At 54.6% G+C, this 57,671-nt stretch carries 50 protein-coding genes and 1 tRNA gene (2 of these 51 cut by a window edge); 38 read left to right on the top strand and 13 right to left on the bottom strand.

Annotated elements, in window-relative coordinates; genetic code table 11:
• The 3 genes in view from JHD74_RS02780 to JHD74_RS02770 are tightly spaced (at most 3 nt apart) and all read right to left on the bottom strand, a layout consistent with a single transcriptional unit that may run on beyond the window.
• Positions 1 to 419: the 5' portion of a hypothetical protein gene (locus tag JHD74_RS02780; protein WP_065683513.1), read on the bottom strand. It extends 355 nt beyond the left edge of the window; only the first 419 of its 774 coding nucleotides appear in the window; it begins with the start codon at positions 417 to 419; its stop codon lies off the left edge, out of view.
• The gene (locus tag JHD74_RS02775) at positions 412 to 1,542 is read right to left on the bottom strand and encodes a phosphoribosyltransferase domain-containing protein (protein WP_024527703.1); all 1,131 of its coding nucleotides are present in this window, start codon (positions 1,540 to 1,542) and stop codon (positions 412 to 414) included. The genes JHD74_RS02780 and JHD74_RS02775 overlap by 8 nt, the downstream gene beginning before the upstream one ends.
• A gap of 3 nt (positions 1,543 to 1,545) precedes the next feature.
• Positions 1,546 to 2,610, bottom strand: coding sequence for an ATP-grasp domain-containing protein (locus JHD74_RS02770; protein ID WP_024527704.1), 1,065 nt, complete (start codon positions 2,608 to 2,610; stop codon positions 1,546 to 1,548).
• Positions 2,611 to 2,933: 323 nt separating this feature from the next.
• Between JHD74_RS02770 and JHD74_RS02765 the strand changes: the two genes are divergently transcribed.
• The 7 genes from JHD74_RS02765 to JHD74_RS02735 all read left to right on the top strand — a co-directional run bounded on the left by JHD74_RS02765 (position 2,934) and on the right by JHD74_RS02735 (position 9,044).
• On the top strand, positions 2,934 to 3,521 hold the full coding sequence (locus JHD74_RS02765) for a TerD family protein (protein ID WP_024527705.1): 588 nt from the start codon (positions 2,934 to 2,936) through the stop codon (positions 3,519 to 3,521).
• The gene (locus JHD74_RS02760) at positions 3,521 to 4,687 is read left to right on the top strand and encodes a TerD family protein (RefSeq protein ID WP_024527706.1); all 1,167 of its coding nucleotides are present in this window, start codon (positions 3,521 to 3,523) and stop codon (positions 4,685 to 4,687) included. The genes JHD74_RS02765 and JHD74_RS02760 overlap by 1 nt, the downstream gene beginning before the upstream one ends.
• 23 nt (positions 4,688 to 4,710) lie before the next feature.
• A complete protein-coding gene (locus JHD74_RS02755) occupies positions 4,711 to 5,166 on the top strand; it encodes a tellurite resistance TerB family protein (protein ID WP_024527707.1) in 456 nt (151 codons plus the stop codon).
• A gap of 23 nt (positions 5,167 to 5,189) precedes the next feature.
• A complete protein-coding gene (locus JHD74_RS02750; RefSeq protein WP_024527708.1) occupies positions 5,190 to 6,233 on the top strand; it encodes a TerC/Alx family metal homeostasis membrane protein in 1,044 nt (347 codons plus the stop codon).
• A gap of 56 nt (positions 6,234 to 6,289) precedes the next feature.
• Positions 6,290 to 6,868 carry a tellurium resistance membrane protein TerD gene (gene terD / locus JHD74_RS02745; protein WP_024527709.1) on the top strand — a complete coding sequence of 193 codons (579 nt, stop codon included), beginning with the start codon at positions 6,290 to 6,292 and terminating at the stop codon, positions 6,866 to 6,868.
• Between the two features lie 72 nt (positions 6,869 to 6,940).
• The gene (locus JHD74_RS02740; protein WP_199061582.1) at positions 6,941 to 7,516 is read left to right on the top strand and encodes a TerD family protein; all 576 of its coding nucleotides are present in this window, start codon (positions 6,941 to 6,943) and stop codon (positions 7,514 to 7,516) included.
• Between the two features lie 283 nt (positions 7,517 to 7,799).
• Positions 7,800 to 9,044, top strand: a complete 1,245-nt coding sequence (locus tag JHD74_RS02735; protein ID WP_199061580.1) for a VWA domain-containing protein — start codon at positions 7,800 to 7,802, stop codon at positions 9,042 to 9,044.
• Positions 9,045 to 9,498: 454 nt separating this feature from the next.
• On the opposite strand, the gene JHD74_RS02730 is transcribed toward JHD74_RS02735, so the two are convergent.
• A complete protein-coding gene (locus JHD74_RS02730; protein ID WP_074030011.1) occupies positions 9,499 to 10,191 on the bottom strand; it encodes an HAD family hydrolase in 693 nt (230 codons plus the stop codon).
• Positions 10,192 to 10,440: 249 nt separating this feature from the next.
• Between JHD74_RS02730 and JHD74_RS02725 the strand changes: the two genes are divergently transcribed.
• From JHD74_RS02725 to JHD74_RS02715, 3 genes are all read left to right on the top strand, one after another.
• On the top strand, positions 10,441 to 11,475 hold the full coding sequence (locus JHD74_RS02725; RefSeq protein ID WP_199061578.1) for a YeeE/YedE family protein: 1,035 nt from the start codon (positions 10,441 to 10,443) through the stop codon (positions 11,473 to 11,475).
• 5 nt (positions 11,476 to 11,480) lie between these two features.
• Positions 11,481 to 11,708, top strand: a complete 228-nt coding sequence (locus tag JHD74_RS02720; protein ID WP_024485057.1) for a sulfurtransferase TusA family protein — start codon at positions 11,481 to 11,483, stop codon at positions 11,706 to 11,708.
• 192 nt (positions 11,709 to 11,900) lie between these two features.
• Positions 11,901 to 12,137: a DUF4282 domain-containing protein gene (locus JHD74_RS02715; protein ID WP_024485043.1), complete on the top strand. Its 237-nt coding sequence runs from the start codon at positions 11,901 to 11,903 to the stop codon at positions 12,135 to 12,137.
• Positions 12,138 to 12,190: 53 nt separating this feature from the next.
• On the opposite strand, the gene JHD74_RS02710 is transcribed toward JHD74_RS02715, so the two are convergent.
• Complete coding sequence (locus tag JHD74_RS02710; RefSeq protein ID WP_024527766.1) at positions 12,191 to 12,940, bottom strand: NAD(P)-dependent oxidoreductase; 750 nt, start codon at positions 12,938 to 12,940, stop codon at positions 12,191 to 12,193.
• Between the two features lie 631 nt (positions 12,941 to 13,571).
• On the opposite strand from JHD74_RS02710, the gene bglF reads away from it, so the two are divergent.
• Positions 13,572 to 15,449: a PTS beta-glucoside transporter subunit IIABC gene (gene bglF / locus JHD74_RS02705; protein WP_024527767.1), complete on the top strand. Its 1,878-nt coding sequence runs from the start codon at positions 13,572 to 13,574 to the stop codon at positions 15,447 to 15,449.
• Positions 15,450 to 15,472: 23 nt separating this feature from the next.
• Positions 15,473 to 16,873, top strand: a complete 1,401-nt coding sequence (locus JHD74_RS02700; RefSeq protein ID WP_199061576.1) for a glycoside hydrolase family 1 protein — start codon at positions 15,473 to 15,475, stop codon at positions 16,871 to 16,873.
• Between the two features lie 454 nt (positions 16,874 to 17,327).
• Here JHD74_RS02700 and JHD74_RS02695 read toward each other — a convergent pair whose 3' ends face one another.
• Positions 17,328 to 17,927 (bottom strand): HD domain-containing protein, encoded by a 600-nt coding sequence (locus tag JHD74_RS02695; protein WP_024527769.1) that lies wholly within the window; start codon positions 17,925 to 17,927, stop codon positions 17,328 to 17,330.
• Between the two features lie 131 nt (positions 17,928 to 18,058).
• Here JHD74_RS02695 and JHD74_RS02690 point away from each other — a divergent pair, with 131 nt between their 5' ends.
• The 3 genes from JHD74_RS02690 to JHD74_RS02680 all read left to right on the top strand — a co-directional run bounded on the left by JHD74_RS02690 (position 18,059) and on the right by JHD74_RS02680 (position 20,603).
• A complete protein-coding gene (locus JHD74_RS02690; protein WP_024486966.1) occupies positions 18,059 to 18,484 on the top strand; it encodes an organic hydroperoxide resistance protein in 426 nt (141 codons plus the stop codon).
• A 222-nt stretch (positions 18,485 to 18,706) separates the two neighbouring features.
• On the top strand, positions 18,707 to 20,401 hold the full coding sequence (gene eptB, locus JHD74_RS02685; protein ID WP_024527770.1) for a kdo(2)-lipid A phosphoethanolamine 7''-transferase: 1,695 nt from the start codon (positions 18,707 to 18,709) through the stop codon (positions 20,399 to 20,401).
• A 125-nt stretch (positions 20,402 to 20,526) separates the two neighbouring features.
• Positions 20,527 to 20,603 (top strand) — tRNA-Pro (locus tag JHD74_RS02680).
• A gap of 295 nt (positions 20,604 to 20,898) precedes the next feature.
• Here the strand turns inward: JHD74_RS02680 and JHD74_RS02675 are convergent.
• The 4 genes from JHD74_RS02675 to JHD74_RS02660 form a co-directional block, all read right to left on the bottom strand.
• Positions 20,899 to 21,246, bottom strand: coding sequence for a glycosyl transferase family 1 (locus JHD74_RS02675; RefSeq protein WP_024484222.1), 348 nt, complete (start codon positions 21,244 to 21,246; stop codon positions 20,899 to 20,901).
• 2 nt (positions 21,247 to 21,248) lie between these two features.
• On the bottom strand, positions 21,249 to 21,539 hold the full coding sequence (locus tag JHD74_RS02670) for a DUF6516 family protein (RefSeq protein WP_233169418.1): 291 nt from the start codon (positions 21,537 to 21,539) through the stop codon (positions 21,249 to 21,251).
• A gap of 243 nt (positions 21,540 to 21,782) precedes the next feature.
• Entirely contained in the window at positions 21,783 to 22,247 is a 465-nt protein-coding gene (locus JHD74_RS02665) for a hypothetical protein (RefSeq protein ID WP_199061574.1), read from the bottom strand.
• Between the two features lies 1 nt (position 22,248).
• Complete coding sequence (locus JHD74_RS02660; protein WP_199061572.1) at positions 22,249 to 22,986, bottom strand: winged helix-turn-helix domain-containing protein; 738 nt, start codon at positions 22,984 to 22,986, stop codon at positions 22,249 to 22,251.
• A gap of 383 nt (positions 22,987 to 23,369) precedes the next feature.
• Between JHD74_RS02660 and JHD74_RS02655 the strand changes: the two genes are divergently transcribed.
• The 14 genes from JHD74_RS02655 to dppF all read left to right on the top strand — a co-directional run bounded on the left by JHD74_RS02655 (position 23,370) and on the right by dppF (position 37,726).
• Positions 23,370 to 23,897, top strand: a complete 528-nt coding sequence (locus JHD74_RS02655; RefSeq protein ID WP_024527774.1) for a fimbrial protein — start codon at positions 23,370 to 23,372, stop codon at positions 23,895 to 23,897.
• 91 nt (positions 23,898 to 23,988) lie between these two features.
• On the top strand, positions 23,989 to 24,531 hold the full coding sequence (locus JHD74_RS02650) for a fimbrial protein (protein WP_024527775.1): 543 nt from the start codon (positions 23,989 to 23,991) through the stop codon (positions 24,529 to 24,531).
• A gap of 53 nt (positions 24,532 to 24,584) precedes the next feature.
• Complete coding sequence (locus JHD74_RS02645; RefSeq protein ID WP_199061570.1) at positions 24,585 to 27,113, top strand: outer membrane usher protein; 2,529 nt, start codon at positions 24,585 to 24,587, stop codon at positions 27,111 to 27,113.
• Between the two features lie 72 nt (positions 27,114 to 27,185).
• Complete coding sequence (locus tag JHD74_RS02640) at positions 27,186 to 27,935, top strand: fimbria/pilus periplasmic chaperone (protein ID WP_199061629.1); 750 nt, start codon at positions 27,186 to 27,188, stop codon at positions 27,933 to 27,935.
• Between the two features lie 177 nt (positions 27,936 to 28,112).
• Positions 28,113 to 28,613: a fimbrial protein gene (locus tag JHD74_RS02635; RefSeq protein ID WP_199061568.1), complete on the top strand. Its 501-nt coding sequence runs from the start codon at positions 28,113 to 28,115 to the stop codon at positions 28,611 to 28,613.
• A 12-nt stretch (positions 28,614 to 28,625) separates the two neighbouring features.
• Entirely contained in the window at positions 28,626 to 29,126 is a 501-nt protein-coding gene (locus tag JHD74_RS02630; RefSeq protein WP_024527779.1) for a fimbrial protein, read from the top strand.
• Positions 29,127 to 29,136: 10 nt separating this feature from the next.
• Positions 29,137 to 29,700: a fimbrial protein gene (locus JHD74_RS02625; protein ID WP_199061566.1), complete on the top strand. Its 564-nt coding sequence runs from the start codon at positions 29,137 to 29,139 to the stop codon at positions 29,698 to 29,700.
• Between the two features lie 129 nt (positions 29,701 to 29,829).
• On the top strand, positions 29,830 to 30,615 hold the full coding sequence (locus JHD74_RS02620) for a hypothetical protein (RefSeq protein ID WP_199061564.1): 786 nt from the start codon (positions 29,830 to 29,832) through the stop codon (positions 30,613 to 30,615).
• A gap of 255 nt (positions 30,616 to 30,870) precedes the next feature.
• Entirely contained in the window at positions 30,871 to 31,473 is a 603-nt protein-coding gene (locus tag JHD74_RS02615; protein WP_199061562.1) for a helix-turn-helix transcriptional regulator, read from the top strand.
• Between the two features lie 568 nt (positions 31,474 to 32,041).
• The gene (dppA, locus tag JHD74_RS02610; RefSeq protein WP_024527785.1) at positions 32,042 to 33,649 is read left to right on the top strand and encodes a dipeptide ABC transporter periplasmic-binding protein DppA; all 1,608 of its coding nucleotides are present in this window, start codon (positions 32,042 to 32,044) and stop codon (positions 33,647 to 33,649) included.
• A gap of 162 nt (positions 33,650 to 33,811) precedes the next feature.
• The gene (gene dppB / locus JHD74_RS02605) at positions 33,812 to 34,831 is read left to right on the top strand and encodes a dipeptide ABC transporter permease DppB (protein ID WP_024527786.1); all 1,020 of its coding nucleotides are present in this window, start codon (positions 33,812 to 33,814) and stop codon (positions 34,829 to 34,831) included.
• 11 nt (positions 34,832 to 34,842) lie between these two features.
• Positions 34,843 to 35,745, top strand: a complete 903-nt coding sequence (gene dppC / locus JHD74_RS02600; protein WP_074030054.1) for a dipeptide ABC transporter permease DppC — start codon at positions 34,843 to 34,845, stop codon at positions 35,743 to 35,745.
• Positions 35,746 to 35,759: 14 nt separating this feature from the next.
• Positions 35,760 to 36,740, top strand: a complete 981-nt coding sequence (gene dppD, locus JHD74_RS02595; protein WP_021181581.1) for a dipeptide ABC transporter ATP-binding protein — start codon at positions 35,760 to 35,762, stop codon at positions 36,738 to 36,740.
• Positions 36,737 to 37,726: a dipeptide ABC transporter ATP-binding subunit DppF gene (dppF, locus tag JHD74_RS02590; RefSeq protein WP_021181580.1), complete on the top strand. Its 990-nt coding sequence runs from the start codon at positions 36,737 to 36,739 to the stop codon at positions 37,724 to 37,726. The genes dppD and dppF overlap by 4 nt, the downstream gene beginning before the upstream one ends.
• 159 nt (positions 37,727 to 37,885) lie before the next feature.
• Here the strand turns inward: dppF and bcsG are convergent, their stop codons facing one another.
• From bcsG to bcsE, 3 genes are read right to left on the bottom strand one after another with little or no spacing between them, the layout of a single operon-like run.
• Entirely contained in the window at positions 37,886 to 39,541 is a 1,656-nt protein-coding gene (gene bcsG / locus JHD74_RS02585; RefSeq protein ID WP_199061560.1) for a cellulose biosynthesis protein BcsG, read from the bottom strand.
• 2 nt (positions 39,542 to 39,543) lie between these two features.
• Positions 39,544 to 39,741, bottom strand: coding sequence for a cellulose biosynthesis protein BcsF (gene bcsF / locus JHD74_RS02580; protein WP_199061551.1), 198 nt, complete (start codon positions 39,739 to 39,741; stop codon positions 39,544 to 39,546).
• The gene (bcsE, locus tag JHD74_RS02575; protein ID WP_199061549.1) at positions 39,738 to 41,303 is read right to left on the bottom strand and encodes a cellulose biosynthesis protein BcsE; all 1,566 of its coding nucleotides are present in this window, start codon (positions 41,301 to 41,303) and stop codon (positions 39,738 to 39,740) included. Before bcsE ends, bcsF begins: the two co-directional genes overlap by 4 nt.
• Positions 41,304 to 41,497: 194 nt before the next feature.
• Here bcsE and bcsR point away from each other — a divergent pair, with 194 nt between their 5' ends.
• From bcsR to JHD74_RS02530, 9 genes are all read left to right on the top strand, one after another.
• Positions 41,498 to 41,692 carry a cellulose biosynthesis protein BcsR gene (gene bcsR, locus JHD74_RS02570; protein ID WP_024527790.1) on the top strand — a complete coding sequence of 65 codons (195 nt, stop codon included), beginning with the start codon at positions 41,498 to 41,500 and terminating at the stop codon, positions 41,690 to 41,692.
• 3 nt (positions 41,693 to 41,695) lie between these two features.
• A complete protein-coding gene (bcsQ, locus tag JHD74_RS02565) occupies positions 41,696 to 42,433 on the top strand; it encodes a cellulose biosynthesis protein BcsQ (protein WP_024527791.1) in 738 nt (245 codons plus the stop codon).
• A complete protein-coding gene (gene bcsA / locus JHD74_RS02560) occupies positions 42,430 to 45,033 on the top strand; it encodes a UDP-forming cellulose synthase catalytic subunit (RefSeq protein ID WP_199061541.1) in 2,604 nt (867 codons plus the stop codon). The genes bcsQ and bcsA overlap by 4 nt, the downstream gene beginning before the upstream one ends.
• A gap of 64 nt (positions 45,034 to 45,097) precedes the next feature.
• Positions 45,098 to 47,407 carry a cellulose biosynthesis cyclic di-GMP-binding regulatory protein BcsB gene (bcsB, locus tag JHD74_RS02555; protein WP_024527793.1) on the top strand — a complete coding sequence of 770 codons (2,310 nt, stop codon included), beginning with the start codon at positions 45,098 to 45,100 and terminating at the stop codon, positions 47,405 to 47,407.
• Between the two features lie 8 nt (positions 47,408 to 47,415).
• Positions 47,416 to 48,528, top strand: coding sequence for a cellulose synthase complex periplasmic endoglucanase BcsZ (gene bcsZ / locus JHD74_RS02550; RefSeq protein WP_199061627.1), 1,113 nt, complete (start codon positions 47,416 to 47,418; stop codon positions 48,526 to 48,528).
• Positions 48,510 to 51,983, top strand: coding sequence for a cellulose synthase complex outer membrane protein BcsC (bcsC, locus tag JHD74_RS02545; protein WP_199061539.1), 3,474 nt, complete (start codon positions 48,510 to 48,512; stop codon positions 51,981 to 51,983). The genes bcsZ and bcsC overlap by 19 nt, the downstream gene beginning before the upstream one ends.
• 318 nt (positions 51,984 to 52,301) lie before the next feature.
• Complete coding sequence (gene hmsP, locus JHD74_RS02540) at positions 52,302 to 54,314, top strand: biofilm formation regulator HmsP (RefSeq protein ID WP_199061537.1); 2,013 nt, start codon at positions 52,302 to 52,304, stop codon at positions 54,312 to 54,314.
• Between the two features lie 314 nt (positions 54,315 to 54,628).
• Complete coding sequence (locus tag JHD74_RS02535; RefSeq protein WP_024527797.1) at positions 54,629 to 55,921, top strand: dicarboxylate/amino acid:cation symporter; 1,293 nt, start codon at positions 54,629 to 54,631, stop codon at positions 55,919 to 55,921.
• A 319-nt stretch (positions 55,922 to 56,240) separates the two neighbouring features.
• On the top strand, positions 56,241 to 57,671 hold the 5' portion of the coding sequence (locus JHD74_RS02530; RefSeq protein WP_024527798.1) for a pitrilysin family protein. Its footprint extends 66 nt past the window's final position; 1,431 of the gene's 1,497 nt are visible here — the first part of the coding sequence; its start codon is at positions 56,241 to 56,243; its stop codon lies beyond the right edge, outside the window.

Here is a 57,671-nt window from a genome sequence, read left to right as displayed (position 1 = left end):
ATACGCGCCCAACCATTGATGTTGCGTTCGGCCATCAGCTCGGTGATCTTGCGTTGCATCCCCAGCAGGTTGGCAGCATAAGGTTGCAGTTTTTCCAGCATCAGCGCCTGCCATGCCTGATCTGGCTGCCCCTGTGGGTTGAGGATCACTGCACCGTGCGTGGTAACCGCCCATGACTTGAACGGGATACTCACCCGGGCAATCTCTTCGGTGCCACGTGCGGTCACAGGGATAAGCTCCGCATGCTCCAGCATCCAGTCCACCAGCATCGACTGTTCTTCGGTCATAAAGCTGCGTGGCTCCAGGCTACGATCCAGGGCGCCGGTGCGATACGGGGCCAGGTCGAGCTCATCGACCATCTTGCGGCGCGTCTGGAACAGGGTGTCGTCCAGATCGGAGAAAATGACCGGCTTATTCATAGCTTACGACCTCAACGGTTGGGGCGACCTGTTTTAACGCCTCAATTAACGCGGGATCAACGCTTGCCGCAGGGGTTTCGATACACAACAGGATCCGGTCAAACTGCTGGTGGGCCACGTTGTAGACAAAGTTGGGGATGCCCAGCCCATAGTTATCGCCAAAGGCGATGGCGGACTGGATGGCGAACCCGGTGGCAATCGGCGAACGGGTGGTGGAGCTGAACTTAACCTCGGCCCCCTGTTTTTCCAGGCGTTCTGCCAGCAGGAAGGGCTCCCAGACAAATTCGCTGCTGCCCAGTACCAGTAATTTCTCCCCTGGATGCGTCTGAATATCGCGCCCCAGATCCGCACTTGGCGATGAGATACCCAAACGGCCCCAGCTTTGTTTACCGGTGATCGGTACGCTACCGGTGGCGGTTACGTTGACTGCGGGCATCACCGGCACCGGAGCATCGGGATTTTTTTCCCAGTGCCAGTCACCTTGAACCAATGACACATACTGAATAGGGATTGGGCTGCGTTGGGCGAGGGCGTCGCCGCTCCAGTCGGTCAGCGTAACGGTGATGGCGCGGGCAATGTTGTGTAACCCGGCATCCTGCTGTAAAGCCTGGAGCAGGTTGATGAAGGTGTTGCCGGTGGTGGCTTCATCATCGATCAGCACTACTGTTTTAGCTTCCAGCACGCGGCGGCGGAGTTCGGCATCCTGTGGCAGATAAAGCAGGTGGTCGGTGGCGTGGCTGTGATTTTCTTTGAATTCGCACAGCAGCTCACCCCCTTCTACCGGATGACGTGTTGAGGTCAGATACACCGGGTCGCTAACGTTGCCCCGGACTTCGTCAAACACACCTGCACCGAATCCGACGGCGGTTTCCGCCATGCCGATAAACAGCACCGGGCCTTGCTCACAGGCCGGGAACAGCACGGCCAATTGCTGATAGACGGCGCGCATAACGCTCGGCTTTACCGGAATATGGCGGCCCAGCACCTTGCTGACGAACAGAAACGCGCGTTTCGGGTTGCGCCTTTCGGCTACGTCAAACAGCTCATCCAGTGCGATCGTGCCGCCCGTTGGGGTTACTTTCAGCGTGCCGCAAGACAGCGTGCGGGAATAGGTATTTAGCATGGGTTAGTCCTTCACCAGCAGATTGTCGAGCACGGGGTGATATCTGACGACATCGGTAATAGAGCGGACGATCGCTGGCGAGAATGCGGCTTTGGCCTCATCAATCACTTCCTGCTGGCTCATTACGCCAAGCTTATACAGGGCAAACAGGCCCGGCAGATTGACGCCGCTGAAACGGGTATAACCGATACCGCCAGACGGGCGCAGGTTGATTTCCAACAGCACCGGACGCCCGCTGGTGTCGTTGCGGGTTTGCACGTTGACCAGGCCATCGGCCTGCATCGCGGTGGCACAGGCTTTAGCGAGTTCAAACGCCTCGCCGTGGTTTTCCAGATATTGCAGCGCCCCTTCTTTTCTACGTGCCACGGCAGCTAGAACCGTGCCCCGATCAACCAACATGTCGACGGAGTATTCAGGGCCAGGCAGGTAAGGCATCAGCACCAGCGGCTCAAACTCGCCAGCGTCCGCCAAAGCACTGAGGTAGCGCTGTGGGTTCACTTTGCGGTTTTCCGGATGGGTAAAGGCGGCCATTGGGCCCACGCTTTCATCAAAACGCCAAAATCCCATGCCATAAATACCCTTTACCGGTTTGACGCACAGCTGCGCGCCAGAGAAAGGGGAACGGCTAATCAGATCGCGCAGCTCGGCCACCGACTCAATGCGCAGAGAGGGGACGACAGGCAGCCCTTGTTGCTCCATGGCCTGGGCAAATGCCACTTTGTCATCGGCCAGCTCAAACATCGCCTGGCTGGTGGCACCGGTGGTCAGTGTGACACCGGCAGCCTCGATCTGTTGCCGATGGGCCTCGAACCACTGCGTGTTGCGGCCCGTGTGGATGGCTTGGATGCCGCACTGTTTCACCGTAGACAGAATGAAGGGTAGCCGCTGTTCGTCCTCTTTCGGTTCGAACAAGGCGACGTCTGCCTGGGAGAGGATCTCGTTACGTTCATTACGGTGTGAGGCAACCACCGTCACGGCAGTTTGCTTGGCTTTCACCAATGAAACGATGCCTTGAATAATATCCCGCTGGGAAGATAAACCTTCCATAAGCCACATTTTGAGTGTCATTTTTTGATTTTTACCGTTCAAGGCTTGATGGTTAAAAGGATCGCTGTGGGTTGAGGCCACCCGATGGCGATGTCAATCATAACATGATGTCAGTCTGGAAGTGAAAAGATACCTTGAAAAGTGGCATAAAATGAATGTTTCGGCCAAAGGTTTACCAAGTGTGAAAAAAATAAATCAATATAAAATATGTAGTTAACTAAATTAAGGCTGTTTGAAAGCAAAAATGGGTTGTGCAAGAACAACATCATGATATGATTTTTTACTCATGGAATTTGGTGTAAAAAAATCACTGTTTTCAATACCAACTTGAAGGAACTTAGACCATGGTTTCATTAACCAAGAACCAGACCGTTTCGCTCAGCAAGCAGTCATCTGCCATCAACCAGCTGCACTTCGGCCTGGGGTGGGATCCGATCAAGAAGAAAGGTGGCCTGTTGAGCAAGATGTTCGGCGGCGGCAGTGATGCCATCGATCTCGATGCTGGCTGCGTATTGCTGGACAAAGATGGCAAGACCATCGACACCATCTGGTTCCGCCAGCTCAAGTCTCGCTGTGGCGCAGTGGTGCACAGCGGCGACAATCTGACCGGCGAAGGCGATGGTGATGACGAAGTCATCCTGGTCGAGCTGGCAAAACTGCCTGCTCAGGTGGAATACCTGGCCTTTACCGTCAACAGCTTCCGTGGGCAGTCGTTCAACGATGTGGAAAACGCGTTTTGCCGCGTGGTCGATCAGGCCAACAAGGAGCTGGCACGCTATGAGCTGAAAGAGCAGGGCGCTCATACCGGTATCGTGATTGCTTCACTTCGTCGTAACAATGGCCAGTGGGATTTTACCGCGCATGGCAAAGCCTGCAGCGGCAGAACCATTGATGACATGCATGCTGACATCGTCGCTACCGTGGTGCGCTAATGAATATGACTCCGGGGGCCAATGCCCCAGTTCCAGCTAAATTATTAACCGTGCGCGTGGTGTCCGGCGCACCGGTTGATGCCTCCGCTTTCCGCCTGTATGCCGATGGCAAAGTGAAGGGCGACGCGGACATGATCTTTTATGGTCAGCCCAAGAGCGATGACGCCACGGTTGCCCTGACCCAAGAAGGTCATAACTCCAACTTCGCGGTAGACGTCAGCCGTTTGCACCCAGACGTGCAGAAAGTCGCCTTTACGGTGACCTGTGAAGGGGTTCAAACCGTCGCGGGCCTGCAACGTTTGCTGATCCAGATTGAAGCGGATAACGAAGTGCTGCTGGTGGGCACCGTTGAGCTGAATGGCCGCCAGGAAGCCGCATTGATCCTGGGTGAGCTTTACCGTCGTAACAGCGAATGGAAGTTCCGCTTTATCGCTCAGGGCTTCAACGGCGGGCTGAAACCGCTGGCTGAACATTTTGGTGTGGATGTGGCGGATGCTCCAGCACCGGCAGCGGCTCCTGCGCCAACGCCTGCACCGGCCCCAACGCCGGAGCCAGCCAAAATCAGCCTGAGCAAAGTGTCGTTGACCAAAGAAAAACCGGCTATCAGCCTGACCAAGCGGGATAACTTTGGGCAAATCCGTATCAACTTGAACTGGCATCGCGGCAGCGGCCCGACGGGTTTACGGGCGATGTTCAGTTCGAACAAGGGCGTCGATCTCGATCTCGGGGCGTTTGTTGAAATGGCCAACGGGGAAAAAACGGTGATCCAGGCGCTTGGTAAGCGTTTTGGTGACTACAACCGCGAGCCGTTTGTCCAACTGCAAGGTGATGACCGTACTGGTGATGTTTCGGACGGCGAATGGCTGCATATCAACGGGGGGGAATGGAAACATATCCGCGAAGTGCTGGTGTTTGCCTTCATCTACGAAGGGGTCGCGAGCTGGGATAAAACGGACGGCGTTGTGACGCTGCACGTGCCAGAGCAGCCACCGATTGAAACGCGGATGTCGGAAGGCCAGAACAACCGCAACATGTGTGCCATTGCACGCCTGGTTAACGAGAACGGCAGTATCAAGGTTGAGCGTATCAACCGCTTCTTTAACGGTCATAGTGACATGGATCAGGCTTTCGGCTGGGGTTTCAGCTGGAGAGCAGGGTCAAAGTAATCAATTTCACAGAGGATTTCACCATGAGTTTTTTCAACAAGGTTAAAGGGGCATTCAATGCCAGCCGCGACGAGCTGACCAAGCAGGTTGGCCGTTTCAAGAACAAAAAGTTCATGCAGGGTACCGTGGCCGTGTGCGCACGTATCGCCGTGGCCAGCGATGGCGTCAGCTCTGAAGAAAAACAGAAGATGATCGGTTTCCTCCACGCATCCGATGAGCTGAAGGTTTTCGAGACTACGGAAGTCATCGAATTCTTTAACAAACTGATCGCCAGCTTTGAGTTCGATGTCGAAATCGGTAAAGGCGAAACCATGAAGTACATCCTGGCGCTGAAAGATCAGCCGGAAGCGGCCCAGTTGGCCATCCGTGTTGGTATCGCCGTAGCCAAAAGCGACGGTGACTTCGATCAGGATGAGCAAAAAGCGGTACGCGAAATTGTGGCTGCTCTGGGCTTTGATGCGGCCGAATTCGGTCTTTAATGTAATATCTTCAGAAGGTTAATATGGTATCCACGCACATCGGCTTCCCGACCGAGACCGTCATTGTTTTCATAGTATTGGCTGTCGGGGCCATTTTTATTGACTTGTTTATGCACCGCGATGACAAGCCTATTTCGCTCAAGAGCGCAGCCTTATGGTCGGTGTTCTGGGTCGCGGTGGCGATGGCGTTTGCCGGCTTCCTGTATATCCACCACGGCGCCGAAGTGGCCAGCCTGTTTGTCACCGGTTATGCGTTAGAGAAAGTGCTGTCGGTTGATAACCTGTTTGTCATGATGGCGATCTTCTCGTGGTTCGCCGTGCCGGATCGTTTCCGTCACCGCGTGCTCTACTGGGGCATTATCGGGGCCATCGTGTTCCGTGGCATCTTCGTTGCCATCGGTACCGGCTTGCTCAGCCTCGGACCATACGTTGAAATTGTCTTTGCGCTGATCGTGGCCTGGACGGCGGTTATGATGTTACGCAGTGGCGATGACGGTGATGAGATCGAAGACTACTCGCAGCACCTGGCGTATCGCATGGTGAAACGGTTCTTCCCGATTTGGCCGAAGCTCAGAGGTCACGACTTCCTGTTAAGCCAGAAAGAAGTTGATGAAGAGTTGGCTAAACCGGAAAACAAGGATGTCACCATTGGCCGTGGTGCCAAAGCCTGGCGGTATGCTACACCGCTGATGCTGTGTGTGGCCGTAGTTGAACTGTCCGACGTGATGTTTGCGTTTGACTCGGTACCGGCCATCATTGCGGTAAGCCGTGAACCGCTGATTGTTTATAGCGCCATGATGTTTGCCATCCTTGGTCTGCGTACGCTCTATTTTGTGTTGGAAGCCCTGAAGCAGTACCTGACGCATCTGGAAAAAGCCGTTATTGTGTTGCTGTTCTTCATTGCGGTGAAACTGGGTCTTAATGCCACCGACCACATCTGGCATCATGGGTACAGCATTTCAGCAACGGCTAGTCTCTTTGTCGTGCTGGGCGTTCTTGCGGTGGGTATTCTCGCGAGCGTCATGTTCCCAGGCAAGCCCGACGCCGAGGAGAAAAAGGAGAGCTGATCTCCTATCCAGCTGAAATCCATTTGAATGAGTTTACTTTTTGAGAGGTTAGAACAATGAGTGTTTCTTTATCTAAAGGCGGTAATGTTTCCCTGAGTAAAGCAGCCCCAACCATGAAGAATGTGTTGATTGGTCTGGGTTGGGATGCACGCTCCACCGATGGTCAAGACTTTGACCTGGATGCCTCTGCATTCTTGCTGGCCGCAAACGGGAAAGTGCGCGGTGATGCTGATTTCATTTTTTATAACAACCTGACCTCTGCGGACGGTTCCGTGACTCATACCGGTGACAACCGTACCGGTGAAGGCGACGGCGATGACGAGTCTCTGAAAATCAAACTGGATATGATCCCAGCTGATGTCGACAAAATCGTGTTTGTGGTCACTATCCACGATGCACAGGCTCGTCGTCAGAGCTTCGGCCAGGTATCCGGTGCCTTTATCCGTTTGGTGAACGATGACAACCAGACCGAAGTGGCCCGTTATGACCTGACAGAAGATGCCTCTACCGAAACCGCCATGCTGTTTGGTGAGTTGTATCGCCACGGTGCCGAGTGGAAATTCCGCGCGGTGGGTCAGGGTTATGCCGGTGGCTTGGCTTCCGTGTGTGCTCAGTACGGCATCAACGCGTCCTGATCGATAAGCTGGTTAATATGACGGGCAGTACACCACTGCCCGTATCATCCCCTACAAAGCAGGAGCTTTAAAATGGCAGTTTCTCTCGTAAAAGGCGGTAACGTATCCCTGACCAAAGAAGCACCCACCATGAACATTGCCATGGCTGGCTTGGGTTGGGATGCGCGCGTCACCGATGGCCAAGGGTTTGACCTGGACGCCTCCGTATTTATGGTTGGTGATGATGGTAAAGTGCTGGGCGACAGCAGCTTTATCTTCTTCAACAACAAGAAGAGCACCTGTGGTTCCGTTGAGCACCAGGGCGACAACCGCACCGGTGAAGGCGATGGCGATGATGAGCAGGTCAAAATTGAGCTGAGCAAAGTGCCTGCTGAAGTCAAGAAACTGGTTTTCGCCGTCACCATCTATGATGCCGAAGCGCGTAAACAGAATTTCGGCATGGTCAGCAACAGCTACATGCGCATTTACAACAACGATAACGGCACCGAAATCGCCCGCTTCGACCTGTCTGAAGATGCTTCTACCGAAACTGCGATGATATTCGGCGAGCTGTATCGCCACGGTGCCGAGTGGAAGTTCAAGGCCGTGGGCCAAGGTTTTGCCGGTGGCCTGTCCGCGCTGGCCTTGCAGCATGGCGTGAATATCTAAGACACTGAATTAGCCCCCTCTCTTCGCGCTCACTTTGGATGAGGGGGCGCTCAAGTTTTGCTGAGATGATCTTCTTTTTTCCCGCAGAGCAGGGGCTTTCAGCTCCCTCTCCTTGTACGCGACTTTAGATGAGGGGGCGCTCAAGTTTTGCTGAGATGATCTTCTTTCTTCCAGCAGAGCAGGGGCTTTCAGCTCCCTCTCCCTGTGGGAGAGGGTTGGGGTGAGGGGCCTACCCGCCAATATCCCCGTTATGGAAAAGCTATTTTAACAGGAGGTTATCCTGATGATTTTACAGTCCGGCCAGAACCTGGTGGTCAATGGCACCTCGCTCAACCTGACACTGCAGTACCCCGCCAACCCTGGTTTTAAGAGTGAGCCTGATACCGCGGTATTCCTGCTGAATGCTGAGGGCAAAGTTCGTGGTGATGCCGATTTTATCTTCTTCAATCAAACCGCTACCCCTAACCGCAGCGTCGTTTTGCAAACCACCCACCAAAGCAGCACCCTATCGTTAGATCTAAGCAAAATTGACGCCGATGTCAGCAAGATTGCCATCACTTTGGTGATTGATGGTTTGGACGCTATCTCTGGGCTACAACACCTGAAAATGGATGCGCAGAACGTTGCCCAATACAGCGTAGAAACCCCAGGCCGTCAGGAGAAAGCGCTGATTGTGGCCGAAATTTATCGCCATGCCGGTAACTGGAAGCTGCGTGCTCTGGGGCAAGGGTTTAACGGTGGCTTGGAGCCCTTGGCGTTAAACTATGGTGTTGATGTAGCTCAGCCAGCTGCGCCTGCTACTCCGCCGCCGACCGTCAGCCTGGAGAAAAAACTGCAGGATAAAGCCCCGCATTTGGTGAGCCTGGCGAAGAACGTCACCGTCAGCCTGGCTAAATTCAATCTGCAGTCGATAAAGGCCAAGGTTGCGTTCGTGCTGGATGCTTCAGGATCGATGACCGGGCAGTTCAAAAAGGGCAATGTGCAGGCGGTACTGGATCGCATCGCCGTGCTGGCCGTGCAGTTTGATGATGATGGCTCGATGGACGTTTGGGGCTTTGCCGAAAAACATGCCAAATATCCCGATGTGACGTTGGATAATCTTGATGGCTATATCAAGGCGATCCAGGGCAGCGGCAAGCGCTCAATGTGGGAAATCCTGCCAAAGCTGGGCGGCACCAATAATGAGCCGCCGGTGATGGAAGAGCTGATCGATACGTTTAAACACAGCGATATGCCGGTATACGTGGTGTTTATTACCGACGGCGGCATCAGCAAGACGCGCCAGATCAAAGAGGCGATCAAGCGCTCGGCCAACTATCCGATTTTCTGGAAGTTTGTCGGCCTGGGGGGCTCGAACTACGGCGTGCTGGAAAAGCTGGATACCTTCACCGATCGCCGGGTGGATAACACCAACTTCTTCGCGATTGATGACTTTGCCACGATGAAAGAAGACCGTTTGTACGATCTGCTGCTGGAGGAGTTTAAAGAGTGGTATGACGCCGCCAAGGCGGACCGGATTATTTTTTAACTTGTTAATATCAGACAGTTAAATAAATACATAACGTACCGCGATGGCCCCTCACCCTAACCCTCTCCCACAGGGAGAGGGGACCGATCGAGTGTGCGATTGGTTGCAGCAATCTACCTGACCACCCCATTGAACCAACACTCTTTTATCGAGCACGCGACCGTACCAGCTGTTTTTCGCGGAGGGAGCAGGTCGATCACGGCACCTGACTGCTGCTCAGAACCAGCTCCGCTCCCACAGGGAGAGGGGACCGATCGAGTGTGCGATTGGTTGCAGCAATCTACCTGACCACCCCATTAAACCAGCACTCTTTTATCGAGCACGTGACCGTACCCGCTGTTTTTCGCGGAGGGAGCAGGTCGATCACGGTACCTGATTACGGCACCATACCAGCTCCCTCTCCCTGTGGGAGAGGGTTGGGGTGAGGGGCGAAACGGATTGCTGAAGGGATGGATTACTGATCGGTCTTGCTGATCACATTAGGCTCTGCAACGCGCAGCCTTTTGACCGCAGAGCGGCGCTTTGACCAGGCCGGATGGAAATGCCGCCAGTGTGCATCCTGGGCCGCAGCCAACAGTTCATAGTCCCCACGGGTATCGCCCCAGGCTCTGAGATGATAGTTCCCCAGTGGGCCATAGATACTTTCCAGGCGTTCAACCTTCTGCCCACAGCGGCAATTATGGCCAGTAATCAGCCCGGTGAGCTTCCCATCGACCACTTCCAACTGAGTACCAATCAGCTTGATGCCCAAACGATCGGCAAACGGCTGTAGTACCAGGGCCGGTGAAGCGGAACAAATCGTGACTTCAGCGCCAGAACTGACCTCCATGGCAACCGCAATCAGCCCGGAAGGGCGCATCAGCTTGGTCCAATAGGCCGAACAAAAGGCTTCCGCCTGCTGACGGAACCAGTGCTCATCTACCCCGGTCAGGAAAACCTTAATCAGGGTTTCTTTTAGTTCGTCACGGGTGAGTTTTTTGCGCATATGCTTAAACGCAGGCTGCGCCAGCTGCAATAAGCGCCGGGCAAATACGCGACGCCCAAAAGCGAAACGCAGAAATGGGATAAAACTGTCGTGGTGCGTCAGCGTGCCGTCAAAATCAAAAACCGACAAAACTGGCGTTGTACGGCTTGCCTGTGTATCCATCTTTAAATCATACCTCAACTGTGCAACACCGGGCTTTCCCCACATTATTGTGGATGATAGCAGAACTCCCCCGCAGGTTGAATTTTTGCCAACCTGGCCTGCACCAACATCGGAAACACGATCACTTCCTCAATAACCCTCCTATTTATGTGATTTCTCTGTCTCTAGCGAGTAAAATGCTTGCGCCCTACCCAGGGTACGCCTTTTACAATCTGGTTATGGCATCGCCATAAAAAGGAGTCTTCCCTTATGACAGGTCTGTTTCTGGGGTTCCTTCTTGGATTTATCATGCAACGCGGGCGCTTTTGTATGGCCGGCGGTCTGAGAGACCTCTATCTGTTCCGCGACGGGCGCATGACCCTCGCTATCCTCATTATCATCACCTTGCAAAGCATCGGCTTGTTCGCCTTCGTGGCCCTCGGTTGGGCTAAACTGCCCGGCGGGGATTTCCGCTGGTTGGCGACGTTGGTCGGTGGGGTAACCTTCGGTATCGGCATGGGGCTGGCAGGCTCCTGTTCCACAGGAGCTTACTATCGCGCTGCCGAAGGGCTGGCCGGAAGTATGATTGCCGTGATCGGTTTTGTGGTCGCCAGTTGGTATATCCGCCAGCCGGGTGGCAAACAGCTGTTCGCGCCCATCAACGCCCCTGCCTTACCGGACGCTTCGCTGATGCAGACGTTCGGCATGTCTCCCTGGCCTGCTGTAGCGGTGCTAACCGTGCTGACCGGTGTGCTGGTCTGGCGCCACCTGAAACGTAAATCCTTCCCCGTTCCGCAACCTAAACCGCGCAAGCAGGGCATTGCCCACTGGCTGTTCGAAGCTCGCTGGCATCCCTTCGTCAGTGCCGTATTGATCGGCGTTATTGCGTTGCTGGCATGGCCTTCCAGCCTAGAGGCGGGCCGGGTTGGCGGTCTGGGGATTAGTGGCCCCAGCGCACAGCTGTTTTCGTTAATCACCGAGGGTAAAACCGGCTTCTTTGGCTGGGCAGGCTATCTGCTGATCGGGATTTTTGCCGGTGCGCTGGTGGCTGCCTGGAGAAGCCAGGAGTTGCGGCTGCGCTCGCCCGGCCTCCCGACAATGGTCAAAAGCCTGTTTGGGGGCGGATTGATGGGGATCGGCAGCGGATTGGCTGGGGGCTGTATGCTGGGTAATACCATCGTCAATACCGCCTGGTTCTCCTGGCAGGGCTGGCTGTTTATTCCGTGCATCCTGTTGGGCAGTTGGGTGGTCAGTTATTTCACTATTATTCTTCCGAATCAATCGATTAAAACAAAAGAGGCTTGAGGACTATGAAAACGATCACTCTGGATACCACCGGTAAACTTTGCCCGTTCCCGCTGATGGAAGCCAAAAAGCACATTGAGCAATTGGGTTCAGGTGACCTGCTGGTGATTGAATATGACTGCGCTCAGGCCACGGAAAATCTGCCGCGCTGGGCGGTTGAGGCAGGACACAGCGTGACGGATTTCCAGCAGACCGGTGATGCCCGCTGGCAGATTAGTATTCAGAAGGGGTAGAGTTATCTGTTCTAACTTGGGAGTTTTTTCCGGGTTAGAGCCGGCTTGAGCATCGCTACGTCTTTAAACGTAGGGAAAACAATCCATCATGTATTCTTACCTTTTGTCATCTTTGGCCAGTATACTTCATTCCAGCTTGAGGGCGCTTTGCCGCTCAGGAACGGTCAACCTTAACGAATGAAGGGATACACGATGAAAAATATTTTCTTTTTTGATGCGATGCTGACGCCGAAAATCATTACCGGCGTTTATTGGCTTTGCCTGCTGGGCATTCTGGTCGGCGGGATTGGCTCGATGTTCTATGGTGAGTTTTTCCGTGGTCTGCTGGGCATCATCATTGGTGGCGTGTTTACCCGTGTCGGTTTTGAAATGGTGATCATCGCCTTCAAAAATAACGAGTATCTGCGCAAGATTGCTGAAAAGCCGTAATGTGGTGAACGGCAGACATTCCTTCACCGGGTTCGCTGCCGTGCTGCGCCCGCTTAACTAAACCCGAGCAGGGTAAACGCATCGTCCTCGGGGTAGTAATCCAGCAGTCGCGTGGTCTCCTCTAACGACAGTCGCTTATAGCGGTTGTTAGAGATGCCATGCACCACCGCATGCTGCACGTGGGTAACGCGGATGCAGCGATCGAGCAGATCGGCGGCATCCCGGTGGCTCAGGAAGGCGCTCATATCCCGCGCGCTGATCTGCTGGCCCGCTTCCAACGTCGTAAAGTTGGCAATCCGCACCGACAGTGCAGAAAGCCCCTCCTGATGGGCAAAATAGGCGGCGATCCCTTCGCCAAACGCCTTACTAGCCCCGTACATATTTTTCGGCTTCGGCGCATCGTCCGGGCGCACCTGGTAATCCAGTGGGTAGCCTTCCACCGCTTGTGCACTGCTGGCAAATACCACGCGTTGGCAGCCTGCGTCTTTCGCTGCGCGGAAGATGTTGAATGTACCAAGGATGTTGTTCTTCATCAGTGAAGAACAAAAATCGGCATCCGCAGAAGGATCGGCGGCCAAATGCAGCACGGTATCGATGTTGACACAGGCTGCCCGGCAAGCCTCGATATCGGTGATATCGAACGTCAGTAACTCGTCATTGGGCCGCAAATGAGAGATCAGGCCTGCTTCTTTTTCCGCCAGGCGAAAGTCGTAACGGTGGCCAGCGAACTGCCTGAACGCTGTCGCCACTCGGCCACCGGCACCAGTAATTAACACCCGTCCAAGTTCTGTACGTAATGCCATGGCGACTGCTTTCCCTAAAACAAATTTTCTGGAGACTAGTAATAATACTCTGAACTATTTTTGTCCATCTTTTAGTTAGCTTTTCTGATGTATTTTTTGCGTAAATTAAGATAATACTTGGAGTTTTAGGGGGGCTTAAGGCGGGTTTTTCACTACTCAAAAAGGAGTATAATCATAAACTCAATGAAACAAATAGGTTGAAATAAAATCGTAATTCAATGTTGTTTAATGACTTTAGTCATTATTGGTTATGTTTTTTTGCCTATCTAGACATACCTTTACTGTAAATTACACTTCGGAAATAGGTAAGTGTTAATAATGTTTTTTATGGCTTGTTACCGACACTAAAACGCGGGAGTACGGTAGGGGGATTTTGTCTACCAGATCACACTTCGGCAACTTTACGGCGGAAAGCCTTGCCGCACTGAAAAACAGAATGTTACCGTCATAGCTCAACCGATTTAGGGTTGTCACTGCTTTAGCAGGCAAAACCTAAACCTCGAGTTTCTGTTTCCCCACGTTGGGATCAGAGGCCGCGAGGTTTAGGTTTTTTTTTGCGCTGAATTCCTCCACGACGATTGGCCATCGCCGTAGCTGGGGAGCAGCAAGGTTAAGCGTTAAGGATGCAACCATGAAATATCAGGAATTAGCCAGTGAGATCTTGGCCGGCGTCGGTGGCCGCGACAATGTGAAAAGCCTGGTGCATTGCGCCACCCGTCTGCGTTTTAAACTGCAAGAACACGGCAAGGCAGATGCGGAGGCGTTGAAGAAAAACCCAGGCGTCATCATGGTCGTGGAAAGCGGCGGCCAGTTTCAGGTGGTGGTAGGTAACCACGTAGGAGAGGTTTATAACGCCTTGAATGCCCAGCTTGGCGCAGGTGAGGAAACGCCAGCCAATGCACAAGAAGATAAACAGGAAAACCTGCTCAGCCGTTTTATCGACGTGGTTTCCGGCATTTTCACCCCGCTGCTCGGTGTGATGGCGGCCTCGGGGATCCTCAAGGGCTTCCTGGCGTTGAGCCTGGCCTGTGGTTGGCTGTTGGAGAGTAGCGGCACCTACAAGCTGCTGTTTGCCTCCAGCGACGCACTGTTCTATTTCTTACCGATCATGCTGGGTTACACCGCCGGTAAGAAATTTGGCGGTAACGTCTTTGTCACCATGGCCATCGGTGGGGCGTTGACGCATCCGTTGATGATGGGGGCTTTTGACGCGGCACAGGTCCCGGGGGCTCAGCCGGAGTATTTCCTCGGCATTCCTATTACTTTTATCAACTACAGCTCGTCGGTCATTCCGATCATTTTTGCCGCCTGGGTATCCTGCCGCCTGGAGCCGCTATTTAACCGCGTGTTGCACAGCGCACTGCGTAATTTTGTGACGCCATTGATGTGTCTGGTGATCACGGTGCCGCTCACCTTCTTACTGATTGGCCCGGCGGCCACCTGGCTGAGCCACATGCTGGCCAACGGTTATCAGGCCATTTATGCCTTCAACCCGATCGTTGCCGGTGCCTTTATGGGCGCGGCCTGGCAGGTCTGTGTGATCTTCGGCCTGCATTGGGGGCTGATACCGCTGATGCTCAACAATATGAGCGTGTTTGGCCGTGACACCCTGTCTCCACTGCTGTTACCTGCGGTGATGGGGCAAGTGGGGGCCACGTTGGGCGTGATGTTGCGTACCCGCGATGCCAAGCTGCGGGTGATGGCGGGCTCTGCCGTTACCGCCGGTATCTTCGGGATTACCGAGCCTGCGGTATACGGAGTCACGCTGCCAAACAAACGGCCATTTATTTTCGGCTGTATCGGCGGGGCGTTGGGTGGGGCGGTGATCGGTTACTTCCACACGGCAACCTACTCGTTTGGTTTGGTCAGTATTTTCACCTTTGCCCAGATCATTCCGGCGGGCGGCTTTGATGCGACGGTCTTGGGGGCGATCGCCGGTACCTTGGTGTCGTTTGTGTTTGCAGCCATTGCCAGCTATTTGTTCGGCATCGTACCGCCAGCGGAACAACCGGTTGAAGCGGCAGCAGCCCCAACTCCACAGGCACCGCTCAACCGCAAGCAGCAGGTTACCAGCCCGATTGCTGGCGACATCCTCCCGTTGGAGCAGGTTCAGGACGCCACCTTTGCCAGCGGCCTGCTGGGTAAAGGCGTGGCCATTATGCCGCACCAGGGCCGTGTGGTGGCCCCAGTCAATGGCTGTGTGGTATCGCTGTTCAAAACCAAGCACGCCATCGGCATCGAATCGGATGAGGGCGCCGAGGTGCTCATCCACGTGGGTATCGATACCGTCAAGCTTAACGGTCTGCATTTTACCGCCCATATCAAAGAGGGCGATCGCGTTAAACAGGGCGATCTGCTGATCGAGTTTGATCAAGAGGCGATCCGTGCCGCAGGTTTCGATACCACCACCCCGATCATCATCAGCAACAGCGACGACTATGTCGATGTGCTTACCAGCGGCCAAAGCCCGGTGCAGGAACAGGCACCGTTGCTGACACTATTACGTTAATCAGGTTTTTTGAGGAGAAAGCGATGAGTTGCAAATTTCCACAGCATTTTCTATGGGGCGGCGCGGTCGCGGCAAATCAGGTTGAAGGGGCGTATCTGGAGGATGGCAAAGGCCTTTCAACGTCAGATCTGCAACCCCAAGGGATCTTTGGGGGGCTGACGCCGCGCGTTGCCGGAGACAGCGGTATCAAGGATGTGGCGATCGATTTCTACCACCGTTACCCTGAAGATATCGCGTTGTTTGCCGAAATGGGCTTCAAGTGCCTGCGTACCTCGATCGCCTGGACGCGCATCTTCCCTCTAGGGGATGAAGATGTGCCGAATGAAGCCGGGCTGGCGTTTTACGATCGGCTGTTCGATGAGATGGCCAAATACGGCATTCAGCCATTGATCACCCTGTCGCATTACGAAATGCCCTATGCACTGACGCAAAAGTACGGCGGTTGGGGTAATCGTAAGCTTATTGCGTTTTTTGAGCGTTATGCTCGCACGGTGTTCGAGCGTTACAAGCATAAGGTCAAACACTGGCTGACCTTCAATGAGATCAACATGTCGCTACATGCGCCGTTCACCGGTGTGGGCCTGCCTGAAGACAGCAGTAAAAGCGAGATTTACCAGGCGATCCACCATCAGTTGGTGGCCAGCGCCAAGGCGGTAAAAGCCTGCCATGAGATCGTGCCGGACGGTAAGATCGGTAATATGTTGCTGGGCGGCATTCTTTATCCGCTGAGCTGCAAGCCGCAAGATCTGTTGGAAACCCAACGCCAGAACCGCGACTGGATGTTCTTTGGTGACGTGCAGGTGCGCGGTGCGTACCCGGCCTATATGAAACGTTTCTTCCGTGAGAACGGCATTCAGGTGACGATCACCGAGGAAGATAAGCAGGCGCTGCGCGAAACCGTCGACTTTATCTCGTTCAGTTACTATATGAGTGGCTGTGTGACCACCGACGAAGAACAGAACAAGACCGCCCGTGCCAATATCCTCAACATGGTACCTAACCCGCATCTGGCAAGCTCGGAATGGGGCTGGCAGATAGACCCGGTGGGGCTACGCTATCTGCTCAACGTGCTGTATGACCGCTATCAGAAACCGTTGTTTATCGTCGAGAACGGGCTGGGGGCGAAAGACCGCATTGAGGCCGACGGCAGCATCAACGACGATTACCGCATTGACTATATCAACGACCATCTGGTGCAGGTTGCAGAAGCGATCGACGATGGGGTTGAGGTGATGGGTTACACCAGTTGGGGGCCGATCGATCTGGTCAGCGCTTCCAAAGCGGAAATGGCGAAGCGCTACGGCTTTATCTATGTCGATCGCGATGATGAGGGCAACGGTAGCCTGGAACGCCGCCGCAAGAAGAGTTTCTACTGGTATCGCGATGTGATCCACAGCAACGGCAGCAGCTTGAAAATCAAGTAATTACTGAGGGAAACATGCCCCTCACCCCAACCCTCTCCCACAGGGAGAGGGAGCTGCCACGGTGTTGCGGTCGGGTGCAGTGATCGCTTTGTCCTGCCTAAAAGGGAGTTGCCACGGTGTTGCGGTCGGGTGCAGCGATCGCTTTGTCCTGCCTAAAAGGGAATTGCCACGGTGTTGCGGTCGGGTGCTGCGATCGCTTTATCCTGCCCAAAAGGGAGTTACCACGGTGTTGCGGTCGGGTGCAGCGATCGCTTTGTCCTGCCCAAAAGGGAGTTGCCACGGTGTTGCGGTCGGGTGCTGTGATCGTTTTGTCCTGCCTAAAAGGGAGCTGATTGGCGGCAATGGCCAGGTAATTTCTGTAACTGATAGTCAACTCGAACGGTCCCCTCTCCCTGTGGGAGAGGGCTAGGGTGAGGGGCCATCACAGTGCTTATGTCTCCCTCCTATCTCAAGCTTATGCCACCTCGTTTTCCTGGTATCGCTGCCGGGCGTGGTCAAACCAACGGGCCGGGACGTTATGCGGTGGTAGCAGCAGCGCCTGCAAACCCTGTTCGATGATATGGCTAGCCTGCCGCCACAGCTGTGGATCGCCCTCGGTCAGCACTTCCAGCAGGCGCTGTTTCTCCACCAGATAGGTTTTGGCAAAGTGACTGTCGTATTGCAGCAGGGAGCGGGTGTTGTCGATCAAATCGGCCAGCTTGATGGTTTTGGCCTGTGGGGAGGCACTGGCGCTGTGGCGTCGATCGCGGTTCTTGCGTTGATAGCGATTTTCCGCGCTGCCGACGCTGACGTTGGTCAGCATTGCGACCAGGCTGGCAACCTGCGGGCCAAAATGGCTTTCGATATCGGCCAGCGTAGAGGGGGTATCTTCCACGGTGTCATGCAACCAGGCCGCAGCCAGCATCTCTTCGCTGTGCGGCACGCTGCTGACAATCTCCATCACTGCCTGTGGATGCACAATATACGGGGCGTTAGTGTATTTACGGCGCTGATCGATCGCTCCATGCGCTTTGGTGGCATAGCGGCGGGCGCGTTCGGCCAATGTGTCAGTCATGCTTTTGATTTCCCTGCGGCATCCGATAGATAGAACTTAGCATACCGTGCTTAACGTCAGTTGTGCGAGCCTGGGCTCCGCACAGAATGGTCTACACTGGATCGGGTCACCAACCCGAAAAGGAACGATCTATGTCTATTGAGAAAGTGGTTTATCGCGCCCATGCCAAGGCAACCGGTGGCCGAGACGGCCGTGCAACCTCATCTGACGGCGTGTTGGACGTGAAATTAGGCGTGCCGAAAGAAATGGGCGGGGCAGGCGGAGAGGTTACCAACCCTGAGCAACTGTTTGCCGCGGGCTATTCGGCCTGTTTCCTGGGGGCACTGAAGTTTGTTGCTTCAAAGGAAAAAGTGAAAATCCCTGCCGAAGCCTCCATCGAGGGCACCGTCGGTATCGGTGAGATCCCCAACGGTTTTGGCATTGAGGTTCAGCTGGATATCAGCCTGCCGGGCGTTGAGCGTAGCGTCGCGGAAGACTTGGTGAAGAAAGCCCATGTGGTCTGCCCCTACTCCAATGCCACGCGCGGCAATATCGATGTAACCCTTAATATTAAATAATGTTTCCTGCCAAAAACCGGTGAAAGAGGGGGGCAATGCTCCCCCATTCCCAGGCCTTGTCTCCCGCTATTCTCCCTACAAGAAGTGGCAAAAAATGCTCGTTTGATGAGATTTTTCTTGATTCTGTTCTGCAGAATAGTGCTTATTGCCCATCGGCTGAACCTGAGGGCATATCGACTGTCTGATGGTTTCAGAACTTGAAGCCCGGAGCCACTGCGTTACATGAACAAAGTTAAATCGCTATCACAGCAGAATTTATCGTTATTGTTAGCGATCTATATCGGCATCTTTTTAAACCTTTCCGTTTTCTATCGTCGTTTTGATTCTTTTGCGCACGGCATCCAGGGGATCAAGGTGGTTTCTGCGGTGACAGAAGTCATCGCCATTGTCCTGTTCACCTTCTTTATCATGCGGCTGGTATCCTTGGGGGGCCGGCTGTTTTACCGTATCGTCGCCTCTTTGCTGGTGCTGATCTCCGTTGCAGCCAGTTACTACATGACGTTCTTCAACGTGGTGATTGGCTATGGGATTATCGTTTCGGTGATGACGACCGATATCGATCTCTCTAAAGAGGTGATTGGGCTGAACTTTGTGCTGTGGATGATCGTGGTCAGCGCTTTGCCGTTGCTATGTATCTGGAGCAATAACCTGCGCTACACCCTCATTGAACAGATGAAAACCCCAGGACAGCGCCTTAAGCCACTGTTGATCATGTTGGCGGTGGTCGCACTGGTGTGGTTGCCGCTGCGTACTCTGGACAAAGAACAAAACGCCCAGGAAAAGATCACCAATATCGATCTGCCGAGCTACGGTGGGGTAGTTGCGCACTCTTATCTGCCTTCCAACTGGCTTTCGGCTCTGGGGCTGTTTGCCTACACCCGTTACGATGAAAGCTCGGACGCAGCCAACATGTTCGATCCCAGCAAGAACTTTACCTATGTTGCCCCTGAGGGCATCGATGATACCTATGTGGTGTTTATCATTGGTGAAACGACTCGCTGGGACCATATGGGTATTCTGGGCTATGAGCGTGATACCACGCCTAAGCTGTCGCAGGAGAAAAACCTGGTGGCGTTCCGGGGGGAGTCTTGCGATACCTCCACCAAGCTTTCGTTACGCTGCATGTTTGTGCGTGAGCATGGCACTTCGGATAACCCGCAGCGAACCCTGAAAGAGCAGAATATCTTTGCCGTACTGAAAGCGTTGGGCTTCAGTTCCGAGCTGTTCGCAATGCAGAGCGAGGTGTGGTTCTACAACAATACCGATGTGGATAATTACTCATTCCGTGAAATGATCGCCTCAGAGAAGCGTAACGACGGTAAATCGGTGGACGATATGCTGTTGGTGGATGAGATGAAAGAGTCGCTGGCTCGCCATCCCAATGGCAAGCATCTGGTGATCCTGCATACCAAAGGCTCGCATTACCTCTATTCACAGCGCTACCCGCGTAGCTTTGCTCGTTATCAGCCGGAATGTATGGGCGTAGATGAGTTCTGCTCCAAGGAGCGCTTGATTAACGCCTATGACAACTCGGTGCTGTACACCGATACCTTTATCGACAGCGTCATCGACCAGGTGCGCGATAAGAAGGCTATCGTGTTCTACGCGGCCGACCATGGCGAGTCCATTGGCGAAAACTCGCATCTGCATGGTACGCCGCGTGAAATGGCCCCACCTGAGCAGTTCCGTGTGCCGATGATCGTCTGGGCTTCCGATAAATACCTCGAAGACCCGCAGCATAAGAGTGCGTTTGAGCAGTTGCAGGCTCAACAGCGGGTTGGTCAACCGCACCGCCACGTAGAGCTGTTTGACTCTATCCTCGGCTGCCTGGGTTACACCTCGCCAGACGGTGGTATTGTTGAGAGCAATAACTGGTGCCGCCTCCCGCAGAGCAAAGCGGACGCCAAAGCGCTGTAAACCGAGCCAGAAAGGCCGTATCCGCTCAGATACTGGCCTGTTTGGCGCTTTTAGCGCCACTTGGTATGAGGTGGTGAAAAAGAGATTGACGCGTATACGGCCCAGCAGTAAGATGCGCCCCGCATCGGCGAGTAGCGCAGCTTGGTAGCGCAACTGGTTTGGGACCAGTGGGTCGGAGGTTCGAATCCTCTCTCGCCGACCAATTTCAAAGAAACCTGCTTTTTTAAGCAGGTTTTTTTACGTCTGAAGTTTATGAGGATGAGAACCTCCGCGGAGGTCGAAAAATCTGTCGGGAACAGATTTGCATATCGCGTCTGCGATACCCCGAAGGGGCGAGTATCATGGATGATACGAGTGAATCCTCTCTCGCCGACCACATTCAAGAAAGCCCGCTTTTTCAAGCGGGCTTTTTTACGTCTGGCGTTTATGAGGATGAGAGCGGGCGCAGCATGCAGCGCCCCTACATGGTGAGCCGGAGGAGATTTGTCAGTAGTTTTTTAGGCTGCCTTGCCAATGACAAAATCGAAATGGATTTGGTCGTAGGGGAATATCACCCCGGCTGTACCCTTATCAACGATGCCGCAAGCCAACAACGCCTGAAGATCCGTATGCACAGCTTTAACATCCCGCTCAACGCGACGAGCAACCTCTCTGATTGAGAGTTCCCCGGCCCCGGTCATGCAGTGCAAGATATGCATTTTTTTGGGCGAGAGTGTCTTCCATAACGAATCCCAATCCAGAAAAGTAATGTAACTCCCCTGGTACTGTTTATCGCCTTCCAAGGCGGCTTCCATAGAGCGTTGCGCTTCCTCAAGAGAAGCGACTCGGATGGTGACTGTATTCAACTTTAGTCTCCTCTTAGCTGTGCAACCTCATCGAAGAAACTGCGTATCAGCGCTTTTGGGCTGGTGAAATGGATGGGATGTTGTTTTTCATCCAGATGTTTATGATCGCCTTTGCCTGCCTCGTTGTCATAGCGTAAGCGGCAGATGCCGTCTTTCACATAGGCGAATCGGTACTTATAGTGATGAGCACTGGCTCTGACTGCGGGTTCGACAAACCAAATAACCATCTGCACAAACTCGGTTTCCGTCAGCGCGATCCTGTCCTGAAAGATGAGTTGAGAAGGCAATTTCATCTCCCTCCTGTTGTTCAAAATAACAACACCCTCAGGTGTTGTCAACGATAACAACACTTGGGCATATGACAAAGATGTTGTCCATATCTAGCTAGGTATCAATAGTGTTAGGGCCAGCAGAGCCTGGCAAGAGGGCTAGTTTGATGGTGCGAGTTCTCTCGCAAAGTCGGGGCTAGCAACGAGAAAATGCAGTGAATAGTTCCCCGCCACCTAGGGCTTTGGGGGGCGGCGGGGATAAACCAGTTATTGGGTGCAAAGAAACATTGGGAACCCACGCCCTCTGATTAGAAAAACATCGTCATCGAGCTTATGGAAAGTCATGTAATAGACAGAGGTTCTATTCCGAAGGTCACCCCATGAGTTATCCGGTGTGTTGTCATTAAATTTTTTTACTGTTTTATTATACTCGACCGTATAGGTTCCATTTTTGTCTGTTTCATTATAAATAAAAAAGTTATCATTATCGATGGTGTGTTTTTCCCCCTCTATCTCCATTTTTCCAAAAGCGCTTTGAAATCCTGAGTTATCATCATAAAAGAAAATATTAACTTGTTGAAATATACTGGTTTTTACTGATTTTAAATGCAACTGAATGCTGTAATCACACGAGAATAGTAACTCCCTATCCTTTGTTTTTTTCTCATGGATATAAATGAAAATCGCCAGGGTTAATATGATTATGGCTATTAATAGGATGTTTTTTTTCATGTTAGTCATACCTGATGCTGAAGCATTTTGTTTTTTTGTCATCCTGGGATTTAAGACATGCGCCAATAAAAACATAGTCATCTATTGATTTTAAATCGCTGTAATATATATTGTAGTCCTTGGTTTTACACTCCTCCTTAAAGTTTGCTCGCTCAAGCACATCATCCAGTATTTTATCTCTAATATGTAATAGTGGGTTATCCAATGAGTAAATATGGCATTTCTCAAAAACCTCCACTAAGGAAGGAGTGGACTTTTTCATTTTTATCTCCTTCGACTCCATAATTGAATAATAAAGAATTACAAGCACTGTTATGCAGAATGCAAAAAACAAACTGATTGATTGATTGTATTTTACTGGTTTTAAGTTTTTTTCCTCGCTTTCTTTTTGTGATGCATTTGTTTCTGTGGGTAAAAAATCAATACTACAATTAAATTTGAATCCTACTTTGGGGATGGTAATGATAAATTTCTCCGTGATGCCAAGGCTTGCTATAGCTCTCCTTAACTCACTCACCGCGCTATAAAGGTTGTTGTTTGATGGTGTGAGCCCAAAATCCTCCCAAGTATGTTTCAGCAAGTAATCGCGGCTTAAGTCATTACCTGCGTTTTTTATCAACTCCATTAATAGGCGTGAGGCCTGATTAGACAAAACCAATGAGTTTTGCTCCTCTTGAACCAGTGATAGCTCTTTTAATTTTGGTGAATATTGAATCACCCCATTGATGATGTAAAGCATAAAAAATACCCGTTAAGTATGCGAGAAAGGTTTTTTATAGGTAATTCATACGCCAGTCAAACTATTAAGAATACTCCGTATTTATAGATGGAATACTTAAATCTAGTAATGTTTGTTAACCCTTGGTTTTTTGATAATTAAGTGTGAATAACTCTTACTGTTGGAAATAAAAATCTAAATAATTGCAAATTTTTAATACAAATATCTAATTTTTGTTTTGATGATAGATTTATCCACATCGGCAGGCTTGAGGCTGCTTGTGTTTTACTGGCCTTGCCAAAGACACGAAGAAAGCTGTTTTAGGGGGCTGGCGATAAAACACATGGATCTCGCATCCATTGAAAACTGAAATTTATGGAATTTTCATTTTAAGGATTTTTTGCATGAAACTGAACAAGATCATGATGGTAGCAGTAGTGGCTTTGGGTATGTCTTCTGTGGCACACGCCGCAGTGAAAGACCAGGGGCACGGTAAAATCACCTTTAACGGTTCAATTATTGATGCTCCATGCTCCATCACCCAAAAGTCTGCCGAACAGACGATTGAACTGGGTCAGATTTCTAAAGTTGCCCTTAAGGACGGCGGCAAATCAAGTTCGCATGATTTCACCATTGATCTGGAGAATTGCGAAATCGGTACCGGGCCTGATGCCAAGAACAAAGTGAGCGTGTCCTTCAATGGTAACGTCGGCTCGGTCAAAAACCGTCTGGGTACTGGGCGTGGTGCCAGCATCGTTATTGAAGATGTTAACGGCCCGATTGAGCTGACTAAGGCAACAGCTCTCCAGGAACTGCAAAATGGCGATAATACCCTGAACTTCAGTGCTTACCTGCAGGGTGATGGGGCTTCTGCCGCGGTTACCGAAGGCAAATTCGAGACGGTTGCCAACTTCACTTTAGCCTACCAGTAATCGGCTACGTCATTATAGGCATAATCTGTTTGGGCATGTGGAGGGATCCGCATGCCTTTTTGGAGGACGATAGCGTCAAGGATAGTTTGCCATGTGGAATGTAACCCCTATTATCGCCGTGTTTTCTTACCTATTTATTACGGCATCTTTCTCTTCTTTGGCCGCACATGCTGCCTTGGGATGGGGACGTGTAAATATGCAAGGATCCATTATTGATACTGCCTGTGCTATTGCCGTAGAGAGCCAAGACCAAACCGTTGAGATTGATGCGATCTCTATAGAGGATATTGTTCGTGATGGTCAGGGCCGGGGTAAAAATTTTTTCATTAAATTGAGTGATTGTGAGTTGGAGCGCTTTGGCCGTCAATTACCTGACTGGAAGAATTTTCAGGTGACCTTTGATGGAGATAGCGAAGGGGGGCTATTTACCGTGCAAGGCACGGCATCCGGTGTGGCGCTGAAAATTAGTGATCTTGGTGGCAATATTGCCCGGCCGGGCAAACCCTTGCCATTGGAAACGATTAATCCTCAGAACATGGTGTTGAGTTATGCCGTAAATCTGGTGGCCAATAACCATGTTTTAAAGTCCGGTGAATACGTCTCTTCCATTCGTTTTAAATTGGATTATTTCTAAACGCTATTAAGACATTGCCACAGGAATAAGGCATTAATAAAAAGGTTAGGGATATGGGATTGTCACCTGTAGAGAAGCTGACACGTCTTCAGGCACTCAGCGTCTGTATTTCTTTGGCGTTGAGCACGGCGTCGACCGTGGTGTACGCCGCCGAGGATATTCAGTTCAATACGGATGTACTGGATGTGCATGACCGCAAAAATATCGATCTGAGCCACTTCTCCCGCGGCGGTTACATCATGCCGGGTACCTACGGCATGTCCGTACATATCAATAAAAACGATCTGTCGGAACAAGCGATATCGTTTTACCCACCGGAAGGGGATCCGAATGACAGCCGGGCCTGTGTCGGTAAAGCTTTGGTGGCGCAGTTAGGGTTGAAAGAGGGCGCGGCCAAGGATTTGCGCTGGTGGCATCAGGGGGAGTGTCTGGATGAATCCAGTCTGAAAGGTATGGAAGTGCGTGGCGATTTATCCACCTCAACCCTGTATCTGAATATCCCTCAGGCCTATCTGGAGTATACCGCCGATAACTGGGATCCGCCGTCACGCTGGGAAGAGGGGCTACCAGGTCTCTTGCTGGATTATAACCTCAATACGCAGACGCAAAGGCAGCTTAAGCAAGGGACGAGCAGCTACAGCCTGAGCGGTAATGGTATTGCCGGGGCCAACCTGGGGTCCTGGCGTTTACGGGCAGACTGGCAGACTAACCTTACTCATCAGGCGGGGTCTGGCCGCCCTACGAACAGGCAGTTCGACTGGAGCCGTTATTACGCCTACCGCGCCATTTCGGCATTGCGCTCGAAGTTGACGATGGGGGAGAACTACCTGGATTCAGGCCTGTTCGACAGCTTTCGTTTTAGCGGCGTAAGCCTGGTGTCGGATGACAACATGCTGCCGCCAAACCTGCGGGGTTACGCGCCAGAAGTGGTTGGGGTCGCCAGAACCAATGCCAAGGTCACTATCCGTCAGCAGGAGCGAGTCCTGTACGAAACCCAGGTGGCTGCGGGGCCATTCCGTATCCAGGATGTCAACGATGCGGTAACCGGAGAGCTGAACGTGCGGGTGGAAGAGCAGGACGGCAGCGTGCAGGAGTTTGTTCTGAACACCGCCAGTATCCCATATCTGACGCGCCCGGGGGCAATACGGTTCAAATTGGCGGCCGGCAAACCGTCGGGCTGGCAACACCGTTTGCGTGGTCCTCTGTTTGGTACCGGGGAGTTTTCCTGGGGGGTGAGTAATGGTTGGTCGCTGTATGGCGGAGCACTGGCTGGCGGGGATTATAACGCACTGTCGGTAGGCATCGGTCGTGACTTAATGGCATTCGGGGCATTGTCGTTTGATGCAACCCAATCAAGGGCGCGTCTGCCTCAACAAGGCGGTACGTTCAGTGGTGGATCTTACCGCCTGAGCTATTCGAAGAGCTTTGACGAGTACGACAGCCAGATTGCCTTTGCCGGCTACCGCTTCTCTGAGCAGGACTTTATGAGCATGAGTGAGTACCTGGACGCGCGTGACTATGGCCAACGTACCCGCAACGGCAAGGAGATGTACACCATCACCTTCAACAAGCAGTTCCGTGAATGGGGGCTGAGCAGCTATCTCAACTACAACCACGAAACCTATTGGGATCGGCCTGCTAACGATAGGTACAGCCTGTCGCTATCGCGTTATTTCGATATTGGCAAGCTGCGTAACGTCAGCCTGTCACTCACGGCGTATCGCAATCAATACAATGGTTCCAATGATGATGGCGCCTATTTATCGCTGTCACTGCCGTGGGGCAACGGCTCGACGTTGAGTTACAACACGACGGTGAGCCGCGATGAGTCCACGCATCGGGTGGGATATTACGAGCGGCTGGATGAACACAATAACTACCAATTGAATATGGGTGCTTCGCGCAGTGGGGCCTCCCTTAGCGGCTACTACAACCGTGAGGGGGATATTGCCCGCATGAGTGCCAATGCCAGTTATCAGCAGGATAACTTCAGCGCTTTCGGCATGACGATGCAGGGCGGGATGACAATGACGGCCGAGGGCGGTGCGCTACACCGCGCCGGGAGGCAGGGAGGGACACGGATGCTGATTGACACCAACGGCGTGGCGGGTGTGCCGGTGCGCGGCTATGGCAGCACCAGCCGGACCAACCTCTGGGGTAAGGCGGTGATAGGCGATGTGAATAGTTACTACCGCAACAAGGCCAGCATCGACCTGAACCAACTGGGTGATAACGCGGAAGCGACGACGTCGGTGGTACAGGCAACGCTGACCGAAGGGGCGATTGGCTATCGTCGGTTTGATGTGATTGCTGGCGAAAAAGCGATGGTGATACTCAAACTGGCTGATGGGAGCGAACCGCCGTTTGGGGCCACGGTGATGAACGCACGGCGGCAAGAAACCGGGATAGTCAACGATGGCGGCAGCGTCTACCTGAGTGGTATCAACGCCGGGGAAAGCATGACGGTGCACTGGGGCGGGGAGCTACAGTGCGAGGTGCAGATGCCTGCCCTGCTGCCTGCCGATATGTTGATGAACACCTTGCTACTGCCTTGCCGCCTGGTCAGTTCGTCAGCAGATTAAGGGGCGTTCCCCTTGTAACCTTTTAACAAGGCCGCTAAGGCTGGGAAACAGATAATGCAAAGTAAGCAAACGATGAAACGGTCTCTTGGCCTTACGCTCAAGAGTGCTGTCCTCTTGGGGACACTGGTCACACAGCAGGCCCAGGCGGCTATCGCGCTGGATCGCACGCGGGTGATTTTTGACGGCGGCCAGAAGTCGGTGAGCCTGAATGTCAGTAACCAGAACAAGCAGTTGCCGTATCTGGCGCAGGGCTGGATTGAGGATGAGCAGGGCAACAAAATCCAGAGCCCACTCACGGTGCTGCCGCCGGTGCAACGTATCGAGCCAGGCAAGCCGAGCCAGGTAAAGATCCAGGCGCTGCCAGCGGCCAAGTTGCTGGCACAGGACAAGGAAACCCTTTACTACTTCAACCTGCGTGAAATCCCGCCGAAGAGCAGCAAAGCGAACACGTTGCAGATTGCGCTGCAGACGCGCATCAAGCTGTTCTACCGCCCGGCGGGAATTACGATGGACACAAACGCCGCGCCGCCGCAGGAACAGATGACGCTGAGCAAACAGGGTGAAAAGTATATGGTCAACAACCCTACGCCGTATTACGTCACGATCGTGGATGCCAACAGCAAAAAAGCCGGGGCCGGGGTAAAAGGCTTCGAGCCAATGATGGTGCCGCCAAAGAGCAGCCTGCCGTTGACGGTGAGCGCGGCGGCGGTGGGCAACAGCCCGGTACTGACCTACGTCAACGACTACGGTGGCCGGCCGCAGCTGAGTTTTAGCTGTAACGGCAGCAGTTGCACCGTGGTACCAGAGAAGAAAGGCGGTTGAGTTGCGCTCTTACCATCATGATGGGCAGGAGGAGAGACGGGAGGGGACATGAATGGAAAGGGCAAGAACAACGAGTGCCAACGCCGTCACCTCTGAACGTACGCCAGCCGCTTTGGTAACGGGCAGTAACTTGGCAGTGGTGGATTTTCATCTGAGTGATGACTGATGGAGCGAGTCATGGATAACAGGAGCTTTGTGCGTTGGAATAGGCTCGTTGGTCTTAGTGGTTTGCTGATGGCTATGCCGCTGATGCTCTGCGCGACGACCAGTACGGTGACGATTAAGGTGACGGTGTTGGCACCTCCCTCCTGCACCATTAACGATAACCGACCCATTGAGGTGGAATTCGGTGACGTGATGACGACCAGGGTGGACGGCGATCACTACCGTATGCCGGTGAATTATACGCTGGGCTGTAAGGATGCTACTTCCAATGCGATGAAACTGCAGTTACAGGGAAGTGGGGCCAGCTTTGACGGCACGGTGCTGAAAACCACCAAGACGGGGCTGGGGATCAAGCTGCAACGGGGTAGCAATAAACTGGCAATCAACAGCTGGCTGAACTTCACCTACCCTAACCAACCGGAACTATGGGCCATTCCGGTCAAGCAGAGTGGGGCTACCTTGACGGGTGGCGAATTCACGGCGGGTGCGACGATGAAAGTGGATTACCAGTAACGGGAGCAGAGTATGAGCATAACGATAAGAGCCCTGTTACTGACCTGCGGCCTGATGGGCGTTGTCGTTACGGCACAGGCGAAGGATAACGGGGCTGACATGACGTTCCACGGCACGCTGATAACACCGCCGCCGTGCACCATCAACGACGACAACCGGATAGAGGTAAACTTCGGCGAACGGGTGGGTATCAACAAGGTGGATGGAGTGAACTACCGCCAGATGATGAACTACCAGATAACCTGCCTGGAGGCTGCCATTGGTAACGGGGCGCTGACGCTGAGTCTGAGCGGCAGTGTGGCGGGGTTCGATAGTGAGGCGCTGCTGACGGACAAGGCGAACCTGGGCATCCGGGTCTACCAGAATGACCAGCCGTTTACGCCAAACAGCACGCTGAAGATAGATTTGGCTAACCCACCGCGTCTGGAGGCGGTGCCGGTGAAGAATGCGAGGGCCACCTTGACGGAAGGAGCATTTGAGTCCTGGGCAACGCTACGAGCCGACTACCAATAAGGAGCCCGAAATGGAACGCAAGACAGGCCGTTATTTTGACCGTGCCGTAGTGGGGATGGGGTTAGTTCTCTTGCTTGCCGCGCTGACGGCCAACCCGACGTTGGCGGCCGGGGAAAAAAACGTACGTCTGTACGGTGCCTTGGTGACGGAGCCGTGCGTGATACTGCCGGGTGACGAAGATATCCAGCTGGATTTTGGTACGGTTATCGACAAGTATCTGTACCTGAACACGCGTACGCTGGGGCAGTCGTTCGAGATACACCTGGTGGAATGTGACCTGACGCTGGGCAAGACGGTGAGAGTGACCTTTACCGGCACCGAAAACAGCGCCTTGCCGGGACTGCTGGCTATCGACGGCAGCAGTGAGGCCATGGGGATAGCGATAGGGTTGGAGACAGCGCAGGCCAAACCGCTGCCGCTTAATAAGGCCAGTGGGAAATACACGTTGCAGGCCGGCAGCAATATCATTGCTCTGAAGGCCTATGTACAAGGGGAACCCAAAGCGATCGCGAATAAAACCATTGAGCGCGGCCTCTTCAGCGCCTCTGCTACCTTTAGACTCGATTATGAATAACGTGGTGTCAGAGCCACCAATAGAGAATAGTTGGGGCTGCTATTCCTCTAATACGCTGTCAGGGGCGGCATGTGGCTAAAAAACGATGGCGCGGACTTCTCTACGTGCGGTACTAAAACAGGTTGAATTATGAATATTTCAGTGACCCGGTTTTTTATGTTTTTTATACTTTCTTTTATCTTACCTTACTCAGTGAGTTCTTATAGTTCTGCTATGATACACGGAGGGAAAATAACATGGAAAGACGTGAATGGATATGTGTTTGTCATAACCAATACGATCAATGTTATAAACGTGGAGCCCGGATTGCCTTGCGCAGGAGGAGGATGTCAAATAAGGCTCTATTCCATTAAGGACGACCTAATCCTTGCCAAACTTCCTGCTAGTGCTACCTTGGATGAAGTGCGAAATGCGCTCAGAGTGCAGGGCCAAACCATGCTTGAGACTGGCCCTAGTCTTTGCCTAACCATCATTACTCAGAAATACCTGCAAGACTACCCCAGAGGCTGCAACCAAAACCCTGATGCTGGTTTACCGCCAGAGAAGCCAGATCCGCCGGTTACACCACCATTAACCTGCTATATCGGTAGCGGTACCATAAATCATCTAGTGGCCAGTACTAAGGTCAACCTAGATAGAGCCGAGACAGAGGTCTCTGTTAACTGTACCGGATCTACCAACGTGCGGGTACAAGCTTTAAATTACTACCCCAATAATGGTGGTGTGACACTTAAAGGCCCTGACACGCTTAAGTCGCTTATTTCTATTGACGGAATATCTGCTGAACAGGGGGTCTTGAAGCGTGTGGACACCTACAGAATATTTACCGTTCGCTCTGAATTACGGAGCGCAGCTAAGGAAATTGTTGGGGGGGAATATAGTGGCTCGCTGATTATTGCTGTAACTACGGAATGATGGTGTGTTTATTGATTTATGTTATTAACAATGGCTATGAAGAATCAGAGCATTATTTAACAGAGTGTTGAGGCAGCTTCATAAATTGTATAAATGTTACCAGGGTAAACACCGCAGATATTAGTGAGATATAGGGGCGTGCAAGCAGAATAATTCCGATAGGGAGCCATACACCTGCTCTGGGTAGATGCTGATTTTCAGCAAAACACCATGCCGAAATACCCAATATTATGTCTCAAATTATAAGGAAGTAAAATGAAGCCACGTATTGTTATCGCTATCCAGGATAGCAACCGTTATTTCGCACAGGGTATCCAGCATATTTTGCAGGAGTATTTTCTGGCGAAAGGCTATACGTGGCGTTTTGTACCGGTGACGCCAGGGATAGCGATCGACCTGATGGTCTGTGCCAAACCCTTTGGCGGGGCGGCGAGGCTCAATGCTTGCAGGGAAAATCCGGGGGAGCGGCTAATCGGGACGATTTTTATCCGGGATACGGCGGCTGAGAATGTAAGAAACCGGCCTCAAGGCGCGGTATTAAGCCGCCAGGCAAGGCCTGATGCCGTGCTGCGCTTGGTCGAGGAAATGTTTGAACAGGCAAGTCAGTCGTCTTTGATCGCCAATTCGAAAAGAGCATGTCGCAGTTTGCACCTGACCCCACGCGAGCGTGAGGTTCTGCAAGGGATCTCATGGGAATTAACCCCTGAGAAGATCGCCAACAAACTCTCACTTAGCGTCAAAACCGTCAGCACCCATAAACTCACGGCGATGCGCAAGCTGGGTTTCAGGCGCAACAGTGAATTGTATGACTGGCTACGCAATGGCGGCCTGGAATTTAACCCGCGGACTCTATTTTGACGATAACTCAAACCGGCAACAGTGGCGTCTGGAGGGGGAAAACCTGGTGGCAAACCCCCTACGCACCGCCCCTCAACCCAGCTCCCCCTTTCGGGGAGTGCTCCAGCATTTCCTCCTGTCTTTTACCGGGATCACAAAGATAACCGCTCAGATATTCATCATTCAGCAATAATCTTTTTTGGTTTTTTATTGGAGGTTAATGCTGGATTGGTCATGAACATTGGTTCATGACGCCAAGATTTAACCCATAGCACAAGTTTTAATGCTGTAAATGTTGCTGAAAGGTTTTTTTTATGTTTGCTTGCTGTTTCTCACAGTCTAGGTAAATCCCTACTGGTTATATTGACGGCACCCCAAACAGTTGGCAATTTGGTACCCTCAGGGATAAGAGTGAGAGGTGTATGAGTGAAATTCACTCGCTCAAACGCCCTGCCGTGATGCGTTCCATCCGGCATTCTCGCGCTTTTTATTCCTCCTGCCTTCGGGCACTGACCGCACAGGCCGCGTAACAAAAAATATTAGGCTCTGGCGGTAATACACACACCACATCACATACGGAGCACTAGCGATGACAAGTTCCTTGGGTAAATCAGGGATTCTGAAATTCGGTATCGGCCTGATTGCGCTGACCGTTGCGGCAAGCGTGCAGGCAAAGACGCTGGTTTACTGTTCTGAGGGTTCTCCTGAAGGGTTCAACCCGCAGTTGTTCACCTCCGGCACCACCTATGATGCCAGCTCAGTGCCAATCTATAACCGTCTGGTTGAGTTCAAACTGGGCACCACCGAACTGGAACCCGGCCTGGCAGAGAAGTGGGACGTCAGCGAAGACGGTAAAACCTATACCTTCCACCTGCGCAAAGGCGTGAAGTGGCAGGACAGCAAAGATTTCAAACCTACCCGTGAACTGAATGCCGACGACGTGGTGTTCTCCTTCATGCGTCAGCTTGATCCAAACCACCCTTACCACAAGGTTTCTGGCGGCAGCTATGAATACTTCCAGGGTATGGGCATGCAGGATCTGATCAGCAAAGTCGAGAAAGTAGACGACAACACCGTTCGCTTTACGCTGACCCGTCCAGAAGCGCCATTCCTGGCTGACCTGGGCATGGACTTCGCTTCCATCCTGTCTGCTGAATATGCCGACAAGATGATGAAAGCCGGTACGCCAGAGAAAGTGGACCTGAACCCAGTGGGTACCGGGCCGTTCCAACTGCTGCAGTACCAGAAAGACTCTAAAATCCTCTACAAGGCCTTTGACGGTTTCTGGGGCACCAAGCCGAAGATCGATCGCCTGGTGTTCTCCATCACGCCAGATGCCTCTGTGCGTTACGCCAAGCTGCAGAAAAACGAGTGCCAGGTCATGCCGTACCCGAACCCGGCAGACATCGCTCGTATGAAGCAGGACAAAACCATCAACCTGATGGAACAGCCTGGCCTGAACGTCGGCTACCTGTCGTTCAACACCGAGAAGAAGCCGCTGGATAACGTGAAGGTGCGTCAGGCACTGACCATGGCGGTGAACAAGCAGGCCATCGTGGATGCGGTGTATCAGGGGGCGGGTCAACCTGCCAAGAACCTGATCCCACCAACCATGTGGGGCTATAACGACGAGGTCAAAGACTACGCTTACGATCCGGTCAAGGCCAAAGAGCTGCTGAAAGAAGCAGGCATGCCAGATGGCTTCTCCATCGATCTGTGGGCGATGCCGGTACAACGTCCGTATAATCCGAACGCACGTCGTATGGCTGAGATGATCCAGTCCGACTGGGCGAAGATTGGCGTCAATGCCAAGATCGTCACCTACGAGTGGGGCGAATACCTCAAGCGTGCCAAAGACGGTGAGCATCAGACCGTGATGATGGGTTGGACCGGTGACAATGGGGATCCAGACAACTTCTTCGCCACGCTGTTCAGCTGTGCGGCCGCCAAAGATGGTTCCAACTATTCCCGTTGGTGCTACAAGCCGTTTGAGGATCTGATCCAACCGGCCCGTGCCGAAGCGGACCACGACAAACGCGTCGCACTCTACAAGCAGGCTCAGGTAGTCATGCACGATCAGGCTCCGGCGCTGATTGTTGCCCACTCCACCGTTTACGAGCCAGTGCGTAAAGAAGTGAAGGGCTATGTGGTCGACCCGCTTGGTAAACATCACTTTGAGAACGTTTCTCTGGACTAAGCCTACCAAGGCGGGTTGAAGGACTGGGATACTTAATCTGCAGGGGCGCAATACGTTGCGCCCCTGCATTCCCGTCCCCAGAAGAATGTCGTGAAGCGTGTGAGTTTTAATAAGCCTGGCGGACGATGAGCTGCCGGGCACTTTATACAGAGAGTTCGGGATATGTTGCAGTTCATACTCCGACGTTTGGGGTTAGTTATCCCAACGTTTATCGGCATAACGTTGCTGACTTTTGCATTCGTCCATATGATCCCCGGCGATCCGGTGACCATTATGGCCGGGGAACGCGGGATCTCCGCAGAGCGCCATGCACAACTCATGGCAGAGATGGGGCTGGATAAACCGCTCTATCAACAATACTTCCATTACGTCACCAACGTGCTGCATGGCGATTTGGGGACGTCCCTCAAAAGCCGCATCTCCGTGTGGGAAGAGTTTGTGCCGCGCTTTAAGGCTACCCTGGAACTGGGCCTGTGCGCGATGCTCTTCGCGGTGATTGTCGGTATCCCGGTGGGGGTGCTGGCGGCCGTCAGGCGAGGTTCGGTGTTTGATCATACCGCCGTGGGTATCTCCCTGACCGGTTATTCAATGCCGATCTTCTGGTGGGGCATGATGCTGATCATGCTGGTTTCGGTACAGCTCAACCTCACGCCCGTATCGGGGCGAATAAGCGATACGGTCTTCCTCGATGACAGCCTGCCGCTAACCGGCTTTATGCTGATCGACACCCTCATCTGGGGTGAGCCGGGTGATTTCATCGACGCCGTGATGCATATGATCCTGCCCGCCATCGTATTGGGCACCATCCCGCTGGCGGTTATCGTGCGTATGACCCGCTCCTCCATGCTGGAAGTGCTGGGTGAAGATTATATCCGTACCGCGCGCGCCAAGGGTGTGAGCCGTATGCGGGTGATCGTGGTGCATGCGTTGCGTAACGCCTTGCTGCCGGTGGTGACGGTGATCGGCCTACAGGTCGGTACTCTGCTGGCCGGGGCGATCCTGACCGAAACCATCTTCTCCTGGCCGGGGCTTGGCCGCTGGCTGATGGATGCGTTGCAACGCCGTGATTACCCGGTTGTTCAGGGCGGCGTATTGCTGGTCGCCTGTATGATTATTCTGGTTAACCTGCTGGTAGACGTGCTCTACGGCGTGGTCAACCCGCGTATTCGCCACAAGAAATAAGGGGCGCTCTGATGTCTCAAATTACCGAGTCTGTAGTGAAAGGTGCGCCGAAGCCAATGACCCCGTTCCAGGAGTTTTGGCACTATTTCAAGCGCAACAAAGGGGCCGTGGTTGGCCTGGCTTATATCGTTATCATGCTGGTGGTTGCCGTGGGGGCCGGGTTCCTGGCTCCACATGCGCCTGCCGAACAGTTCCGTGATGCCCTGCTTAGGCCCCCGGTCTGGGAGACTGGCGGAAGCTGGAAGTTTATTCTGGGTACCGACGATGTCGGCCGTGATGTGTTGTCGCGCCTGATGTACGGTGCCAGGCTCTCGCTGTTGGTAGGCTGCCTGGTGGTGGTGCTTTCGCTGGTGATGGGCGTGGTATTCGGCCTGTTGGCCGGTTATTTCGGCGGCGTAGTCGATGCCATCATCATGCGCGTGGTCGATATCATGCTGGCACTGCCAAGCCTGCTGTTGGCGTTGGTGCTGGTGGCGGTGTTTGGGCCCTCGATCGTTAACGCCTCGCTGGCGCTGACCTTCGTTGCTTTGCCGCACTATGTTCGCTTGACTCGTGCTGCGGTGCTGGTGGAAGTAAACCGCGATTACGTTACTGCTTCCCGCGTGGCGGGTGCTGGCGCGGCGCGTCAGATGTTCGTCAATATCTTGCCAAACTGCCTGGCACCGCTGATCGTGCAGGCTTCTCTCGGTTTCTCGAACGCCATTCTGGATATGGCCGCTCTCGGCTTCCTGGGTATGGGTGCGCAACCGCCAACGCCGGAGTGGGGCACCATGCTCTCTGACGTACTGCAGTTCGCGCAAAGTGCCTGGTGGGTTGTGACCTTCCCAGGGGTGGCAATTCTGCTGACGGTTTTGGCCTTTAACCTGATGGGGGACGGCTTGCGTGATGCTCTCGACCCCAAACTCAAGCAGTAACAGAGGAAGAGAGAATGGCGTTATTAAATGTAGACAAGCTTTCGGTGCACTTCGGTGACGAAGGTGCGCCGTTCCGCGCGGTAGACCGAATCAGCTACAGCGTAGAACAGGGGCAGGTGGTTGGCATCGTCGGCGAATCCGGCTCCGGTAAATCCGTCAGTTCGCTGGCGATCATGGGGTTGATCGATTTCCCTGGCAAGGTGATGGCTGACAAGCTGGAGTTCAACGGCCAGGACCTGCGGAAAATCTCGGAGAAAGAGCGCCGCCAGCTGGTGGGCTCCGAAGTAGCGATGATCTTCCAGGATCCGATGACCAGCCTGAACCCGTGCTATACCGTCGGTTTCCAGATTATGGAAGCGCTGAAGGTGCATCAGGGCGGTAACCGCCGCACCCGTCGCCAACGCGCTATCGATCTGCTCAATCAGGTGGGCATTCCCGATCCGGCCTCGCGGCTGGACGTTTACCCTCATCAGCTTTCCGGCGGGATGAGCCAGCGTGTGATGATCGCTATGGCGATCGCCTGCCGGCCCAAGCTGCTGATTGCGGATGAACCGACGACCGCGCTCGACGTGACCATCCAGGCTCAGATCATTGAGCTGCTGCTCGAGCTGCAACAGCGCGAAAATATGGCGCTGCTGCTGATCACCCACGATCTGGCGCTGGTGGCGGAAGCGGCACACCACATCATCGTGATGTATGCCGGGCAGGTAGTGGAATCCGGCAAGGCGGTAGAAATTTTCCGTTCGCCGCGCCACCCGTACACCCAGGCGCTGCTGCGCGCATTGCCAGAGTTTGCTACCGACAAGGCGCGTTTAGCTTCGTTGCCTGGCGTGGTGCCGGGTAAGTACGATCGGCCACAAGGCTGCTTGCTGAACCCGCGTTGCCCGTATGCAACCCAACACTGTCGCGAAGAAGAGCCGGAACTGCGCAGCATTCCCGGCCGTCAGGTTAAATGTCACACACCGCTGGATGATGCGGGGAGGCCGACCGTATGAGCCAGAATCACCCTTTATTGCAGGCCATTGACCTGAAAAAACACTACCCGGTCAAGAAGGGGCTGTTTGCCCCGGAACGGCTGGTAAAAGCGCTGGACGGGGTTTCCTTTACCCTTGAACGCGGTAAAACCCTGGCGGTGGTTGGGGAGTCTGGCTGTGGCAAGTCCACGCTGGGCCGCCTGCTGACCATGATCGAAATCCCTACCGGTGGTGAGCTGTACTATCAGGGGCAAGATCTGCTTAAGCCGGATGTGACGGCAGAGAAGCTGCGCCGCCAGAAGATCCAGATCGTGTTCCAGAATCCTTACGGATCGCTTAACCCCCGTAAGAAGGTGGGGCAGATCCTTGAGGAGCCGTTGCTGATCAACACCTCGTTGAGCAGCGCAGAACGGCGTGAGAAAGCGCTGGAGATGATGGCGAAGGTCGGCCTGAAAACCGAACATTATGACCGTTACCCGCATATGTTCTCCGGCGGCCAGCGGCAGCGTATCGCCATTGCGCGTGGGCTGATGCTCAACCCGGACGTGGTGATTGCCGATGAGCCAGTTTCTGCGCTGGACGTGTCCGTGCGTGCGCAGGTGCTGAACCTGATGATGGACCTGCAACAGGATCTGGGGCTGTCTTACGTGTTCATCTCCCACGATCTGTCGGTGGTGGAGCACATCGCTGATGAAGTGATGGTGATGTACCTCGGCCGCTGCGTGGAGAAGGGCAGTAAAGACGCCATCTTCAATAACCCGCGCCATCCGTACACTCAGGCACTGCTTTCTGCTACGCCGCGCCTGAACCCGGATATGCGCCGGGAGCGCATTAAGTTGACCGGTGAACTGCCAAGCCCAATGAACCCACCACCGGGCTGTGCATTCAACGCCCGTTGCCGCCGTGCCTTTGGCACCTGCACCCAGCTGCAACCGCAGCTCAAGCAGTATGGCGATCAGATGGTGGCCTGCTTTGCCGTTGACCAGGATGAAGCCGCAGGGTCTTGATATTTCCTCACCGGGCTCGCAACGTAGATACTCTGCATGCTGCGCCCGGTTACCTCTGCGACATTGTCACTCTATCTTCAATCAGACGCCGGTAGCGATACCGGCGTTTTTTATGAGTGCGGTGCAGAAACTTACTAGCCGCCAAACGCCCCTCACCGCTTACTGGGGATAAGGCACCCAATCCCCGCCATTAAGGCGAATATACGCCTTGCCCTGATACTGCATCACGATGGCATTGTCATTCTCAGAGATCACCGCCGTTTGCGGCAGGTTCTGCGTCAGCACTTGCCAGTCGACGCTTGGCGCAGTAAACACCTTGCCGTCCACCAACCGCGAGACCAACTCGGACAGCGCCAGGTAGCTGCTCGGCGTTTTAATCTCCACCGGGTTGCCCTGATGCGGGGCCTGCATACCAACCAGTTTGATACCAACCGGCGTATGGGTAATGTTCAGGCTTGGGATATCACGCAGGCCGGACATCTGCATTTTGTCGCCCGTCAGCGCTGCACCGTGCTCCGGCACGATCACCACCATCACCTTGCGCCCGGATTTCTGTAGCTCATCAAGGAAGGTGTTCAACTGATCGAAGAGTTGCTGCGCTCGGGGCTGGTAATCGGCGGTCTGTTTACCCCCAATAAAGCGGTTACCATCATGCAATGGGATCAGGTTGAAGAAGGTGGCGGTGCGAGCATCGCCCCCCTTTTTCTGCTGATCGAGCCAGCGGTTGAGCAGTTGCAGATCGTTATAGATCGGTTCGCCGTCGAACGACGCCAACTCATTGCCGATCCCGGCTTGTGACATCAGCGGAGCCTGTATATCACCTTGTTCACGCAATTCTTTCAGGAAGTTACCGAACACGCCGGAGTGATCCAGCATCAGCTGTTGTTTAAAGCCCAGCTTGGCCAGGTTATCAAACAGGTAGCACTGCTGATTGGCGGGCTGATACAAATCGTGATGCGAAGGCTGGCCGCAGCTGGCGCGTAACAGGCGGATAGCGGCTGGGCCGCTGTACGCGGTGGCCGAGTTGAAGTTGGTGAACATAATATCCATCTTGGCCCATAGCGGATGGTTGCGCAGATTGACGGCGTCCAGATCGGCCCAGGCCAGCGAACAGATGTTGATGATCAGCACGTCAAACGGCTGGGCATCGGCAGGCAAGGCGGCCGGGAAGGTGGTCGCTCGGGCTTTTTCCTGCTGGTAGAACTGCTCCAGGTAGGCCGTAAGGTTGGCATCGGTCGGTGGGCCGTTGGCCGCAGGCAGATTGCCACCTGGTGCCGTCGCCGTGGCCGGTGTCGACGGGGTATTCGTCACCGTTGCGGTGTTGGTGGCAGGCAGTAAGGACACCGCCGGACCTGCAATATTGACCACGTTCAACCATACCAATGCCGCCACGGTAAACACCGTGATGCGTATCCATTGGGCCAGGAACAGGTAGGCAATCAGCAGTACGAAGGCGGCGCCAATCATCTGCCAGTTGATAAAGCGGTTGGCCAGCTCCAGCAGGTAATCCACACTGAAACCGGTGAGCTGCGAGCCTTGGCTAAGGATGCTGTTAATCCCCGGCAGCCAGGTGTCGTGGTAGAACAAACCGATACCGATAGGAATGGCGATCAGGTGACGCCAGCGGTGCAAGCGCGGCGACGGGATCGGCATCAGTAAAAAGGCCATAAACACCAGGTTGGGCAGCGCATGGAAGTTCAGATAACCGAACCACAACAGGCCGAACTTGGCCAGGAAATAGAAGTTCCAGCCACCAAGGCCGCGCCAGTATCGCCATAAGGTATTGTCAGGTTGCGTTATTTTATCGTCACTCATGGTTATTTTTTACGCTTGATTTGAGAGGTGGAACCTGTGCGCACCCATAGCCCTGCCGACTTTAAATAGCGCGGTGATAACAACAAATTCTGCCAAGATCGGCGCCAGTTGGGGAAACGGCGATGCAGCAGGTATCCCATAGGGATAAACACTATTGCGCACAGGATCACCAGTTGCACGATATCGTCAAGTGCGTTCATGGCTGTTCCCCCTGCCCGAGGCTCATCAGGGTGAAGGGAATGGGTTCCCGGCGTTCGGTCTGGTGTTCCGTTTCTACGGCGTGGGTTGTTGTGGCAGCGGCCGATTGCAGCTTGCTGGCGGGGAGCGAAAACTCGATATGCTGCCGCAACAGCCTGATTTTATCGGTAATATCCACATCCAGATGCCACACTACCCGATTACTGAACGCCTCGCTCACTGGCAGGCGGAAGACGAATTTCAGTGCGGTATCCAGATCGTTAATCCGGCAGGTGGAAAGGAACAGGAACAGCCGATTCTGCGCCACGGTCATGATGTCGCCAAAACGCCGCAAATGGCACAGCGTCATCGACTGGCGAGCGCTCAACCCTGGTGCTGGGCGTAGGGCGACCATCACCCCTTTTCCATCTTCCGGCAACAGGGTATTTTCCATCAGTGATGTCACCGCCCGGTTGAATTCTTCTAGCGGCAGGTAGCCTTTCAGTTTCATTGGGCGCAGCCCGGCGAGCAGCTTGTCAATATCCGCCGGAATATGGCGCGACAGGCGTTGCCCCTGAATACCTTCCAACATGGTCAAAAAACTGGAAAGCGGTGCCACGTGGGGCACGATCAGATTGGCACCGCAGGCCAGCAGCAGGCGTTCGTCGCTGTAGCGCAGGCTGGCGCTCATCTCGCGCACGACAATCTTCAGCCCGTCGCCCCTGCTGCGGCGCAGGCTATGGATCTGATGGGCCAACTCGTCAATTTCGTCACTTTGATACAGGGCGAAGATCAGCGTGGCGGCGATGGTCAACATGCCACGCTGCATCAACTTGGTATTGCTCTCAAACAGTTGCCAACTGGCCGATAGCGGTGGGGCGCCCTCGAGAATGCGTTGTTCCGCCAGGCACAGGCTCTCGTCATTGCGTTCCGGGGTAGGGGAGGGCTGGTTGCTGTCGTCCGCACCTTCCCAGCCTTCCGGGCCTTCGGTCAGAGTGAACAGCTGGTTGGCATTGATGCCGTTTGCCGTGCTCCACCAGTGCACCAGATACTGGGCACTGCCTTGCAGCCCCTGCAGGCTGGCCAGGCCGTTGAGAATGCGGTGTTCGGCGGCTAGCTGGCCTTTGAGTTTACTCACGCCGCTACCGTGGCTGAGTATCACCAGTGTGCACTGCTGCTGGTGTAACCATTGGCCGAGTTGAGCGGCCCATTTGCGCAATTCATCGTTGGTAAAGGTTTGCCACAGGCTGGCGTGGACCAACAGGATCAGTAAGCGGTTGCTGGGTTTTAGCTCACGCATCAGATCGTCGGCCAAATGCAACAGCGCCGCTTTTTTTTCTGGCAGGCTATATAAAGGGAGTTTTTTTATCGCAGAGGAAAGAGGCGTTGCCAATAAGGTGTCCGCCTGATTGCCGCTACAAATCAGTGCCAACGGGCTATTTTCTTCCTGGGCGGCGATGATCTGCCGGCAAAACAGGTTGGCATCGCTCTGGCGATCGATATTCACCCAGTAAAAGCCTGGGGATTGCATAGCCGACAATTCTTGCCAAATCCGTCGGATACCTAATGAAAAAGAGTGCGCCATAGATTTATTCTACTTTCGTTGAAAGTGGCGTAGACCAAACCCGAGCTGGTCACATTAAAAGCGTAATGTCTGAGTTAGCATAGCAAATCTAGCCATAATAGGGATATTATCCGTTAAGATTCATCTTATTGGCCCAATTTTTTCCGAACGTTGCTATAGTCATTTAACATTAGCCTATTTTATGAGGCGGCAAGATGAATAATGATGCGTTAAGAAGGCTTCGGGAGAAAGCACCAGTAGAACTTCAGGACGATTTGCAGGCCTTGAGCCGTGCCTTTTCGTTGCCCAAGTTAAACTACATCGATATTTCACGCCAGGAACGGCTAGCACAAATGATGGTCCGCTGGCCGCTGCTGGCGGAGCTGGCCAACAAGACGGGGAGTGCTTGATCCATGCCGGTCATTGCACTGCAAGGGATTCGGGGCGGTATTGGCACCACGTCAATCACTGCGGCGTTAGCTTGGGCGTTACAGCAACTGGGCGAGTCGGTACTGGCAATTGACCTGTCACCGGACAACCTGCTGCGATTACACTTTAATATGCCCTTCGAACTGAACCGGGGCTGGGCTCGTGCAGAGCTGGATGGCAGCGGTTGGCAGCAAGGGGCAATGCGTTACGGCAAAAAACTCGATTTTCTGCCGTTTGGCCGCTTAAGCGCAGCCGAACGTGTAAAAGTACTGCAGCAACAGAGTGATACCCCACAACGTTGGCATGATTTTCTGACTCAGCTGCGTGCTTCAGGGCTGTATCGCTGGATCCTGCTGGATATTCCGGCGGGTGACGGTCCCCAGATTGAACAGCAGTTGGCGCTGGCCGACCAGGTTTTCCTGTTGCTCGGCCCCGATGCCAACTGCCATGCGCGCCTGCATCAGCAACCGTTGCCTACGGGGTGCCACCTGCTGATTAATCACTACTCCTCGGCCAGCCCGTTGCAGCAAGATCTGCATCAGCTGTGGTTACAAACGCTGGCAGGTCTGTTGCCACTGGTGATCCATCGAGATGAAGCGCTGGCGGAAGCGATGGCGGTCAAGCAGCCGCTCGGAGAGTATCGACCGGAAAGCCTGGCGGCCGACGAAGTGCTGACGCTGGCCAACTGGTGTCTGCTCAACCTGCAGGACGCCGAGGTATGAGCAGGGTATTGAGCCTGCTGCTGGTGCCTCCCGTTCACCGGGCGGTGCAACAACGCTATCGTGCTTATCGCCACGCGGGGGCCCCGGCATTTACCGCTGGCCTCACGACCCTGATGGTGGCCATCGGCTGGCTGTTGCTGCGGTTTGAGTCCCCTGGCTGGCAAAAGGTGCAGGCAGGCCAAAGCTATTGGTTCCCCCATATTTCCCCCCATCGTCCACGCCCGGCAGATGCGCTGCGTTATTTGTTGCAGGGGTTTTGGCTGCTGGTGACCCACAGTGTTCCGGCCCCGATGGGACGCTCCTACTTTGCCGGTTGGCACCGTTTGCAACTGCGTTACGCCAACTGGTTGCAAAGCTTGCCGCAGCGCTTGCAGGGGGCTGGTATGGAGGAGCGTACGGTAGAGCGCCTTAACCGGATGAATCACCGGGTGCGCCGGGTGCTGTTTATCATTGCTGGCCTATTGGCCGGGTTGCTGGCTCTGCTGTGTATTTCCCAGCCCTTTGAACTGCCCGCCCAGTTTATTTTTGTGCTGCTGCTGTGGTGTATCGCCATGGTGGTGCGGCGTATTCCTGGCCGGTTACCCGGCCTGATGCTGATTGTGCTGTCGCTGACCGTTTCCTGCCGTTATTTATGGTGGCGCTATACCTCAACGCTGAACTGGGACGATCCGCTCAGCCTGATCTGCGGCCTGCTGTTGCTGGCGGCGGAAACCTATGCCTGGGTAGTGCTGGTGCTGGGCTACTTCCAAACCGTGTGGCCGTTGAATCGCCAGCCGGTGCCGATGCCTGCCGACAGCAACACCTGGCCGACCGTCGATCTGCTGGTGCCGACCTACAACGAAGATCTGGGCGTGGTGAAGCCCACCGTCTATGCGGCCCTGGGGATTGACTGGCCGAAAGATAAAATCAACATCTATATTCTCGACGACGGTAACCGGCCAGAGTTCAAAGCCTTTGCCGCAGAGGTCGGGGTGAAATACATCGCCCGGCCGACCCATGAACACGCCAAAGCGGGCAATATCAACAATGCGCTCAAGTATGCTAGCGGTGATTTTGTTGCCATCTTCGACTGCGATCACGTCCCCACGCGTTCTTTCCTGCAACTGACCATGGGCTGGTTCTTTAAAGACAAGAAGCTGGCGATGTTGCAAACGCCGCACCATTTCTTCTCGCCCGATCCGTTTGAGCGCAACCTGGGGCGTTTTCGCCAGACGCCAAATGAAGGCACCCTGTTCTATGGGCTGGTACAGGACGGTAATGATATGTGGGATGCCACCTTCTTCTGCGGCTCCTGCGCCATCTTGCGCCGTACGGCATTAGATGAAATCGGCGGTATCGCGGTGGAAACGGTGACTGAAGATGCCCATACTTCGCTGCGTCTGCACCGCCTTGGCCACACCTCGGCCTATATCCGCATTCCGCAGGCCGCCGGGCTGGCAACGGAAAGCCTGTCTGCCCATATCGGCCAGCGTATTCGTTGGGCGCGCGGCATGGTGCAGATCTTCCGGTTGGATAACCCGTTACTGGGCAAAGGGCTGAAGTTTGCCCAGCGCCTGTGCTATGCCAACGCCATGCTGCACTTCCTGTCCGGTATTCCGCGCCTGATCTTCCTGACCGCGCCGCTGGCATTTTTGTTGATGCATGCTTACATCATCTTCGCGCCAGCCTTGGCGATTGCGCTGTATGTGCTGCCCCACATGATCCACGCCAGCCTGACCAACTCACGTATTCAAGGCAAATACCGCCATTCCTTCTGGAGTGAAATCTACGAAACCGTGCTGGCCTGGTATATCGCCCGGCCAACGACCGTGGCCTTGTTCAATCCGCATAAAGGCAAGTTCAACGTCACCGCCAAAGGCGGGCTGGTTACGCAAGAGCACGTCGATTGGGTGATCACCCGGCCTTACCTGCTGTTGGTGACACTCAATCTGGCAGGCCTGGGTTTTGGCGTGTGGCGCTTTTTCTACGGCCCGCCAGACGAGATGATGACGGTGGTTATCAGCCTGATTTGGGTGATCTATAACATGACCATCCTCGGTGGAGCGGTGGCCGTGGCGGTGGAGGCCAGGCAGGTACGGCAGTCGCATCGCGTGGAGATCGCCATGCCTGCGGCGGTAGCCCGGGCCGACGGACATCTGTTCCCCTGTACGTTGCGTGATTACTCCGACGGTGGTGTAGGTATCGAAATGCGCGTGCCGGATCAGTTGCAAGAGCATGACCAGATTGCGCTGCTGCTTAAACGTGGCCAGCAGGAGTTCAGCTTCCCTTGCGTGGTGACGCGCTCCCATGGCCGCTCGGTGGGGGTCCGCTTGGTCGAACTCTCGACACGCCAACATATCGAATTTATTCAATGCACTTTTGCCCGGGCCGATACCTGGGCACTGTGGCAAGACGCATTCCCGGAAGACCGGCCGGTGGACAGCCTGCGGGACGTACTGATGCTAGGTTTTCACGGCTACCGGCGCATGGCGGACTATGCGCCGCCAACGATGCGCAAGATCCTGGTCGGCCTGACCTCGCTGGCCACCTGGATCCTGTCATTTATTCCGCATGGCGTAGGCAGAGACCGTGCTCCTACGGCCCCAGGGACTGTGGCATAGGCTGTGTATCGTAACTGCCCGTTCGCAAGCCCGGCGAACCGGCCCCAACATTGATGATGATACGATGACGAGAAAAATAAACTGGTTTACCGCGCTGGCCTTAGGCATTAGTAGCTTATCTCAGGCGGAAACGGCCCCCACACCAGCGGCCGACGTGACTCCGCCTGCGAGCACTGTGGCAGAAGCTCCGGCCGCCGTACCTATGGGAATGGTAGCGCCGCAAGCACCCGATGCACCGGTGCGAGATGTAAAACTGCCGTTTACCGAGGTGGCACCGCCGCCCGGCACCTTTATCTTGCGTGGCACCCGCCCAGAAGGCCAGATTGAGTTTGGCGTGCGCAGTGACGAAGTGGTTTCGCAGGCGATGCTGGACCTGGAGTTTACCCCATCACCGTCGCTGATCCCGGTGGAGTCGCACGTCAAGATCTACCTCAACGATGAGCTGATGGGTGTCATCACCATCGCCAAAGAGCAGTTGGGTAAGCCCAATCGTGTCCAGTTGCCGATCGATCCGCGTTATATCACCGATTTTAACCGCATTCGCCTGGTGTTTGTCGGCCACTATCAGAACATTTGTGAGAACCCGGCCAACAGCACGCTGTGGTTGGACGTCAGCAAATCCAGTTCGCTGAGCCTGCGTTACCAGACGCTGCCGGTGAAAAATGAGCTTTCCCACTTCCCGGAACCCTTCTTTGACAGTCGAGACGATCGGCCATTAACGCTGCCGATGGTGTTTGCCGGCCAACCCGATCTTGAACAACAGCGTGCGGCGGGGATCTTGGCCTCGTGGTTCGGCACCCAGGCGCAGTGGCGCGGTCAGTCCTTCCCGACGCTGTTTAACCGCTTGCCAAGCCAGCACGCCATCGTGTTTGCCACCAATAAACAGCGCCCGGATTTCCTGAAGGATTATCCGGCGGTCAACGGGCCGACGGTGGAAATGATCAGCCACCCGGATAACCCCTATGTGAAGCTGTTGTTAGTACAGGGCCGTGATGATAAGGACCTGATCACGGCGGTGAAGGGCATCGCGCAGGGTAATATCCTGTTCCGTGGCCAGACTCTGAGTGTGGATAAGGTTGAGCAGTTGGCCGTTCGCCAGCCGTACGATGCGCCAAACTGGGTGCGTACCGATCGGGCAATGAAGTTCAGTGAATTGCAGCAATATGCCGAGCAGTTACAGACTAACGGCGTCGAACCTGGGCCGATCTCACTGTCGATGAACCTGCCGCCGGATCTGTTCCTGATCCACAGCACCGGCATCGATATGCAGCTGAAATACCGCTATACCTCGCCGCGTATTGAGGATGGTTCACGCTTGAGCATCAGCCTGAACAATCAGTTTGTGCAGTCCTATGCCCTGGTGCCGGAAAATGAGAAGGGCGCGCAGCTGTTGCGTTTGCCGCTGGCTCAGGGGTTGCTCGATTCCGACAAGGCGGTCAATATTCCGGCGCTGAAGTTGGGGGCGACCAACCAGCTGCGCTTTGACTTCGATTACACCACGCTGTTGGCCAGCGGTGCCGAAGGGCGTTGCGAAACCTATTCCTTGGTGCCGAACCATGCGGTGATCGACGGCAACTCCACCATCGATTTCTCCGGCTATCGTCACTTTATCACCATGCCCGACCTACGTTCCTTTGCCAACGCCGGTTTCCCTTTCAGCCGTCTGGCGGATCTGTCGCAAACGCTGGTGCTGGTGAACAAACAGCCGCAACCCGCCCAGGTGAGCGCCTTGCTCAACGCTATGGGTAACATGGGGGCGCAAACCGGTTATCCGGCGCTGGCTTTCTCGTTGTCCGATGACTGGTCACAGGCCAAGGATAAGGACGTCGATATCCTGCTGATCGGCACCATTCCTCCGGAGCTGCGTGATGACAAGAAAATCAACCTGCTGGTAGAGGCGACGCTGAGCTGGGTGAAAATGCCGATGCGCCAACTGCCGCTGCCGAGTATGGAGGTGCAGCAGGATGACGCTAAGCCAGACAGCAAAACTACCATCAGCTCGGAAGGGGCGATGGCGGCGGTGGTTGGCGTGCAGTCCCCGTTCTACGATCAGCGCAGCATTGTAGCCCTGCTGGCAGACAGCCCGAGGGGTTATGAATTGTTGAATAATGCGCAGCTAGACAGCGGCAAGCGTGCGGCGATGTTTGGTTCGGTGGCCGTGATCCGTGAGTCCGGCGTCGATAGCCTGCGCGTGGGGGATGTTTACTACGTTGGTCATCTGCCGTGGTGGGAACGTATCTGGTATGCGTTGTCGACACATCCGCTGCTGCTGGGTGCGATAGCCGCGCTGGTGGTGGTGATGGTGGCCTTGTTGCTGCGGCGTGGTCTGAAGGCCTTTAGCCGTCGTCGTCTGTCACCGGAAGATCGGGATTAATTGCCATGATGGAGATCTGTCTGCGCCGTCTGCTGCCTGGCCTGATGATGCTGTGTGCGTTCAGCACGGCAGCAAGCTGTGATTGGCCAGCCTGGCAGCAGTACCAACAGTTTTATCTCAGCGATGAAGGGCGGGTGATCGATCCCAGCAGCCCGAAGCGCATCACCACGTCCGAAGGGCAGAGCTATGGGATGTTCTTCGCGCTGGTGGCCAACGATCGGCCTGCCTTCGATAAGCTGTTGGCGTGGACGGAGAACAATCTCGCCTCTGGTGACCTGAGCGCACATCTGCCCGCCTGGCTGTGGGGGCAGGACGATGCCAAGGCCTGGAAGGTGTTGGACAGCAACTCGGCTGCCGATGCGGATCTATGGATCGCTTACAATCTGCTGGAAGCGGGGCGGCTGTGGCAAAGCCGCCGCTATCAAACATTGGGCACGCTGTTGTTGCAACGGATTGGTCGTGAAGAGGTGGCGAATATCCCCGGTTTGGGGCTGATGCTGCTGCCGGGCAAGGTGGGTTTTGTGGCCGAGGATCGTTGGCGCTTGAACCCTAGCTATTTACCACCACAGTTGTTGGCCCGCTTTGCCCAATTGAACGGGCCGTGGCGAGCGATGCAGAAAACCAGCCAGCGGTTGCTGCTGGAAACGGCTCCGCAAGGATTTTCACCCGACTGGGCCGAGTGGCAATCCGGCAAAGGCTGGCAGCCCGATCCCGTCAAACCCAATATCGGCAGCTATGACGCCATCCGCGTCTATCTCTGGGCTGGGATGTTGGCGGACGACGATCCCCATAAAGCGGCGCTGGTGAAGCAGTTCCAACCGATGGTACGCCTCACCGCTCAGTCTGGTGCAGTGCCAGAGAAGGTCGATACCGCCAGCGGGAAAACCAACGGTACGGGCCCGGTAGGCTTCTCCGCTGCGCTGTTGCCGCTGCTGGCCGCACAACCCGATGCCCTGGCGGTGCAACGCCAGCGTATTCAGGATAACCCTTTGGGTAATGACGCCTATTTCAGCGCCTCATTGCTGCTGTTTGGCCAGGGATGGGATCAGCAACGTTTTCGTTTCAATCGTCAGGGTGAACTTCAACCCGCCTGGGGTAGCCAATGCGCAACTTCACACTAGGCTGGCTAAGCCTGTTTCCTTTAAGCCTGGCTCTGTTGCCGCAGGCGCAGAGTGCCCAGAGCGTTGCCCCGGAGCAATGGCTGCTGGAGCAGGTGCGCATCGGCGAAGCCAGCAACAAAGATGAGCTGGTGCGTCAATCGCTGTATCGCCTTGAGCTGATGGACCCGAATAACCCCGACGTGATAGCGGCGCGTATGCGCCTGGCTCTGCGGCAGGGTAATCAGGTCTTGGCGCAACAACAGTTGGATAAGCTGAAGGGAGTGGCACCGCAATCGCCGGTGTTTCGCCAGGCAGAAATGAATATGCTGCTGACCCAGCCGGAAACTCGCCAGAAGCTGCAACAGGCGCGCCTGATGGCGACAGCAGGGCGTTTGCCGGAGGCCAAAGCTCAGTACGATGCGCTGTTCCACGGTAATCTGCCAACGCTCGATCTGGCGGTGGAGTATTGGCGTCTGGTGGCCAGATTACCCGGCCAGGAGCAGGCAGCGATACAGCAACTACAGGCGCTGGATCGGCAATATCCCGGTAACATCACGCTGCGCATGGCGCTGGCGCGGATGCTGTTCAGCCAGGATCGCGACGCTCAGGCCTATGAGCTGTTACAGCAAGTGGCTACCGATCCCGCAGGCCGCGGTTCTGCGGCGGATTTGTGGATGGAACAGGTCAAAGCGTTGCCGGTCAGCCCGCAGAGCGTGGCGGCGTTGAACCGTTTCCTCGGCGTATTTGAAAGCGGTGAACAGGCGCTTGGCGCACAACAGGAACTTGCCCGCCAGCGAACGCTGTTGGCCGACCCTGCCTATCGCGCGCGCATGACCGGGCTGGCGCAGGTGAATAAAGGCGGCAGCCGTGCGGCAATCCCGGAACTGAAAAAAGCGCTATCGAGTGCGCCTAATGATGCCGAAGTGCTTGGTGCGCTAGGCCTGGCCTATTCTCGCGCCGGTAACCGGCAGCAGGCACTTAGCCTGTTCCAACAGGCGCAGAAGGCGGACAAGGATAACTATGATAGCGGCAAATGGCAGAGCCTGATCAAAACCACCCGCTACTGGCTGGCGATCGATGCGGGCGACAAGGCGTTAAAGGCCAATAACCTGCCGTTGGCTCAGCAAAAATACCAGCAGGCGCGGCAGATTGATAACGGCGACAGCGATGCTTTGGTCGGCCTGGGCGATGTTGCCGTAGCCCGTAAAGATGATGCTGCAGCTGAGCGCTACTATCAGCAGGCTCTGCGCCTGGATCCGGGCAGTGGCAGCGCGGTGCGGGGTTTGGTGAATATCTACCAGCGGCAGTCGCCACAAAAAGCGCTGGCCTATCTCAATAGCCTGCCTCGTGGGCAGCAGAACAAGCTGCACAGCACCCTCAACGGGCTGCAACTGGACATGCTCAAACAGCAGGCTGACGAACTGGCCCAGCGCCAGCAGTGGCCAGAAGCGGCGGAAAAGTACCGGCAGGCGCACCAGAAGGATCCTGATGACGTCTGGCTGACCTATCACTATGCGCAAACGCTGCGTCAGGCCGGGCAACCGCAGCAGGCTGACGTGCTGATGCATCAACTGGCCGCGAAGAAGTCAGGCGATCCGCAGCAGGTTTACGCCTATGCGCTGTACCTGGCTGGTAGCGATCGTGACAACCAGGCGTTGGCCCAGTTGAATACATTGCCCAAAGCGCAGTGGAACGACGGGATGCGTGAGATGGCCCAGCGTTTGCAGATGCAGGCCACGCTCGATCATGCCGAACGGCTCCGAACTGCCGGTGATGAACCCGCAGCAATCGCCTATCTGCGCCAGCAGCCCCCGGCAACGCGCATCGACCTGACCTTGGCCGACTGGGCGCTGGAGCGGGGAGAGTATGACGAGGCGCTGGCGGATTATCAGCGGGTGCGTGCGCGTGAACCGAATAATCCGGATGCGCGTTTGGGGGAGATTGAAGCCTATGTGGCGCAAGGTCAGCTAAGCGAGGCCCGCCAACGGCTGCAAACGGCACCAGCGCAACCGGACGAGTCGATCAATGGCCAGCGTCGTGTTGCCAATGCCTGGACGGCAGTGGGCGAACCGCAGAAAGCGACCGATATCTTCAAGCAGCTAAAAGTGGCCGCCCAGAAAGAGCCGCCGGGGCAGGCTAAAGCCTTGGTGTATCGGGATGCTGCGAGGCTCGAGCAAAAGCAGTTGCAACCGCAAATGGCGCAGCAGGATTATCGTCAGGCGATGGTGGCCAGCGGCATTGCGCCAACGGTGCCCGAGGATAATGACGGTTACACCCGTCTGACCCGCAATAACGCGACGGATGACTGGCTAAAACGCGGCATCCGCTCCGATGCCGCCGATCTTTATCGCCAACAGGACGTCAGGGTCACACTCGATCACGACTACTGGCGTTCGAGCGGCACCGGTGGCATCTCGGATTATCAGGCGCATGACACCATGTTGCAGGTGGATATGCCGCTGTATGACGGCCGGGCGTTCCTGCGTACCGACACCGTCCAACTGAACGCGGGCAGTTTCTCGACCGATAATAACGGCAAGTACTTCGAAACCTTTGGCACCTGTAACACGCAGGGGTGCCGCGGTGACGAACGGCAAAAAACCACCGGCACCAGCGTGGCGGCCGGTTGGGCTAACGACCATTGGCAAACCGATATCGGCACTACCCCGATGGGATTTGAAGTGGTGGACTGGGCCGGCGGCGTGGCCTATAGCGGTGACTGGAACCATATCGGTTGGACGCTGGGTGCCTCGCGACGGCCTATTACCAGCTCGCTGTTGGCCTTTGGCGGGACTCGCGATCCGAACACCGGCACTACCTGGGGCGGCGTGCGTGCCACCGGTATCAATCTGAGCGCCAGCTACGATCGCGGTGAAGCCAACGGCGTGTGGGCCGATCTCAGTGCTCATCAGCTTACCGGCCAGAATGTCGAGGATAACCAGCGCCAGCGCTTGATGGCCGGTTATTACTATAAGGTGATAAACGAAGATAACCGCCGCGCCACCGTTGGGTTGAGCACCATGCTCTGGCACTATCAGAAAGACTTGAGCGGTTACTCCCTTGGGCAGGGGGGTTATTACAGCCCGCAGCAATATGTTTCACTGGCGGTGCCGGTGAACTATCGCCAGCGCACGGAAAACTGGTCGTGGGAAGTGGGGGGCTCGGTGTCGATCTCGCACTCGAAAACCAACGATGAAAAACGCTATCCCCTGCAAGGGCTGATCCCAGATTCCCTGCCAGACAGAGACGCGGTGGAAAGCGGTGGCTCCTCCTCCGGCGTGGGCTATACGCTGCGAGCCCTGATCGAACGCCGCCTCAGTTCCCATTGGACGCTGGGGGCCGGCATCGATATTCAACAGGCTAAAGACTATACCCCGAGCCATGCGTTGATTTATCTGCGTTACTCGCTCGCCGGTTGGCAGGGCGATCTCGATCTGCCACCACAGCCGCTAACGCCATACGCCGACTTCAAGTAACGTGATATTGGTCGATTCGTGGTGTCGCCCACAGGGTAGTTTTGTTACCCTGTGGCTATTCCGGCTAGGATAATACCGAAACCCGCGCTTTTCCTGCTGCTACCAGGCGGTTGGTAAGGTAAACAGGTGGGGCAATCGAGTATACTCAAGCCGCTTATCCAGCAAGCAATATTTCCCCTTACCCAGGCCCTCCTTGCAGGAACTGATACGGAGCTGCGGTCAGGCACAAGAGTTAGGTTTTAGCACATTCAACCCCTTCTCCCTTTAGGAGAGGGATAGGGTGAGGGGCGTCATTGATTAATCTAGGAGTGCAGGTTTTTGCGGGTCAGGCGTTCATTAACGATTAAGCAGATGGCGGCGGTGTCTGGTGTGGCACTGGTGACGATCTGTATCTTCATCGTGATCCAGCTATTCCACTTTGTGCAGCAGCGCAGAGATGACTATGCCCAGCAGTTGGAGAATATGGCCCAGGCCGTGCGTCAGCCTCTGGCAGAAGCCGTGCTGCGCATGGATGTGCCGGAAACCAAACGTGTGCTCAACGCTCTGCAGCCTGTGGGGATCCTCACCCGAGCGGATATCGTCCTGCCGAACGAGTTTCAGGCTTTGCATGCCAATTTCCCGCCGGAACGCCCGGTCCCTGCGCTAGTAGCGCGTATCTTTGAGCTGCCGGTACAGATTTCGGTGCCGCTCTATTCGCTTGAACGGGTGCCTGCCAATCCTCAGCCGCTGGCCTATCTGGTGTTGCAGGCCGATTCGTACCGCATGTATCAGTTTATCCTCAGCACGCTATCGACCATGCTGTCGACCTATCTGCTGTTGGCGTTGATCCTGTCGATCGCCGTTAGCTGGTGCATGAACCGGCTGCTGGTTTATCCGTTGCGAGCCATGGCGCGTGAACTGGAAAATATCCCTCAGGAAGATCTCCCTTATCACCAACTGATGTTGCCTGCCCAGCATCAGGACGATGAATTAGGTTTGCTGGTGCGCAATTACAACCGCAACCAGCAAGCGCTGGCCAAGGCGCATACCGCCATGAACCGCCTGAGTACCCATAACGCGATAACCGAATTACCCAATCCGGTGTTGTTTGCCGCGCTGCTTGAACAGCATATTACTGCCAGTATGCGGCCACCGCGCTTTAATCTGCTGGTGGTGGGGATCGAAACCCTGCATGAAGCCTCCGGCGTGCTGAACCCGTCAATGCGTGAAGCGCTGTTGCTGACGCTGGCAAAAAAACTGCGTCAGGTTATCGGTGTGGACTGCGTGCTGGCGCAGCTGAGCAATGCCGAGTTTGCCATCCTGGCGAAAAATATCGAGCAGCCCATTCACGCCATGCAGTTGGCCAGAAGAGTGATGGCGGCCATCAATGCGCCGCTGAACCTGCAACAGAAGATGCCGCTGCGGCCAAGCGCCAGTATCGGTATTGCCCATTATCCCAATCCTGGGGAAAGTGCGGAGCAACTGCTGCGTAGCGCCACCTCGGCCATGATGTCGGCGCATCGTGAGGGTAAAAATCAAATTCTGTTCTTCGAGCCTTGCCTGACCGAAAAAACCCAAAAGCGTCTGACGCAGGAAAGTGAGATCCTGCTGGCCATTGAACAACGTCAGTTTGCACTGTTCCTGCAACCGCAGTGGGATATGCAAACCAATCAGGTGACCGGCGCAGAAGCCCTGCTGCGCTGGCAACTGCCCGATGGCCAGATTATCCTCCCGGCGGATGTGATCCCGCTGGCGGAGGAGTTGGGCGTGATAGTACCCCTAGGGAACTGGGTGCTGGAAGAGTCATGCCGTATTCTGGCCGCGTGGCAATCCCAGGGCATCACGTTGCCGTTGGCGGTAAATATTTCGCCGATCCAGCTGCAGCATAAAGACTTTGTGCCTCAGCTGAAACGGTTGCTGGACGAGCACCAGCTCGACCCGCATAAACTGCTGCTGGAAATCACCGAGACGGTGCGTATCCACGACCTTGATGGGGCGCTGGAATTGCTACGGGAATTGCATGATTTAGGCGTATCGATCGCCTTGGATGACTTTGGTATGGGCTATGCCAGCCTGAATTACCTCAATCGTCTCAAATCCCTGCCGATCGATCTGATTAAAATCGATAAAAGCTTTATTGATGGCCTGCCGGAGGACGATGCGATGGTGCGGATTGTCAGCTCGATTTCCGAGGTGCTTCATTTGCCGGTGATGGCGGAAGGGGTGGAAACGGCGGCGCAGCGAGACTGGTTGTTACAGCACGGCATTCGAACTGGCCAGGGTTTCCTGTTTGCCAAGCCCGTGCCCCGCAAAGAGTTTGAAGCGCAGTTTGCCTCTGTTACCAAGGCGTGAGCTGGTTTACCTGGCGCTGAGTTTTTATCCCCCGCCTGGTACTTTTCGGGCGGGAGTGTCCGCCTAATTTCCCAGTCAAAAAACCGTTTCAAGCGCTACCTATTCTGAGTTAATGCAAAGAAAAGCTTACGTAACGCAGGAACTTGCACACTGACTGACGCGTTTCAGCTCTTAAATTCACACCAATATGCCTGTACAACAGCAACAATTTATTTCCATGTTGTTATGGGGGTGTTATTTTCCGCGCAAGCGATAAACAGGACGGACGATTGATTGCCCGCCTGCCGCGTTGTCTCCCCCCAAAGGATGTGCTAATGAAAACAACTATATTTAAGAGCCTCTATTTTCAGGTGTTAACAGCGATTACGCTGGGGATCCTGCTTGGCCATTTCTACCCTGACCTTGGTGCCCAGATGAAACCCCTGGGTGATGGATTTGTTAAATTAATCAAAATGATTATCGCTCCGGTGATCTTCTGTACCGTGGTGACCGGCATCGCGGGCATGGAGAGCATGAAGGCCGTGGGCCGTACCGGGGCGATTGCCCTGCTGTACTTTGAAATCGTCAGTACCATTGCGTTGCTGATCGGCCTGGTGATCGTTAACGTGGTGCAACCCGGTGCCGGGATGAACGTCGATGCGGGAACGCTGGATGCCAAAGCGGTGGCAGTCTATGCCGAGCAGGCTTCGCAGCAGGGCATCGTGCCTTTCCTGTTGGATATTATCCCGGGTAGCGTGGTCGGAGCCTTTGCCAGCGGCAACATCTTGCAGGTGCTGCTGTTTGCGGTGCTGTTTGGTTTTGCCCTGCATCGCCTGGGTGAGAAAGGCCAGGTGATCTTTAACGTCATTGACAGCTTCTCCCGCGTCATTTTTGGCATCATCAATATGATCATGCGCCTGGCGCCGCTGGGTGCCTTTGGTGCCATGGCGTTCACTATCGGCAAATACGGTGTGGGTACGCTGTTGCAACTGGGCCAGCTGATTGTCTGCTTCTATATCACCTGCGTGCTGTTTGTGGTGGTAGTACTGGGTTCGATTGCCCGTTACAACGGTTTCAACATCTTCAAATTTATTCGCTATATCAAAGAAGAACTGCTGATCGTACTGGGTACTTCGTCTTCCGAATCGGTACTGCCACGCATGCTCGATAAAATGGAAAATCTGGGGTGCAAGAAATCGGTGGTTGGCCTGGTGATCCCGACGGGCTACTCGTTCAACCTTGACGGTACCTCGATCTATCTGACGATGGCGGCGGTATTTATCGCCCAGGCAACCAACACCCATATGGACATCATGCATCAGGTGACCCTGTTGGTGGTGCTGTTGCTCTCCTCGAAAGGGGCGGCAGGGGTGACCGGCAGTGGCTTTATCGTACTGGCAGCAACCATTTCGGCAGTAGGGCATTTACCACTGGCCGGTCTGGCGTTGATCCTCGGTATCGACCGCTTCATGTCCGAAGCCCGCGCCTTGACCAACCTGGTCGGTAACGGTGTGGCGACGGTAGTGGTGGCCAAATGGTGTAACCAACTGGACGAGAAGCAGCTGCAAGACGTGCTGAATAACAGAACAGATAAGGTTGTTACTGACAAAAAGCTGCCTTCTGCCTAAGTTTTTTCCTGCTTTCTACATCGGCTGCCATCGCAGCCGATGTCATTTTCCCTTGCTTCTTGTTCATTTTTTCTCCATAACACCCTACAGCTATTATTTTTCACTGTGATGAGTGACATCCGCCAAGGCGCGCGGTCTAACAGAATGGTACACTTTGTGCTTTCCGCCCTACGGTGAAACTCAGGGTGTGATCGTTGCTGTGCCACGCACAGTTCAGGCCGTACTCGTCAACATCGCGGCGGGACGATGCCTTATATTCCAATGAACGGAATATCCGTATTTGCATAAAAAATTGGCTAGTCATTAAGTAGGGGTTCACATGCAGGGCACCAGAATTCGTCTTTTAGTGGGTGGGCTGCTGTTGGTTGCGGCCAACGGCAGCGTGCACGCTGAAGCGCTACAACCTGATCCTGCCTGGCAGCAGGGGCAGCTGAATAACGGTTTTTCTTGGCAGATCCTTGATACACCACAGCGCCCGAGCGATCGCGTTGAGTTAAGGTTGATGGTCAATACCGGATCGCTGGTGGAGTCTGCCCAACAGATCGGTTTTGCCCATCTGCTGCCGCGTATTGCGATTACGCGCAGCGAGAGTTTTACCCAGCCGCAGCTACAGTCGCTGTGGCAACAGAGCGTGGACAGTGAACGGCCATTGCCGCCAGCCATCAGCTCTTATGATTTCACTATCTACAACCTGAGCCTGCCCAATAACCGCCCCGATCTGTTGAAAGAGGCGCTGGCCTGGCTGGCGGATACCACGGGTAAACTGGCTATTGATGAGCCAACGGTAGACGCGGTGATGAACGCCAAGATGGATCCTATCGGTATCTTCCCGCCGGATCCCAAAGACAGCTGGTGGCGTTATCGCCTGAAAGGCTCAACGCTGCTGGCACACGATCCGGGCCAACCGGTCAAACGGCCGGTCAATATCGAGCAACTGCAGAAATTTTACCAGCAGTGGTATACCCCGGACGCCATGACGTTGTACGTCGTGGGTAAAGTTGATAGCCGTAGCCTGAGTGAACAGATCAACAAGGCATTCTCGCCTCTCCAAGGCAAGCGTGAAGCGCCGGCAACCATGCCAACCCTGACTCCGCTTCCGCCGCAGCCTGTCAGTCTGATCAGCGATCAGGTGAAGCAGGATACGCTGTCGATCATGTGGGATACGCCATGGCATCCGATTCGCGATTCGCAAAGCCTGAGCCGTTACTGGCGCAGTGATATGGCCCGTGAAGCCCTGTTCTGGCACATTCAGCAGGTGCTGCAAAAGAGCGAGCAGAAAAACATCAAGCTGGGCTTTGACTGCCGGGTGCAGTATCAACGCGCCCAGTGTGCGATCCATCTGAACTCACCGAATGATAATCTGAACAGCGGCCTGGCCTTTATTGCTCGCGAATTGGCTAATGTGCGTAACAACGGCCTGTCTCAGGATGAGTTCAATGCCTTGCTGGCACAGAAAACCGATCAGTTGAGCAAACTGTTTGCTACCTATGCCCGCACCGACACCGACGTGCTGATGAGCCAGCGTCTGCGTTCACAACAAAGTGGCGTGGTAGATATCGCTCCGGAGCAATACCAGAAGCTGCGTCAGGCTTTCTTGTCGTCGCTGACGCTGGAATCGCTGAATCAGGAACTGAAGCTGCAACTGTCGCAGGATGCCACCTTGGTGCTGTTACAGCCGAAGGGGGAGCCGGAGATGAATATGAAGCAGCTACAGGAAACCTATAACGGCATCATGGCACCAGCACCAGCC

This window comes from Serratia sp. ASV30 (assembly GCF_016428815.1).
Taxonomy (GTDB): Bacteria; Pseudomonadota; Gammaproteobacteria; order Enterobacterales; family Enterobacteriaceae; genus Chania; species Chania fonticola_C.
The sequence above is the reverse complement of the archived record's forward strand: the minus strand, read 5'-3'. Positions and strand labels throughout refer to the sequence as shown.

Coding starts and splice junctions, on each gene's coding strand:
- JHD74_RS02665 (WP_199061574.1), bottom strand. CDS start 22,247: ATGAAAAAAAACATCCTATTAATAGCCATAATCATATTAACCCTGGCG.
- JHD74_RS02735 (WP_199061580.1), top strand. CDS start 7,800: ATGATTTTACAGTCCGGCCAGAACCTGGTGGTCAATGGCACCTCGCTC.
- bcsC (WP_199061539.1), top strand. CDS start 48,510: ATGCGCAACTTCACACTAGGCTGGCTAAGCCTGTTTCCTTTAAGCCTG.
- JHD74_RS02760 (WP_024527706.1), top strand. CDS start 3,521: ATGAATATGACTCCGGGGGCCAATGCCCCAGTTCCAGCTAAATTATTA.
- JHD74_RS02690 (WP_024486966.1), top strand. CDS start 18,059: ATGTCTATTGAGAAAGTGGTTTATCGCGCCCATGCCAAGGCAACCGGT.
- bcsG (WP_199061560.1), bottom strand. CDS start 39,541: ATGAGTGACGATAAAATAACGCAACCTGACAATACCTTATGGCGATAC.
- dppB (WP_024527786.1), top strand. CDS start 33,812: ATGTTGCAGTTCATACTCCGACGTTTGGGGTTAGTTATCCCAACGTTT.
- bcsA (WP_199061541.1), top strand. CDS start 42,430: ATGAGCAGGGTATTGAGCCTGCTGCTGGTGCCTCCCGTTCACCGGGCG.
- JHD74_RS02740 (WP_199061582.1), top strand. CDS start 6,941: ATGGCAGTTTCTCTCGTAAAAGGCGGTAACGTATCCCTGACCAAAGAA.
- JHD74_RS02635 (WP_199061568.1), top strand. CDS start 28,113: ATGGATAACAGGAGCTTTGTGCGTTGGAATAGGCTCGTTGGTCTTAGT.
- JHD74_RS02700 (WP_199061576.1), top strand. CDS start 15,473: ATGAGTTGCAAATTTCCACAGCATTTTCTATGGGGCGGCGCGGTCGCG.
- bcsQ (WP_024527791.1), top strand. CDS start 41,696: ATGCCGGTCATTGCACTGCAAGGGATTCGGGGCGGTATTGGCACCACG.
- JHD74_RS02645 (WP_199061570.1), top strand. CDS start 24,585: ATGGGATTGTCACCTGTAGAGAAGCTGACACGTCTTCAGGCACTCAGC.
- JHD74_RS02625 (WP_199061566.1), top strand. CDS start 29,137: ATGGAACGCAAGACAGGCCGTTATTTTGACCGTGCCGTAGTGGGGATG.
- dppD (WP_021181581.1), top strand. CDS start 35,760: ATGGCGTTATTAAATGTAGACAAGCTTTCGGTGCACTTCGGTGACGAA.
- dppA (WP_024527785.1), top strand. CDS start 32,042: ATGACAAGTTCCTTGGGTAAATCAGGGATTCTGAAATTCGGTATCGGC.
- JHD74_RS02620 (WP_199061564.1), top strand. CDS start 29,830: ATGAATATTTCAGTGACCCGGTTTTTTATGTTTTTTATACTTTCTTTT.
- bcsR (WP_024527790.1), top strand. CDS start 41,498: ATGAATAATGATGCGTTAAGAAGGCTTCGGGAGAAAGCACCAGTAGAA.
- JHD74_RS02710 (WP_024527766.1), bottom strand. CDS start 12,940: ATGGCATTACGTACAGAACTTGGACGGGTGTTAATTACTGGTGCCGGT.
- JHD74_RS02770 (WP_024527704.1), bottom strand. CDS start 2,610: ATGACACTCAAAATGTGGCTTATGGAAGGTTTATCTTCCCAGCGGGAT.
- JHD74_RS02615 (WP_199061562.1), top strand. CDS start 30,871: ATGAAGCCACGTATTGTTATCGCTATCCAGGATAGCAACCGTTATTTC.
- JHD74_RS02640 (WP_199061629.1), top strand. CDS start 27,186: ATGAAACGGTCTCTTGGCCTTACGCTCAAGAGTGCTGTCCTCTTGGGG.
- JHD74_RS02695 (WP_024527769.1), bottom strand. CDS start 17,927: ATGACTGACACATTGGCCGAACGCGCCCGCCGCTATGCCACCAAAGCG.
- eptB (WP_024527770.1), top strand. CDS start 18,707: ATGAACAAAGTTAAATCGCTATCACAGCAGAATTTATCGTTATTGTTA.
- dppC (WP_074030054.1), top strand. CDS start 34,843: ATGTCTCAAATTACCGAGTCTGTAGTGAAAGGTGCGCCGAAGCCAATG.
- JHD74_RS02650 (WP_024527775.1), top strand. CDS start 23,989: ATGTGGAATGTAACCCCTATTATCGCCGTGTTTTCTTACCTATTTATT.
- JHD74_RS02655 (WP_024527774.1), top strand. CDS start 23,370: ATGAAACTGAACAAGATCATGATGGTAGCAGTAGTGGCTTTGGGTATG.
- JHD74_RS02730 (WP_074030011.1), bottom strand. CDS start 10,191: ATGGATACACAGGCAAGCCGTACAACGCCAGTTTTGTCGGTTTTTGAT.
- dppF (WP_021181580.1), top strand. CDS start 36,737: ATGAGCCAGAATCACCCTTTATTGCAGGCCATTGACCTGAAAAAACAC.
- JHD74_RS02670 (WP_233169418.1), bottom strand. CDS start 21,539: ATGAAATTGCCTTCTCAACTCATCTTTCAGGACAGGATCGCGCTGACG.
- bcsE (WP_199061549.1), bottom strand. CDS start 41,303: ATGGCGCACTCTTTTTCATTAGGTATCCGACGGATTTGGCAAGAATTG.
- bcsF (WP_199061551.1), bottom strand. CDS start 39,741: ATGAACGCACTTGACGATATCGTGCAACTGGTGATCCTGTGCGCAATA.
- bglF (WP_024527767.1), top strand. CDS start 13,572: ATGAAATATCAGGAATTAGCCAGTGAGATCTTGGCCGGCGTCGGTGGC.
- JHD74_RS02775 (WP_024527703.1), bottom strand. CDS start 1,542: ATGCTAAATACCTATTCCCGCACGCTGTCTTGCGGCACGCTGAAAGTA.
- JHD74_RS02715 (WP_024485043.1), top strand. CDS start 11,901: ATGAAAAATATTTTCTTTTTTGATGCGATGCTGACGCCGAAAATCATT.
- JHD74_RS02535 (WP_024527797.1), top strand. CDS start 54,629: ATGAAAACAACTATATTTAAGAGCCTCTATTTTCAGGTGTTAACAGCG.
- JHD74_RS02750 (WP_024527708.1), top strand. CDS start 5,190: ATGGTATCCACGCACATCGGCTTCCCGACCGAGACCGTCATTGTTTTC.
- JHD74_RS02660 (WP_199061572.1), bottom strand. CDS start 22,986: ATGCTTTACATCATCAATGGGGTGATTCAATATTCACCAAAATTAAAA.
- terD (WP_024527709.1), top strand. CDS start 6,290: ATGAGTGTTTCTTTATCTAAAGGCGGTAATGTTTCCCTGAGTAAAGCA.
- bcsB (WP_024527793.1), top strand. CDS start 45,098: ATGACGAGAAAAATAAACTGGTTTACCGCGCTGGCCTTAGGCATTAGT.
- JHD74_RS02725 (WP_199061578.1), top strand. CDS start 10,441: ATGACAGGTCTGTTTCTGGGGTTCCTTCTTGGATTTATCATGCAACGC.
- bcsZ (WP_199061627.1), top strand. CDS start 47,416: ATGGAGATCTGTCTGCGCCGTCTGCTGCCTGGCCTGATGATGCTGTGT.
- JHD74_RS02755 (WP_024527707.1), top strand. CDS start 4,711: ATGAGTTTTTTCAACAAGGTTAAAGGGGCATTCAATGCCAGCCGCGAC.
- JHD74_RS02720 (WP_024485057.1), top strand. CDS start 11,481: ATGAAAACGATCACTCTGGATACCACCGGTAAACTTTGCCCGTTCCCG.
- JHD74_RS02765 (WP_024527705.1), top strand. CDS start 2,934: ATGGTTTCATTAACCAAGAACCAGACCGTTTCGCTCAGCAAGCAGTCA.
- JHD74_RS02630 (WP_024527779.1), top strand. CDS start 28,626: ATGAGCATAACGATAAGAGCCCTGTTACTGACCTGCGGCCTGATGGGC.